Below are 57,671 nucleotides of genomic sequence, written 5' to 3' on the forward strand. Positions count from 1 at the left end.
AATAAAAGTCAATGGAATAACGGAAGGAATAATGAAGGATCTGCGCCAGCCTATAATGAGAATATTTGACGAAATTTATGAAAAATTTTCTTCAAAAAAAGAGCTTCATCAATTCTTACCGACAAAGGATACTAACATTTGTCCAAATTGTCAGAGGAGTCATGAATCAATGGAGTTTTTTTATGCAATATTATTGAGAAGTATTGATCTCATGATAACAGAGTCAAAAGAGTTTAAGGGCTTCTTAATTGAGAAGGGATATGCTTACGAAGAACAGAATTAGAGATTTGTCAGACTCTATTTCTGCATCTCCTATTAATGCAATACACAATATAGAGGTTTCCACAATTTGAAGTAAAATCAAGTAAGGAAAATGTTTTGGATGGATTTGACAGACGGTATTCTGAAAAAGTCAAAATTTTTGATCTTTCTCAAGCAATTGTTGTTTCAATCTTACAGAATTTAACGGCCAATACCGTAATCAACTCTCCACCGGTTGGAAGTGGAGAAGATAGCAAATTTTACGCTAAAAAATGGTTGAGATCTAAAGTTCGTCGAATAGATACTATTTCCGTTTTTATTGCCTTTCAATTCAAATCACAAAATCGCTTTATTTGCTACGAACTTTGAAAAAAGTCAACAAAATCATCTAAATATCCTTAAAAAATATTTTCTATATCTATCGTCCCTAAAACATTTTGCGTGATCTAATCTAGAATTATTAGAGCACATAAGTTATGGAGGCAAAATGAAGTTAGTAGAGTGACAAGGCAAAGCGAAAACGAGTTAGTATTATGACACTTTTAATATCCTTTTTCTACTTTTAAATACGGAGCTTCATTTATCAGGATACAGGAATATATGTCATTAAGAAACTTGCCCAATATGGATGCAACCAGTCAATGTAGGATTTTCTTAATCAAGCAATAGAGGGAAGGTCATAGGTGATTTGGACAATTGCATTAAAATAGGACCATCAAAGAGGGAAATTGCCTAGCATGTAATAGCATTTCCTGCTTTAGGAGTGATAGACCACTATGTTAATGGAGCTAAAAATTGCTTAATTCGCCGCTGCTTGAGTAAAGGTAAATTTCTCATCATTGATAATTTTGAGATTATTTTGAATTAATTTAGGTTTTAGGGAATACTTATCTTTTGCAAATTTCCTTGCTTTTTCAATCATACTAATATAAGTTACTATTTACTGAGCCGCTAGGAATAATATAAAGAATATCGTAAAATTGATGGCTAAAAGAAAAGACAGGTACCCTGATAAATTCATAATTCCTCATTCGTATCCCTAGTTATTCTTATTTTCAGGTCAGATATTGGTAGTGATACTATACCTATAAGCAGAACAAAAAATGCAGGGACATCATTTATCAAGAATTCATTTATTGAAAAATAAGTTGGCGGTGCATTTTCAAAATGAAGTGAACTTCCACCAAATATTACATTTAACGAAAGTGTCATTGTGAAATTAAATGCAGTAATAATAGGAACAAAAAAAGGTTTTCTATGGTCATACTTTCTCATTAACGGGGGGATTAAGGCACCAAAAACATGACATCCAACGACTAATTTGATGAATTGAAAATTAGTGACAATTGATAAAATCATGATATTGTTCATATCCTCTAGAATTTCTTGTACCAAAAATGATAACTTGCGTAAACATGGTGTAAATAAATTAATATTTATTTGTTATGTATTTCTGAGAATTTGAAATTGTGAGTATTTCATAAATGTCTTGAAGTCGATCATCCCAGAGTATTAGGCTTAAATGTTTTATTACAGCCTTTATACCGTAAATTAAATTAGCTCATCTACTGGAGCCTCTTTTATTTAATTAATTAAAAAAAGATTACTCCATGATTTCTAATCCAAACCAGTCAGCTAAAATTGCCATCACATTGGAAACATCCACCAACTTAAAATCAGCTAAATATTTCTGATTCATAACCCTATTATTGCATATAGAGAATATATTTTAGAATATCTATTTTATCATGGCCACAGATTCAGTCATTTTTTGATACAACGTGAGGAAATGTTTTCCTTTGTCCGTTAATTTGTAAACTTGACCATTGGCATCGAATATGATTAAATTCTTATTCTGAAGGCATTCCAAATATTTTTTCATTTGAAGAAAAGAGAGATATACCTAGTACATAATTTTTGATTGGATGGCACCATTTTCCCCTATAGTTTCAACAATCTTTGCATTAATATCTAAGCGGCTTCTATTTTTCTCTTATGAAACATTAAATCAAACTAAAATAAAAGTAACTTAAAATTATCATTACTATACATCGTAAGGTAGTTTTTTTAATTTTATTATAACGTAATCATAATATTTATAGTAGATATCTTGAAGAACAGGCAAATCAATAGTTCTTATGGAAGGTTCGATGATAAGAAACCGATGATGATCGAAACTGTTGAAGAAATGGAAAAGATAGAGCATTATTATGATATCTAAAGCAAAAAATGGACATATTGTGTACAATTTGAAAGCAACATTATTATATCTATTACCATTATAGAACATGGATTAATTTACTTGGTTTTTCCTATCTTGAGTATATATTATAACAATGATAGTCTATCCAATCATAGGGAGATAGAGAAAAGAGTAAATAAACGCAAATTTCCACTTGGGAAGAATGACGAAAACCTTCTACTCAATCCTCCTGCTAATTCACATATACTATTGATTTATGAAGATCAGTTGGATTTAGATAATGCAATAGCAACTTATTTTAACGAAGGTCTTAAGCACAACCAGCTATGTGTCCATTCATCTGTCAGTCTAGGCAATAAAGACTACTTAGAAAACTTTTCTTTACAGATTACCAACTATCGTGAAAACCTGGAAAAGGGAAATTTGAAGATTGTAGATTTGGTCCCTCACTATGTTAATGCGATGGTCAACAATTTAAAACCATTTGATGATCTAAGAGAAGAGATAGTTAGTATTGCTTCTCGAGACAAAAATCAATTCGATAATAAGTACATACGGTTAACCGGTGATTGCGCCGCTTTATTACTTAAGAATAAACATTTTGAAAATTGTGTCTCAGTTGAAGAATGGCGTTACCAAAATCCATTGAAAGGTTCCTATTTGTGTCCCTACCCCAGATCATTATTTGAAAAGTTTCCATTTAATGCTTATGTGTCTCGCTTGGTCAAATACCATGATACCATCATTGACAGCAATGGAAAATTAATTCTCCGCAAATGAACAAGTCAAGCAAACAAACAAAATACTTCATGATTTATTCAAGGTAGTCAAGTTGATTATCTGAATTTAGGAATTAAATGTTCTTTTACTCACTATTTACTACATCATAAAGTCACTTCAGTTCATAACAGTATTTTTCAACCAGGATTTATTTGACAAAAGATTTGACGGTTCTAATTTGAATGCAATCCCCTCTAGCATGCCCTCTTGATTTCATTTTATTTGAAATAGGTATTTGTCACCATCCGTTATTACCATTTCATTAATGCTACCCAGCCTGTTTGTGTATTCTAAATGATCTGAGTTATATTCGTTTTTGCTTTTATTATTTGAAAAACTCAAGACATTTATCAGGTTCTCATCAGGTTTATCCACCAACATCTAGACACCTTTATCTTTACTTGATAGTAATGAAAAATAAAAAAGTAGCTTACCCTATGTAATATCATGTAACATTTTTGTCATTGAAAATATGAAGAATTCTTTTCTTGCTATGTTTAATAAATAATAAAGTTGTTTCTTGGATTGAAAAGCATAGCTCTTTCTGCATCTCATCCATCACCTACTTTGATATTCTCAACTACAGTATTAGTAGAGATATCAATCAGAGAAACATCGTGAGTATTTGAATTTGAGACATGCATTTCATTATTACATGGATTAAACTCTATGCCGGTTAGGTTAACTCCAACTGGGAAGTTGACAGAGCCAAATTTTTTGTTATTTATAGGATCGGATTAATTACGAGCATTACTAATTCAGAAAGACCTAAATCGATGAAATCCATTCAACTTCTTTTTAAGGTACTTGTACGACCAACTAAATTGTTGATTCAGTCGGGACCGTGCTCTCTTACTGAGCGTGTAAACCTTGAATTTAGCCAGCTATGGCTGACCTCCGCAGAATAAAAGATTTTCATGCAGACAAGAGGCTCTGTTCACTTAACCGAATATAATTCACTGTTATGATAGTCCACAAATAGATTCAGCCAATTCCTTACATGTTTTAGGTTACAGTTCTTTTTTCTACATGGAAAGTAGTCATCAAAACATTCGGTCCTATCCTTAATGTACTGCATAGTTCTTTCGATAAGGCTTTTCTCATACGGAGAATGAATATGGTGTTTCAGTTTTAGGAATCTGCATGCCATTGGGTACCAGGTTCCACCGTCAGTCGATACAGGATGTTTTCCATGAATCTTGACTACGCCTGAGAGAAACCTTTCTGCTATCAGCATGTTTCTTTCCTTTGAGATAGTTAGTGCGAGAATTTCCTTGTTTTTTGGTTCTATAGTAATCCATAGCCAAATGTATTCTGATCCCACCTTGATTATTGTCTCATCAACAATGAATTCCAGGATATTCCTTTTCCTTGAGGATATTTTCTTTGGATGGTACTTTTGAACCCAGTTCCAGATGGAGACATGGTTTCGTCTGATAAAACATGATAGCCTTTCTGAAACTCGCCTTAATGACAAACCTGAAAAATACAAATACAAACCATAGAATATATATTTTGAAGGTGTTCTGTTTCTAGTACTCACAAAAGAGATAGAACATCTTCAAGCTATAGATTTATCGTTAAATGAACAGAGCCAGACAAGATCAAGGAAAGATAATAAATTAGATATAATTGTGATATTATAACAAGCACGATTCTTAATACAAATTTAACAAAAATTTGACGGAAATGACGGAGCAAATGACGGAAATGACGAAACTTATAAGAATTAAATTCAGTCATCAATTGCATGCTAAGCAAGAGTCAAGAGGATCAAATTATTCAGTCTTACTTGCAAGGTTATTCTAGAGATGAAATAGCTGCAATGTTGGGAGTAGCAGGAGGATCAGTATCAAACATTATTCTTAAGTGGAAAAAGAGAATAAAAATCCCTGATGTTGAAGAAATAAGACAGTTCATGAAGACATTAAGAAAATCAAATTTGACTTTGAACCAGTGCTCTGAAGGATTTAGAATGTCTCAGTTAATGAATAAATTTTCGACAGGTAGAGATGACAATATTATCGACTTTGACAAGAATAGTTTTACTATTTTTGTAAAAGAACTGTATAATGCTTGTAAAAAGAATCAGATACTTCCGAGTAGGCTAATGACTTGGTTTAGAGATCTAGCGGAATTCTCATATGAATACCATGTCAAGTCAGTAAGTAAGGGGAACTCTGAGATACCCAGATCAGATAATCTATATTATTCAGAGTCAAACAGGTCAATCCCTCTGGCAACGACAATTTCTTCTTTAATTGAAGAAATGAAAAATGAAGTACAAGATTGCAAAGAGAAGAAAACGAAATTAGTCGAAGAGATCGATTCGAATTTGATTATATTGGACAATCTACATAAAGAAATATCAAATCTAAAGCAAGATAAAATTCACTTTCTTTCTATATACAGTACATTTTCTATGGTAGACAAGAATCTGAAGGAGAATTGTAATATAGATCTGAAAACCGAAGTAGAATCGTTTGCAAATTTGGTCAATAGTTTCAAGGAAAAAGGGTATGACATCAGGAGCATATTTGATGAGTACAGCAGATCAGCAGGGCTTAAATGGGAAATAACCCAAAAGCAATCCCAGATTCAGTCTCAACAGCAAAGTATTATAGAACTACAAAATGACATAAATCATTATGAATCTCTTTTAAATACTGGTAAAAAGAATTGGGATATTTTTTTTGAATTAGAGAAAATGAAATTTGGTATAAAAGGACTTAAGCAACTATGGTTAACGATAACTGAGATTGCAACAAGTAACAACAGAGAATACGCAACTGCAATAGACGCATTCATCAAAGATGTGGAAGACAATTATCACGACAAATTAAGATTTGAAGATAAAGTAATGGAAAAGAGAAAAGAATTGGATATGATAAATATACAATTAAAATCAAATAGGCATAATCTTTTATTGGATCCCATCATAGGATCATGCCTATTATCACTTTTTCGAAACGGGATTACTGAGCAAGATATTGTTGAGCTGGTTCAGTTATTTCAAAATAGTTTGCAAGAAAACAAACTGCGTATCAAGGATACATCACAAGGAGAAAAAACAGTAACTGATTCGTATGAATTCCTCCAAGGAAATGGAGGATGGAAAGCATTGGTAAATGAGTTAAAAAAATATGATGGGATTAAAGAAGCAGTTAGACATGAGACAATGATTCTAAAAAAATTAAAAGCCGAAAATTCGATGATAATGAGAGAGTCAAAGAATTTGTCAGAACTATGTCAAACTACTTACCATCTAATCAGTATTTTAGACAATTATTGTTCCTATTTTAAAGGTTATTTTGATCAATGTCAAAATAAAAATACTTTCAACATTACACTAAACAATGTACTAATACCTCTCATCATTTTGGCAAATCACCATTATTCAGATAATAGTCAGAATAAGAAAGAAAATGGATCACAAGATCAGAACGATATGTCAGAAGACAATAACAAGGAGAATGATGTTTAGTGTCTTTATTTCCGACTGAATCAATAGTGTATAGCTAGCAAACAAGAGATTTATAAATTGTACAAATGGCAAGTAAATTTACAAGGCTTAAAAATACTTGAAATTATGCTAGGAAATTGGTAGACTTATTATAAAAAATTTGATTTCGAAAAAGGGATTGATGAAGTGTGAGGGAATTGAAACAAAGCTAATGAAGTCAATCAAAGACACCTGTGAAAATGCTGAGATATGAAATATTTAAAAGTCATAGAAGTTTTAGAATTACATCTTTACCATAAATCAGGATATAAAGAATTTAAAAGATATCCTTACATGAGAATCTGACTCTATGATATATTTGGAAATATATCCGCTATAAATCAATCAAGATTAGCTAAATGAACATTTTCATGTCCCCCCTAATTCTTACACCGATATCTTGTGCTAAATGAATAATGTAGATCTCTAGTTCTTTTTTGCATAGTTTCTAAAATGTTAGTTTCATTCATACAATGTTAGTTTGAATTATCAATATAACAATGACCATCAAGTATACTTCTTAATACTACTACGTTAGTATATTCGATATACCGTTTTCTAATGCTTATATACAAGATATTTCTTTAAGGTTCAAATCACGTTAGAAGATGGAAAGATGGAAAATCTTATGGAAATAATTGTAATAATGGCTTTAAACGATTTCAGAAATATTTTGGATATGTTACTAACGGCCTAATGTTCAAAAATAAGTATATGGTTCACATTCATGAAATGTCTATATACAAGTCCAATTAAAACCAATTTATGATTATGAAAAATCAAGATAATATTTTTTCGATTCTGAATATTTCGGTTTTTTTCGCTCTCTTTTTTGGTTTTATTACACTTATTGTCGCAATTGAATCGGAAAATTATCAAAATATTTTCGGCCAACCATCAACTAATGATAATTTTGAAATACCACCTTCAGAAGATGATCAATCACCATTAGAAAGTTCTCAAACCAATATTCCTGTCGATGATCCAGACAAGATAAGACTAGAAAATATGCAACGCGAGAATCCTGATAATGTACCAAATGATGACTCTTCTCTGCCCCCAGTAAACAACAATAATGATGGTATGGATATCAGCAAACCGATTAAATTAACCGAACTCAATTTTGACGTAACTTCCAGACAATATTCGCTTTTAGTAGTGAATTTCTGGGCTGAATGGTGCGGTCCATGTAAATCGTTATTACCTAAAATTAACGAATTGGCAACCGAATTAAGTGGAAGCGTAGTGTTTGGTAAACTTGATGTTGATGAAAATCCTACTATCGCAAATGTTTTTGAAATACAAAGTATTCCCACTTTGATCATATTTAAGGATGGAGAGGCGGTAGATAGCCTAACGGGAGCCACAACAAAGGAGCAGATAATATCTGCAATTTCACCTTATTTGTAAATGTACTAAAGGTGTCGAAACGCGTTCATCAATTTCACATATTTTACTGATTTCCCGACTATTACTTTCGGTTGTTTGGATGGAAATATGACGTGTATCGACCCTTTTATCCCTAATGCTCGGACAACTTGAAGATCGTAGACTTTACATTGTATCCCATTTTGTATATAACTGGTGGATAGCAGACGACTAAATACCTGTATTGAATAGATCAACTATTCCTATTTTCTGTTACCAAAAGAGCGTATGAAAACAATTGACTTGATAGGTGGGCCAATTCATGAATAATCATAAAAAACGTGGATAAGAATGTAGACAAGCGAGTTCAAATTCATTTTTCATAGAATGATGTGGGAATTGCGGGATTTGAACCCTGAATCAACTTTAAACCAGGTTGAATATCCATTCTTGGAATGATAGACAAATGAGCATACGCATATAAAAAATTCATATATTTAAAGAATGATGTAAATAAATTATCTGAATAATACAATTTTATTTAAATATTTTAATAAAATTAAAAAATTTTAAATATATGTTAATACACTTGAATCAAATGAAATACCCTACAATAACATTAGGAATTTTAGGCATTCTCAGCGTGATTTCGTTGACTTTAATGACGTTACCATCAAACTCGGTTGAAGCACGACATTGCTACGTGATGCATAACCCATATCCAGGATTACCAGATGAGATAAGATGTCTTGCAGATGAAATTAGTTTATCCCTTCCATCCGATTTTTGTCCTGAATGTTCTGAATTGAATCCCCAACCATTACCACCAGTGATCAACCTAATGATTAATCCAAGCGAACTCGATTCCACACAGACTCTCAAAATAACCAATGTAGGAAACGGTACGACATTAGTGAATGTTGTAAACGCAACTAATTAACCAACCTATCATTTTTTTATTCATTTATAATCGAATTCTGTTAGATAGATTTTTGAAAATGTAAAATTAATCGGTGTGAATCTTCAAAAACGATAGCAAACACATTTTTAATATATTATAATCACACAATTTAGAAATTTCAAAATGTATGAATATTAGAATCTGGACTATCCAAATAGTTGAATAATCAAATGTGGCAATGTTGGGTACACTCTAATCAAATCATACTCAAAGGAGTGCGAGATGCGGGATTTGAAGCCGGAAACCGGGAAGGTATTCGTCACGTGCACGCTTAAGAATAAGACAACTTTTTTAATAAATGGACTAGTAATACAGTATAGTGGATGATTTAACTTTTCGACAGTTAAAAGAGTCAAAGTATCATTACCCAATACTCACTGAGGTCATGTTTGAGTATGATAGGATGCTTGAAATGGTCTTTCACTCCATGACTATAATTGAATATGGCTATGATACCGTTTGGGATGCGAACATATTCAATTTTATTAGAAAGTATTTTCAGGAAGGAATGGATTACGTTGAAAAATTAGTTAAACAAAATGGAATCAGAATAAGATTGATAGTTGAAGCAACATTGGAAAATATTGATGCTATAGATTTGTTAAAATATTACGAGGTACGCTGTCTAGATGACATAAAGGGGAACTTTGGAATATTTGACAATAGGGCATATATGGTATGTATATTTCACAGGGATAGCGATAAACCCGACCAAACACTGTGGAGTAATTCAAAAGAGTTGGTAGAAAAACAGAAAATACTCTTTGAAAAAATGTGGAACATTGCTATCCCACTATCTACAAGAAGGAAGGAACTAGAGTATGAAAAAAGGATTAGTCAAATGAAATTGATTCTTTAATTATCACTTGTAAAAGGAAATTGATCATATTTTCTGCTACAAAGATTCTGTGTAATATCCTAAGTAGGAATGACTTTGTAAACTATTTTCCTTCGTTATTAAGAAGCGATGTAAAAATCAAACTTCTGATTGATAATGAGGACAGCACTTTATTAAACCAAATTAATATAATAAACGATACTAGTCGGCTTAATAAAATCCAATTAAGTCATTCAAACAAAATGATTGAGTTTAGGGAATGTGTAATTATAAGCGATGACAAATATATGTTGCAATTAAAGTATGACATCAATAATCAGTTAATTGCATTCATCTCAACCGAGAAATATAATATTCTTCTCCAAGATATATTGTTTGAGAAGCATTGGAATGAAGTCAAGAGCCTCAACACCCTGAAGCACAATTAAATCTATTGATACTGATTAAATTGATCTTTCCGCCAGATCAAAGATTAATAGATCTATTTGAACCCGCTCTTTGTTTTGGATAGTTCAAATCCCTTTGTTTATTTAAAGAGAGAAAGAGAACCCGCGATCCCTCTCATAAGACCTTTTTTAATTTCATTTGGTTTGCATATGGAAAATATTGATCGGTCGGCAGTTGATATTCAAAAGACGACAAGTTTTCTTTTTTTATCAAAGTCGAATTCATATTTATGACTGTACCAGAGCTTACCAGAGACAATCAATAATAAGCGTTAAGGGTGTAACTTTTATTCAATAACCATTGTCTCTTTATATATTACAGGTTTATTGTTATTGTTAATGCTTTTATTGAGATTTAAGAGAGAGCCCTTGATAGTTTTAGGTATATTTTTTGGTACATTCTTAATTTTATCTTCATATTTATCGTCATCTAGCTCATCTGTGTTTCATGATGCATGGGCCCAATCTGATATTCAAACAGTCAAGTATAGAAATTTAACATTAGACCTTGGTAATGGAGTGAAAACAAACGCACAGATATCTTATCCAGCAATTGGTAAGGGACCATTTCCAGGTGTACTTCTTGTACCCGGCTCGGGAGCAACAGACATGAATTCAACGCTCAACAAAGATGTAAAACCATTTTGGGAGATTGCAAATTACCTTTCAGAAAGAGGCTTTGAAGTACTCCGGTATGACAAGAGAGGTATTGGCCCTAACCTCACTATTCAGGACTCAAATGTTTGGGGAAACATGACAGTAACAGATCTTATCAATGATGCAGAAAAAGCCTTGAACGTTTTGAGTGAGCAACCTGATGTTGATCCCAAGAATATGAGTATTGTAGGTCATAGCGAGGGCACAATTATTGTACCTCAAGTAGCAATTGATAATCCCACGAAAGTGAAGAATATAGTATTGATGGGTGCAGTTGCTCAAAATTTGATAAAAGATATACTGCATTATCAAGTTGTCGATCTACGATCTAATTATGCTTCAGAAGTCTTAGATGTAAACCGTACAGGGTTTGTCTCAATTGATCAAATGGCATCAGATCCGCTATTAGATGATGTAGTCGTAAACTCGTCTCTTTTGAATACTCATAGTGTTACCAATTCTACCCTAACCAAGGATACTGTAGAAAACGAATCAAGAAATCAAAGTAATAATAGTGGACATATTAATATCAACATTCAACTCAAACCTTTACTATTAAAAGAATATGAAAGCAAAATAGCGTTCAATTTGGCAAAATGCGATAAAATAATTGGATGTCCACTATGGATTAAATCTGAAGCTGATTTAGAACCGAATTTAAGCACAATTGGGAATGTCTCTAAATCTATACCCATCCTTATACTTCAAGGTGAACATGATAGTGCAACCCCACTTGAACAGGGCTTATTATTGCACCAAAGACTTGATGAAGTAAATCATCCTGACCATACATTAATCACCTACCCCAACCTTGGACACTTTTTCTACCCTTCATCAAAATGGCAAAATGGACTAGGGCCCGTTGATCCGCAGGTTTTGGCAGACCTATATTCATGGCTAGAGTCCAAGTCGAGATAGTAAAGGAAGTATAATTCAATTTTTGTTAAATAGAGCACTAAGGATATTGTTAACAACCAGTCAATTTTCATGTGTATTAAAATGAAGTGCGGGATTTGAACCCGAAGTAGACATCAAATATTTTAGTACATTGACCATGTTAAATAAACATTTGAAAAAGAGTGAATTTGAGTTGTCAGTGGACTAAACGAGATAATATAAACAAGATTCCTTGTATTTTGGACACGATTTGTGACCCTTTGTCCAGAAAAGATTCATCTTAATTGATATGGAATATTCGGAAGAATTTGAAAAATTACATTAGGTTAACAGGGCCACGCCCAATCATGCAACCTGTAAATAATATGCTTTAGGACAACCATCTGTTAAATGCAAAAAGATAATGGAATTGCAAGTGAAGAGGTAAATCAATCTAACATAAGGTTTTACCGTGCTTTTGAAAACCTATCTATCGAATCAATGGACAAGATATGGAAACATGATGAAAATGTTGTTTGTATACATCCAGGGTGGGATTTATTTACTGGTTGGTTGGCAATAAGAGAAAGCTGGACAACAATATTTAGCAACACAGAGATGATAAGGTTTACGATCACAAACACAAAAATTAAGATCTTTGATAATAAAATTGCATTAGTTGTATGTATAGAAAACATAGAAACAAAAGATCCATATAGCGGTCGGGTGATTAGGACGGGTGTGATTGCTACCAATGCATTTGAAAGAATGGAACCAAATTGCGAATGGTCACTTATTCATCACCATGGGTCTCCTATAACAAACTACATTCCACCAAATGCATCTTCTCACTGAAGATGATAGTTAAAGGATTTCTCTTTAACGAAAGCCTCATAAATATAATTATTAATTTACAATTCTCTCGAACATAACGGGCGGGTTGTTACTGGCGACAGCAATGTTTTGTAAGGAAATAGCTTGCTGTGTCAAAAAATGAAGGCCTCTACTAATAGAGACATTGATAAATCATGCCTTCAAAATAAAGATGGCAATACGATCTAAACATTACCTTAATTCTAATTTTTGTTTTCCCGTCAGAGCAGCCCGATATGCCCCCTCTCTTATTTTATTTTCTGCTTGACCTCCTGTCAAGAAGTTGGAAATCTTTCCAATAGTTGTTAATTTATAGTTTATAGTATGATTGACATTCGTAGAATTATTTCCATTGCTTTGGAATTCTTGAGTGCTTTCCCATTCTTGAAATGGCCCTTCTGTTTGTTTTGTAACTAGCCTTCTATTCTGTTCCTTTTTAACTACTTCTAAGATCATTTCATCTTCTTTACCCATATATTCGCCTGTCACTATCATTTCTGAACCCTCTTCGCTTTTTTTGGTAGATTTATTTTCTGATTCTTTTACAATGTCACTTGGCCATGACTCTTTAATAGTGTCTGGATTTGTATAATATTCAAAAACAGTGTTAACAGGTGCATCTATTTTAATTTGAGTTTGTATTCTAGTCATACTTATTATTACACAGCATGTTATATAAGGTAGTTGTATATTTTTGACAATATATGTCAAAAAAACTAAAAACCGTCTCAATCATGAATAAAAAAATCACGCCTGCCAAATAATTCATTGAGTATACAAAAAGGTGAAGTGCGGGATTTGAACCCACTTACTATTATTAGAGTTCAAATCCCTTTGTTTATTGATGGAGAAAGAGAACCCGTAATTCTGAGTCCTAGAGTTATGAGCCATTAGATATGCCTCCTCCCATTCAATTAAGTCCTCATGCAAATAACCCCCCTCTTTATATACCCAATTGAATTAGTGTGTTAGTGTATAACAATATACAGATAAGAAAAGGCTATCTTTTCATTATAGTATTTACATCAACTTTAATTTTCTCAAGTACAACTTTGATCAACGGTTTTACTAATGTTACATATGGTCAAACAAATGTTACTCAGGCCGATTCAAGCAATAGTACTACGAACCTGGTGAACCTACAGAATATTCCATTAGAGAAAGTCCATGTTGGAGATATCGAGATGGCGTACAAAATGTTTGGTAAAGGTGACCCTGTAATACTTCATAATGGTGCTAATGATGGCATGGATGCATGGGATCCAGCCCTTCTGTCTAGACTTGCGTCAAATAACACAGTAATTATTTTTGATAGTCGTGGAATTGGAAACACTGCATCTGGTACCGAACCATATTCCATAAAGTTACTTGGTAATGATACCGCTGGTTTAATGGATGCTTTGAAAATACAAAAAGCAAACATTCTTGGATATTCTATGGGTTCATACATAACCCAACAATTTGCAATCACGCATCCTGATAAGGTTAGTAGTATTACGCTAATTGCTGGAACTTGCGGCGGAAAAGATCATGTACCTCCATCAGATGAGTTTATCCAATTACTAGATGGTATTTTTAATAAAGCTCTAAATAATATACCTCTTTCTCAAGATGAAATGAAATCTCTTGTAAATGCCTCAGAAGGATCAGGATGGATAAAACTGCATCCAGAATCTCTAGATCTTCCAGAAAGCATGACATTCCAACAAATGAAACCTGGACTTTCATCTGAAGCAATGAACAATCAATATAAAGGTGCAAAGGCTTGGGTGTCTTCCGACTGGAATGGTGCTTGTGACGACCTTGCAAAGATAGACAAACCCATATTAGTAATAGCAGGTACAGACGATAATGAATTAGTGCCTCATGAAAATTCTCTGGTCATTGCAAACAAGGTACCAGGAGCCTGGCTAGTACAGATAAAAGACGCTGGTCATGCTATAATGGTTCAATATCCAGATGAAGTAGGCAACATAATAGAAACATTCTTGTCGACTGTAACGGGGTTGCAGTATTAGATTCTGGCCAGAGTATCCCATTTGAGAAGTAATATTACACTAGGCCCAAGGGGAGAGTCTTATAAGTAGAGGGGCTCAATAACATTAGCAGAGATATATCTTATTTGCAGGTTAAAAAGCATTTTAATCTATTAAACCATGCTGCTCTAGACCGACTATTCCTACGTCAAGAAAACCCCTCTATTATACTCACTATATCACATCATATAGTTGACATCTTCAGAATCAATCTCGATTTCATTACCGTGCTTCTTGATTGACCTCTCTTGCAGGCGATGTGAGCCATTCATACATATCCTTCAATACATATTCTTCTATTTGATGACCACCTGAGGTTACCCATTGATTGCTAGGGATAAAATTATGCCCAAGATCTGGATAGACGATAATTTGATGGTCAGGATGATTTGCTTCTGTTAATCTTTGTTGTAATAACAATGCTTGTTGAGGAGGGGTTTGACTATCATTTTGTCCTTCTAGTATAAGGACCCCAATATTTGAAGATACGTTCCCTATCATGCCGATGACGCTAGGGAGAGCAGAAAAAGATTTTCCAAGACTAGGACAACCATATACGTTTACGCATTTGGCTGACAGCTGTGAGGGATTTGGTGATGTATCATTTTCATATCCTCTTACAAGTGCAGGCTTTAGCAAACCTTCAATACTAATCAAGTCATCATTAGTGTTGTTTTTTTGTTCAAGCAATATACCGGTGGAATTATTATCAGTAACGTTAGTGAGATTAAGAAGAAGTTGAGTTAGGTTTCCACCAACCAACTTTTGAAAGATAGGATCTTTTGATGCTTCCTTCACTGAGATCTGTCCAGGATGACCTTTATCTAATATGTTCTCAGCATAAAGAATAGGATTAGCGACTTCTTGGAAATATATAATATCGGTCCATTTTTCAGCTACTGGAGCCATTAGGACTATATTTCTGACTTTATCAGGGTTTTCGGCGGCAATTCTTGGAGGGAAGTTAGTACCCTCACTGTGTCCAATCAAAGTAACCTTTTTAGTTGCATTTACTTCAGGTTGTTGCAATAGTACTGATAAAGCCTTCTCAGCATCATGCTTCAGATTGTCAAATGTAAGATTGCCCCATGCATTACTATCTGATATCGTGAGATACGACCCCACACCCCTCTTGTCATATTTAAGAACGGCAAATCCTCTCTCTGCGAGATATTCAGCTAGATTTCCATAGTATATTACCTTGCCATATGACGGTGTAATTATTGAACCAGCACCAGCGCCCGGAAAGATAATTACACCAGGGTATGGTCCTTTTCCAATAGCAGGAAAAATCAATTGAGCGTTGGTCTTTAATCCATTATCAAGATCAATAGTTAGATTTCTATTCTTTACAGTCTCTACATAGGGTTGAGCGTACGCTTCAACAATTATTGTATTTTGATGTAAAGGGGATTCACTGAGAATTGAAACTAACACAGCAATCAAAAATACTACAGTGATTGTTATTGATAAATAAAAGAAGTCACGATTCTTCCTTATGAAATCAGGATTGACTAAGGTCACAGTCTTCCCTAAATGGATCTTTGTATTAAAGTTAATGCTATAATTAGCTGATTTTTTACAAAGATTCTAACTTCTGAACCATTACTTTCCTTCGTTATTCCAACTACTGTATTGTGACTTTGGAGTTTAGATACAGGTTCTAACTTTTCCTCTAGCGAAAGCAGATGGTTTGTGCTTGAAATATTCATTCATTATTCAGTAACCGTAACCCTACACATTCCGATGCCTAAACCATGACCTAGTTTTGTTTTAAAAAATGATAAATGTCTTGAAGTGTCATTCTTAACAAAATTTTGGGTACTAGAGGGTTTGAATTCAGTACTTACAAGGGTTGAATCTAGTATTTCACATTACAGAACCTTGGTTTTAAATTTTCAAGTAATAAATTATTTTCTACTCTGTTTAATTACCATCATGTTATCATTGATTGCAGTAGAACACGGCTACCTGAATACACAAATTTATACAACTATTGATGTGAATAATAACAATTATCTTTACAGAGACATTTTATGTAGATGTGATATGTTGGTAATAACTACTAAAACGAGATTATGGACTCCACTACAGTTCAGAAATACACCAAACAAAAGCAAAGAGGATAAGGCCGATGTTGGATAAGTTAATGAAAGATTTGATAACCTAAAATTGAATAACAAGTCTCTTAACTTAGTATCGTGATTATGTTTTTAATTCTGAAATTGCGGATATATTTTTCTTATCGAATGTCAGAGACTCATTTTATAAAGTATCTCTATATCATCACGAGGGACCGTGGGTTCTCATCTATTGTTTTCGGGATTTGAACTTTACAATAAAGCGATAATCGGGTTCAAATCCTTATCTGAAGAAAGGAGAAGGAGTGCGAAGTGCGGGATGTAAACCTTCATTGTCTCAAATAATTATTAGAAGATTATTGACATTACTTTGAAATGCTTAACTACTAGTCATTCAAAGGGTTCTGATGAATAATATTTCAATTCTGACAATTATAGTTGTTTTAACTATGACAATGATTGGCAGCAGGAAGTCGGTAACATAATAGAAACATTTTTGTCGACTGTGAAATAGTAGGAGACCAATCAGAAAAGAAGAATCCGATATTAATTCTGTACGAAAGGTAGACAAGCGGGTTCAAATCAATCTCAAAAAAAGTGCGAAGTGCGGGATTTGAACCCGCGATCCCTCGTGTAAATTAATTCCTGTATAGAATCCTAAGACACTATTTTGCTAACCTGTTTAGTTGATTATCTTTGAAAAAACCCAAATCTGAACACATATTTTGTTCACCGAATTATCCAACTGTATTCTTTTCCCATCTGGGTTGAATTTAATAACTAAGCTACTACTAGATCGATGGTTACCATTTGACGATTATCCAATTCATATGAAAAGTTGATAATATTTAACACGGTACTATACATGCTTATGATCATATGAAGAGTCATGATACTTCGTTTGAGGCTAATCTCAATTTTCATTGGAATATTGTATTTGAGTGTTACAATATCATCCAATACATCATCATCTAATAACCAGGCATATGCATCATTAAATAATGAAATAAATGAATCAATCAAAAAAGCCTGTCCTACCTATGAAGGTAACGGTGGTATCGATGGTTTGGTATCGGATATTTTAAAGGCATGCTTAGGACACAGTAATCAACCTCCCACAACTCCTAATCCAGAGATACAACAAAGTTTCCAGAGAATATTTTGATTATTACAGCGGCGCTGAGCCAAATTGATGAGGCAAACGTTACAATTTCAGATCCTACTGGCCATTTTTTAAATTCATACATGTTAGTTGATGAACCACTTTCAAATACCTTGCAAGCTCAATTTGTGATTCCAATTGGCGATACCTATACGGTTACCGTTACCGATTCGGCTGGAAACCCAGTGCTGTCAGATATCCAGGCAACAAATTGTGTAGGAGACGAAATTGGATGCCAAGGAACAATGGGGGATACTATCCAACGCGTTGACATAGATATTAATCCTCCACCATCCTCATTATCATAAGGAGAGATAATCTTCTGTTAATTCGTTTTATGATTCCAATCTATTATAAGAAATTTAGAGACATCTATCACTAGTTTGGTTTTTTAAAATTTTCTCAAAGGACAAGAAATTGTGAGCCTAATATCTCTCAAATCTACTATATATATGAGTAATCGTTAAGAATTTCTAATCTCGAGTAATAGATATTATTCTAATTATAATTATAATTATAATTTAGCAGTATGATTTTACCAATACCTTATGGCGTTTTAAAGGGAATCATGATTGTGGTTAGTTCGACTGTTGACTTTGACCCTTTACCTGCCAACTCATACAAATTTAAACACAGAATTATAGTAAAGAGAGATTCAACAGATCTTACCAAGGTATTGACTGCTTTTCCTGTAGTTGATAACGAAACCAAAGAACTAGTTGCTTTTGTAGAATTAAAGTGGGAAAGAGACGACTATAACAGGGAAATACAATAGAGTAAAATGATAGACCCTAGAACGCTATTAATGATCTTCTATTTCATTCATTATTTTGAAGGTTGTTCAAATGTGCACTGTGACTTTAGTGACGCTTGTCTAACAATACATGGTGTTTTTAAACCTATTAGAACAGTGATGATAAACTCCCGACATAGTTTCCTGGGGGTCTTGCATCTCTAGTTCCACACCCTTTATGCAAAACCCGTTTTTCTAGTGATTCTCTTCTACCAATTCAAGATTTCTCGAATGTTAGATCTGTATTCATCCTTGCATTAAGATTTTAAATATCAAGGTCACTAACCATCTTGGCCTTGATTTCCATGTATTTTACCTGAAACCTCAATATTTAGATCAATTGCTATAGATATACAAAATACATAAATAACGCCAATAAGAAAATGAATTTATGAAAAATCAAACAGTATTATCTTCTATATCATTGCTCTTGATATTAATGGCTTCACCATTTGCCCTAGCCTTTGCATCCACTGAAACAGATGATGATTTCCTTAACATTCGGGAGGCCACCGTAGATGCTGACTCAGATGAAATGAGTGCATTTCTAAAGACACATGGTCACATTCCTACAAATGGTGACGGTGGTGCATTTGGCTATGGTTTGTTAACTTCCGAAGGTTTGGATGCCGTGGTAGTAAGTACAACTCATGCAGGGGTATTGGATAGCGAAGAGCAAGATGATGCTAATGATCCAGTATGGCATAATCACTTTGTAACTTTGGGTGATGATTCAGTAAATTGTGGTGACGATCCCGCCGTAAAATCAATTACATTTGAATCTCCAGGCCAAATACGCATACAGGATGAAAATGCTGACCTGACTCAGATTCCTAGTTCGTTCTCAGGCACAGATGCTTTGAACCAAGATGATTTAACTATTGCACCAGGCACTGACGTTGACGATGTAGTTTCTTTCAAACTTTCGCCGCAATTCAATGATAATAACGAGTTAGAAGCTGTATGTGTGACAGATATTCAACCTGCAGATAACGTCGTTTCTGATAATGATGACAATAGTAACAACAACAACGATGATAATACCAATAGCAATAGTGGAAACAGTGCAAGTCAAGGTATAGGTCAGGTTGAATCGAACAAACAATAAAGCTTAGATTAACAACAAGAATTCAGTTCTTTAGACAAGAACATACCTTTTTATTAATTTCATATTTTGGCGTTATTGTGATTCTCTAAATCTGACCTCACAATGTGCTAAGGAACTACGAAACAAGGCAAGCCTAGACAAGAATTAGAAAGCATACCAAGAATAAAGATCATGCTTGACAAAGGGGAAATTCCCTTATCACTTAAGAAATTTATAATAGTTAGATGTTCAAAACTAAATCGTAACCATAGCGACACTGACTGATGATACAATTCATTTTTAAACTCATCGTGTTAGTAATAACTAACTACTTCCACAAGCATGTCAAAAGGGTCTTACATTGTAATCCATAGTCGCTAGTGCAAGACCCACCGTTCTAAAAATAGAAATCAAATAAATATAACAACTTTTTAATAAAATGGAATTTTGATACAATATAGTGGATGAAATAACTCTCAAGCAGTTAAAAGAGTCCAATTATTATCATCCTGTAATTACCGACGTTATTCAGGATTACAAGATAATGCTTGAAATAACTATAGATGGATTGAATTCAACCGAAATAGGATATAACACAGTTTGGGATGCTGAAATGTGTAAATGGGCTTCCAGGTATTTTGTAGAAGGATTAGAACTGGTAAAACAGAAAGTCAAAGAAAAGGGCATAAAATGTAGACTAATTACTGAAGTGAATACAGAAAATGAAGGATTTCTCAATACCCTGCCTTTCTTAGAAATTAGACATTTAGAAGGATTGAGGGGAAATTTTGGGATCCGCGACGAGATGGATACATGGCATTTATGCTTCACAAAGAGAATGACAAATTTCTACAGACATACTTTAGCAATTCTAAAGTCCTTGCAGAGGAACAAATGCAATTGTTTGAAGAATTGTGGAGTATAGCTATACCATTTTCTACAAGAATGAAAGAATTAGAGTATGAAGTTAAAAGAGACATTCGAAAAACTATGTCAGATTTTGAAAATATTCAAGGAGAGCTAGAATCTTTGCTCTTAACGTGTAAGAAGGACCTGACAATCTTCTCATCCAACAAAATTCTTTGCTATCTCCTGAATAAAGGTAGATTTCTTTATTATTTACCAACGATACTCCAAAAAGAAGCGTCAATCAAAATTCTCATGGAGAATGTAGACGAATACTTGATAAGACAAATTGCTTCCGTAAATACGTCAGCACAAGTCAAATCAATCCAAATCGGATATACGAATAAGATTGCAGAAATAAATGAAATGGTCATGATATTTGACAGTAAGCACGTGCTTCATGTTAACTATGATCCAAACAACAAACTAGTTGCAACTTATTCAAATGAGGAACATAAAGTATTGATTCAAGAGTTAATGTTCGAAAAATATTGGAATGAAGTAAAAAGTCTGGATATTATGAATAAAAACTAATAAATCCAATAACATGGATTAAATTCATCTTTGCTCGGGATCACGGATGAACCGCTCTATTTGAACCCGAAAGTAGACGTTAAATCCTTTGGCACTATGAGATATATTTAAATAAATACTCTTGATAATCGATAAAATGGTAAATTATTGTTTGGTTGTACCTTTACTACCAGGAAAAATAGAACTAGCAAAGAAGTTTGAAGAAGAAAATGGAGGTCATAACGAAGAACATGATGAATTTTACAAGATTGCCGGTGTTACTCGTGAACAGGTTTGGATTCAACATAGTCCACCAGGTAGTGGTGCCCCAGATCTTGAAATAGTTAGTTTAGAAACAGAAGATCCTGCCATGACTCTAAAAGAATTTGCTACATCAACTCTTCCATGGGCCATAAAGTTTCGGGACTTTGCAAAAGAAGCATTTGGATTAGATTTTTCAAAAGGACCTCCACCTCCTCTAAACGAGTTGCTAGTTGACTGGCATAAAGATAAGTAAATAGAAAGGTATTTTGGATTTCAATCTTTCGTCTATCCGAAGTATCAAGGATGAATTGCTTAGTATGAATTCTAAATGTCAGTCGATTAGTTTTAGAAGCTACTAATAATTTGACTTATGTATGATTGAATGATATCAAAATATTAGGTTATTAAAAATACAACTTCGTTTAAATCCCGATACAATAAGAAAGAAGAATAAAGTGTGGGATTTGAATACCGGTTAGTAAATATCTTAATATCAATTGGGTGAAAGTTATACAACTATGCCCAGATTCTTGTTCCAGCCAGATCCCATAGATGATTATGGATTTAATCCAATCCCTATCGACATTCACATGGGAATAATTAAGATTCCAACCGAAGAAATACTTGATGATTTTGGGATAAATACTACTGAGTCAGTGATTGTAGGAACTGATAGATATGAAGTTCTAAACAGGTTACAAACAGCATTTGCCAGGGAATTTGAAAGATATGGAAAGTTAAAGAAGTCAGATATTCGACCTATGGATTATAAAACTAAACAAGCTTGGACTAGGATTAGAAGACATATCAAGAAAGAACCTAATTAAGGATTCTACATATATGTACAAATTCCAAGTCATCCTCGTTTCCAAATAATATAATTGTCTGAAATATTTTATGAGAAAATAAAAGGTTTATTTCTAGCCTATTTAACGTTCCCTATGCAGTTATATTTATCTCCAATGCCACATAAGAAATTCCCCGGTTCCATTTTTGTCGACATGGTCCTTATACACCCCCACTGAATTACTCAAAGAGGAGAGATTACCCGTAGCAACATCATCAAAAATAGCAATTCCGTTGCTATCATAACCACCACCTACATGATAGTTGGCAATTGCATAAAAGGTATAAGTTGCTATATCTTTATTATCAGTAACATACTTTGTGTTTCCTTGCAGATAAGATGTGTCGGTATCTCTGAAGGTTTCAGTCACATTCACATCAGCAGTTATATCTAATGTGCCATTAATTATTCCCTTGCCTGAAAAGCTTTCGGAAGCATTATTGTTTGTCATATTCAGTTTCCCTAGCTCAGTTTGATAATGTTCAACAAAAAATGGGTTTCCCAAATCATTATTTTTAGACAGGTCGGTATTATCAAGGGCATGAGCATATTGTGTACCCATGAAAATAGTAGATACAATTACAAATCCCAAAAGCAATAATGAAACATTCTTAAATGTATATTGATATTTCATGTTAATCATTTTATATCTTTAGATTATTAATATTGCGGTGTATTTCAAATTTGAAGACACTCATATATTATCATAAAAAAGGAGTAATTTCTATCCATTATACTTTCTATTAGAGATGTTCATTGCAATGCTGTTATCTTGGGTCATTGACTGTCTATATAAGATTGGAGGGTCAAAGTATGTCTTTGCAGCCCCCATTGTACATGAGTATGATTACCAGAATGCTCTTAATCTTGAATGTTGATGTTGTTTTCTGAGCAGTGTATACCTTCAATAGTATTAACTACAGTTGTTTTGACGTTATATGTCTGGCTATCCACCCATTGTTCGTTTGTAACCACCATCTCAAACACAAGGTTGTCCTGTGACACTGTGCTAAAATCCTCGATATTTAATTATCGAATGATTAGCTAAAGTTGGCTCATTTTTGGGATCAAACTCCCCCGTTATAGAAGAAAAGAAGGAAGTGTGAAATTCGGGATCAGAATTCTCTATACTCTAACAGCCAACATGCATTACGCCTTAAAATGCGCACAATTTATTCTATTAAGTTGTCTTTTTGCAGTAGTAGGTAGTAACTAAAGTGAATAAAGACTAGCAATACAAGGTGTTTTTAAACCCCTCATGTAAGTAGTGTCTAATCTCCAAAGTAATTCCATAGTGAGTCTTGTATAATCTCTAGGTCCACACCGCTTATGCAAGACCCACCTTTCTAAAAATAGAAATCAAATAAATATAACAACTTTTTAATAAAATGGAATTTTGATACAATATAGTGGATGAAATAACTCTCAAGCAGTTAAGAGTCCAATTACTATCAACCAGAAACTACAGATGTTATTTTTGATTCTAATAAAATATTAGAAATGGGCTTTAGATTCTAGATTATCGCTAAAAAAGGTTTTTAATATCACAGTATCTTATGACACTCTTCCTGCAAAATTTACAAGATATTTTGCCGAATGACTCTCTTTCAACTTCAAGAGGATATGGGTATATCTTATTACATTCTAAACTTGAACATCTAACAATCAAAGTTACGCGGTCGGCATTTGAAAGATTACTGTTTCTCTCTTTTTCCCATTTGTTACTTATGTCAAAGTCTAATATTGATTCAGCACATATTTGCTCAAATTTATCATCATTGGATGCGCTTTTCTCACTAATACCTTTATTATTTTGGTTACTATGGTATTGAAAGCATTTAACAAGATAAGTATCAGTTTTTAGAAATTTTAAAACATCTTTATCAATCTAGGATTCGATATCCAATTTAAATTGCATTTTTACAAGTTGTAGTGCTTCTTTCTTTTTCATGATTGATCCCTAAATCTAACATATCTTTACCTTGTGATGCTCTTAACCAAAAACCTGTTTTGAATTCATACATAGATTTATCGAATCAAGGGAGCAAATTTCCCGCACAAATTCAGGTACAAATCTAATGAATCCTCCAAAATTCGAATAGTGCGAAGTGCGGGATTTGAACCCGCGATCCCTTTATCTTTAGCTGTTGGTTATAGAGAGGGATAATTTGGCCAAGATAATCTTCTTACAACACTTCACCCTCTTTATATACTTCCTCGAGTGAAATTGCATATGTATAGTTATAGTAAGATAAGAAAAGATCATCTTTTCATGGTTGCAATAATATCAACTCTAATTTTCTCAAGTATGACTATGGGCAATGGCTTTACTAATATAGTAAATGGTCAAACAAATACTACCCAAGCAAACTCCACCAATAATGTTACGGGCTTGGTAAATACACAATACATTCCAATTCAAAAAGTCCACGTTGGAGATATTGAAATGGCATACAAGATGTTTGGTAAAGGAGACCCTATTTTGCTTATCAGTCCTGCACAGGCCGATATGAATTACTGGGAACCTTCCCTCATAGATACTCTTTCTGCAAATCACACGATAATTGTATTTGACAACCGCGGAGTTGGAAACACTTCCACTGGTATAAAGCCGTTCTCCATCCAACAATTTGCTAATGATACTGCTGGTTTACTAGACGCTCTGAAAATACAAAAGGCAGATGTTCTTGGCTATTCACTGGGTTCTTTCATAGCTCAACAGCTTGCCGTTACACATCCAGACAAGGTTAACAGACTTGTGCTTATTGCTACAACATGTGGTGGAAAAGAGAGTATTCCTCCTAGTCCTGAACCTCAAAAAAGGGTTATTGATGTTATAAATAGAATTGCAAATGATACGCCTGTCACTTCGCAGGAAGTAAAAGCACTTCTGTCTGATGGCTTGGGATCAGGATGGCTCAAACTGCATCCCAATTTCCTTGAAACCATACCTATCCCAGAAGTAAAAGATCTGTTCCCTAGTATTACTCCTGATAATAATTTAAAGCAGTTCAAAGCAGCACTAGACTGGGAGGCATCTAATTGGAATGGGGTTTGCGATGAGCTTAGAAAAATATCAATACCAACACTGATCATAACTGGAACCGATGATATAATCCCAACGCAAAATGCATTAATTATTGCAGGAAAGATCCCTGGAGCCTGGCTTATACAGATAAAAGATGCTGGCCATGCAATACCGATTCAATATCCGGCGGAGGTTGCTGAGATATTAAATACATTTCTAACGACTACTAGCCCAAACAATTGAACAGCCATTGAATGAAGCATTTGGTTATCTAATTAACTTATCCTGATTAGATTGTAGACAAGGGGGTTCAAATCAATCTCAAAAAGGTGCGAAGTGCGGGATTTGAACCCGCGATCCCTTCGCTTTATTGTAAAGTTCAAATCCCGAAAATAAAGAATGAGAATCCGCGATCCCTCTATCTTTAGTTATTGGTCACAGAGATGGATAATTTGATCGATAGTGTTCACACAAGACTTCACCCTCTTTATATACTCCGTCGAGTGACAGTGGTTATGAATAATAGTAGACAGGTAAGAAAAGGCTATCTTTTCATTATAGTATTCATTTCTGCTATAATTTTCTCAAGTATGACTATGGGCAATGGCTTTACTAATACAGTGAACGGTCAAACAAATGCTACTCAGGCCAATTCAAGCAATACTAACAATTTGGTAAATACACAAGACATCCCATTAGAAAAAGTCCGTGTTGGAGATATTGAAATGGCATATAAAATGTTTGGTAAAGGTGATCCCTTGATACTTCACAATGGTGCTTCTGATAACATGGATGCTTGGGATCCAGCCCTTCTCACTAGGCTAGCATCAAATCACACAGTAATTATTTTTGATAGTCGTGGAATCGGAAATACCACTGCAGGGACCGAGCCATATTCTATACAATTACTTGGTAATGATACTGCTGGTTTAATGGATGCTTTGAAAATACAAAAAGCAAACGTTCTTGGATATTCTTTGGGTACATACATAACGCAACAATTTGCAATTACGCATCCTGATAAGGTTAGTAGTATTATACTTATTGCTGGTTCCTGTGGTGGGAAAGATGGTATACCTCGACCTGCTGAGTTTGACAAATTACAAGCAGATATTGTAAACAAAACCCAAAATAATATACCTGTATCTCAGGATGAACTGAAGTCGCTTGTAACGGCCTCATTAGGACCGGGTTGGATAAAACTACACCCAGAATCTGCAGCGATTCCAGAAAACATTACATTCCAGCAAATGAAACCTAGTGTTTCACCTGAAACATTGAATAATCAGAAGAACGCTGGATTTGCTTGGGTGGCTTCCGACTGGAATGGTGCTTGTGACGACCTTGCAAAGATAAACAAGCCTCTGTTAGTTATAGCAGGAACAGACGATAATCTCTACGTCCCGCATGAAAACTCTTTGGTCATTGCAAATAAAGTTCCAGGAGCCTGGCTAGTACAGATAAAAGATGCTAGTCATGCCGTTCCTGATCAATATCCAGAGGAAGTCGGTAAAATAATAGAAACATTCTTGTCGACTATAAAGTAAAGGTGACCAAGCAGGAAAGAAGAATCCGACATTAATTTTTGTACACCATCTTGACAAGCGGGTTCAAATCAATCATAAAAAAGTGCGAAGTGCGGGATTTGAACCCGCGATCCCTTTGCTTTATTGTATGGTTCAAATCCCAAAAATGAAAGAGGAAATCCAGTGATTCCATGTCCGCAACAATTCCTATATTATAACTAAGATATTAACTGAATATTGTCTTTGGTTGAACGTTCTTTCAAGAAATGTTATCTCTGTTTTTGAGGAATAACATAGAACGAAAGACAAAGGTAAAAGATCTTTCGGAGTATGATAAGCAGCCAAGGCCATATGCCGACTAATTCTTGTAACAAAATTCATTAAACTTTTACCACATTAATTATTTAATGTAAATTCTGGAGAATGCTTAACTATCTTTTATGGGGTTTCTTTTCATGAAATTTGAAGCTAAGGTTATGATTCTATCCACTTTGTTGATTTTAATCTCAGTTAGTTTATCAAGTATCGGATATACATTTGCTCAATGAGGTGATTATTTAGGTCAAAATGAAGATGCTAATGAAGCATCTCAAAGTAAATCAAGTTTCAGAAACTAATCAAAATAGTATGTGTGTATTGGATAAAAGCACATCTCTTAGTTGTAATAATTTATCAGGTCAGAGGATTGGTTCCGGTCAACAGGGTGAACCAGGACCAGGATCGCAGGTCAAGTTTGCCCGAGCAGGGCGAGGACCATAACAATCGAATATTTTCATCAATTAGTATGTCGAAAAGATTTACTTTGTCTTAAATTATTAGAGTATTAGAGTATTAGAATCTATGACAAAATCTCAAATACTTCTACCATGTTAAATTATTATGGATATTACAAATCATATCCAAAATAGTACAAATCCGTGGCATAAACAAATTACTAAACAAGGCCTTGTTAATTTAAAGATAGTATCGATTAGTATTATCGCAATACTACTAACCATTGTACTGATTTCAGGTTCAATAGTATCATCAAATGTTTTTGCAGCAAAAAGTCCCTCTCCAAGAGATGTTTGTAATGTATTTTCAGGTGGTACTTGTTCTTGTGGTAATAACATTGAGGACCTTACTGCAACATGTTGTACGGTTACGCCCGGTTCAACTCCCGGAAATGATATAATGATATGTGAACGATGTTCTATCAACACTAATACTGGTGAAAATTATAACTGTGAAGTTAGTCGAAAATCGCCAACAACAGGTGAAACAAACTTTCCTAATAATGAAGGTATATTAGAACAACCGTCACAAAAACATAATCCAAAAGATAATGCCAAAGTTCCAAACAATAATGGGGTTATAGAACAAAATTCTATATTGTCTAACAATCCAACATCCAATCAAAACAATCCTAAACAATTACAGCAAACTAATAATGAACAATTAGCAAAAAGCAGTAACAATAACAATAAAGATAATTCACCAACATCTCCTCCTTGCCCAAATAAAGGACCAATACCTCCTAACTGTACACTAAAACCTATCTTCAAGTAATGGAGTTTTAAATCTATATTATGTTAAGACTGCCATTTTGCTAATGAGAGATGAATTAGAATTGAATTTTACGAAAAGTTTGAGTGATTGTATCCAATGATAAGTTGAATGTTTAATTTTGGAGATGATTATGTTAATTTGCTCTCTTATCCCCCAACTACCTCTATATAATAAAAGTAATTCTCCATCGATGGCTACAAGTTTTATCCAATTCCAATAGATATACATTTGGGAATAATCAAAATCCCTACTGAAGAGATTTTAGATGATTTTGGGATAAACACTACTGAAACTGTGATAGTGGGAACTGACAGACGAGATGTTCGTAATTAGTTACAAGAACACTTTGCAAGGGACTTTCTTAGATATGGTAAATTAAAGAACCAGAAATTAGACATCTGGACTACAAAACTAAACAAGGGTGGTCAAGGAAGAGAAGACATATCAAGACTGAGCCTAGTTGAGAAATTGAATCGTGGTCTTAAAATTCTAAATCAAACTCACTTTAATAACATACAAATGTCCTTTCTGTTGTATCGATTTAATTAGGTGGAGTCTCTCTACCCTCTCATGATACACCATTCGACTCTACTACTGGTTTGATCAGTTATTATCCTCATTAAATGTACCCGTTGTTGTAGTAGTATTATCGAAATTACTTCCTTTGTCAAAATTGTGTTCTCCTCCTCCTTCTTGTTCAAAGATTCCACCTACAGTATTGTTATCTGGAAGATCTGTCTGGCTAGGGAATTTAATACTATCTTCTGGATGGCAATTAATATAGTCACCCGTTGTAAGATCTATATCACATATATCACAATATTGGCGTCCAGAGTTATCATTAGTGCAACATCTTGCGTTACCTTCTGTAGTTAAAGAATCACACCGACATAGATATTGGTTAATTTTACATACATCTCTAGGTGATCTTTTTTTCTGCAAGGGCGCCCGATACCAAAGAACTTGAAATCAATCCGATAGTTATCATGATTGTTATAGTGACCGTCATCATCGGTATCAGAGAATTATTTTGGGTTGGCTTAATTTTCCTGAAGGATTTCATTTTCATCAACCTATTGATTGAATACTCCACCATTGTTGTTGGGGTCTATCCCTTTTGAATTGTCTTGATTGCTAGACTCACTATTATCGTTAAAGGTTCCACCTGTAGATGGGTCTATCCCTTTTGGAAGATCTGAGTTGCTTGAACCATCATTATCACTTAAGACTCCGCCACTGTCTTTAGGATTGGTAGTATCACCGCCTTTGTCTTCTCTAACAGGATAAGCGGGTCCGCAGTTGCTCGGGGGGTGCGTATTGTCACATTTGGTACACCAGCCGTTAGTTGTACCAATTTCATGTGCACAACATACCACTTTACCTATTGTTCCACTATCTGGAATACGACCGCAATTATAAGGAGTCATATTTCGTGCATCACTATGACCAACAATTGATGCACTTGTGAGGAGAATAATTGGAATCAAAACTATATTAAGATTGTTAAAAGAGTGGTTTGGGGAATTGTTAATTCCTTCATGTTTGGTGTCATCAAAAAGATAATATATAAATATTGCCAATTATTTGCAAAAACTCTAAGAATCTTAGAGTCGTAGAATTAATTGTCGTCTAGATCTTAGATATAATGCGATTCAATTTGTATATACAAGCTAATATGAAAGAAAGGTATGAGTATTATATCAAACTTTGTCCAACAGGTTATTTAGTTAATAAGTGATATATGCAATAAGAATACAATTATATTATCTGTTACTCCTTTACAATATTAATCGTCGAGTAGCTTTCGTCAAGCTACCTATTTTATTTGTGTTAAATCTGTTTAGTCAACTACAATACTATAATAAACGACAATTAATTGTCTTAGAGTATAAAACTTGGGAAAACAATCACCTTAGATTGATTCTCTAATGCACCTCTCAATTTTATACTTGTGTTCCTCAAAATAGTTTACTATTCTTTTTACTGCATAGTTTGGCAATCTCATATTAGAGTTTAATAATGCTGATTCTACTTTATTTGATAATTCTAGAAAGTCATTAGGATAGTCTACATTACACTACTCTCATCGAGAAAGTCAATTTCCAAATGGTCTTTGAAACCAATTATCTTATTAACTCCCACCTTTCGCATACCTGAATCAATTTTCAGAATAAATGATACATTATCAGGTGACATTTCTATCAACTCTTTGCTCAACATGTCTTGAGTAAAATCTTGGACGTAGTTCTTTGTTCTAATTAATACTCTACTAAGTCATCCAGGCAAATTAGTGAAATACTATCGGCTTTAGGCCATGGGGTAAATTAGGTGCTGGTCCAATAGTTATTGTAGCACTACTTAACACTGATACGTCATCTGAACCAAAATTCCGTACATACATGTAATTGTTATTAGGATTATATTGGAAGCCGCTTGGAAAATCACCCACGTTAATGGTTTTAGTTACCGAAGTTGATTGACTTTTATTCTAACAATCATTGTTTGTTTATATATAGCAGGTTTATTGCTATTGTTAATGCTTTTAATAAGATTTAAGCGAAAACCCTTGATAGTTTTAGGTATATTTTTTGGTATTTTCTTAATTTTGTCAGCATATTTATCGTCGTTTGGTTCATCTGTATTTCAAAATGCGTTGGCACAGTCTGATATTCAAACGGTCAAATATAGAAACCTAACACTAGATCTTGGTAACGGAATAACTACTAATGCTCAGTTATCTTACCCCGCCATAGGTAAAGGCCCATTCCCAGCGGTGTTACTTATTCCTGGCTCAGGTGCGGTAGACATGAATGAAACCTTGACTATAGATACTAAACCATTCTGGCAGATATCTCAATATCTTTCCGAGAGGGGATTTGCGGTACTAAAGTTTGATAAAAGAGGTGTAGGTGAAAGTTTTACTATTTTAAACCCAAATGTATGGGGAAATAATACCGTCAATGATCAAATTCAAGATAGCAAAAAAGCCTTGAATGTTCTCGTACAGCAGCCTGAAGTAGATCCAAATAGGATAAGCATAATTGGTCATAGCGAAGGTACATTGTATGCTCCAAGAGTAGCAGTGGATAATTCGACAAAGGTAAGCAACATTATACTTATGGGTGTCCTAGCTCAAAACCCTTTAAAAGATGTAGAGTACTATCAAGACGTTTCATTGCCATTGGAATACGCTATGCAAGTATTAGATAGTAATAACACGGGATTGATATCCGTAGGACAAATAGTAACAGATTCTTTATTAAAGAACTTTTTATTACCTTCTTCTCTTTTGCATACTAATGATACCAAAGAGATAACTAATGCGTTAATGAAGGAATTTGGTAGTAGTGGGTTCATAAATATTGATGAACAACTTAAACCCTTTCTGATAAAGGGGTACGAAAACATAACAGCATTTAATTTGCTAAAATGCGATACTACTGGAGTATGTCCGATCCTATGGAAGTCTTTAGCTGATATGCCAACGAATTTGAGCTTTATTGGTAACGTATCTAACTCTACTGGCATTCTAATACTTAATGGAGAAAATGATGCTCAAACACCAGTTCAACAAGCATTTTTATTGCATCAGAAGCTTAATGAAGTAAATCATACTGATCACACATTAATGACTTACACCGAACTAGGACATGTTTTTTATCCATCATCAAAATGGCAAACAGTGGTAGGACCTATTCAACCTAATGTTTTGGCAGATCTATATTCATGGTTGGAGTTACACTCAAGATAAGCTCGTTTCAATTTTGTCTATTTTTAATGCATCTATTCATTAATAATGGCACAAAACAAATTATCGAAACTTCTGCTGGTTCGATCCTTGCTCGGGATCACGGATGAACCGCTCTATTTGAACCCGAGATTTTACAGATTATTAAAAATCAACAATTAAGGATTATGTAGATTAGTTGAGTGTTTAATTTGCTAACCTAAAGAAAGTCTTTTTGAAGCAATAAAGATCTTCGGTAAAATGAAGGACTAATCGAATCAATATTTTTCAACCGATTCTCTGGAATACTAAGATACATAAAAAAGTATGAAAATTTGTATAGGTTATAATTCCTATATTTATTTCAATAAATCAAGGGCATCCGCCACCATTCAAGACACCAGCCAATTCACCAGGTTTTAGTTTTTCTCCACAAATGGCGTTTCCTACATTTCCAATACCTAGTCGAGGTTCATCCTGCTCTGAGGCATGTTCTCCCATCTGACCAGATTTACCAAGTTCTGAGGCACCTTTTCCAAATCCATTAGGATTATCTTGTTTTGCTGCTGATACGCTGCTAAAACCGGTTGAAATCATTGCGGTCATCAATAATCCAATTGATGCTACAATGGTAATCATTGCCAATCCATGATAATTCATTAACTTTTCATGAATAAAAGAATATATAAACTTATATTAAATATTCAGAAAATTGTATTTATATTAAAAGTATGACATTATAATTTAACTTTTATTGAATTATCAAATTTATTTTAATTAAATATTAAAAGAATAGAGATAGATGTGTAGTTCATTGAAGTAACAATTCTACCTGGTTTTATTAAATCCATAAACAAAAGGTGCGAAGTGCGGGATTTGAACCCGCACTTCGTTTACCTTAACCAGGCTGGGCCAACCTCGCTTGAAATAAAATTAATCAAGCGGTATTAATAACTTAATGCTGTGCACTGCTACTTGCAACTATTCCATATTTTCCCTTGTCTAAAGGCAATTTTTCTAGCAGAACTAATATCACGAATTCCACCTCTTTCCAAAAATAGAACTGTAGATAGATATAGACCCCTAGCTCCCAAATCTATTTAATTTTTCAAGGGACTAATTATTACATGTGGCTGAAAATGGAACTCATAATGTGAATACCCAATTAGTCAAATCATGTTAATACATTAGCATAAGAAAACCATATAGAACAATTGTTCCTATTCCCAGAGTTATTAACATAAATGGAAATCCTATTTTTATCCACCTCGTAAAAGAAATATAATGTCCAAATTTTGCACTTAATGCTATTGCTACTACCCCTGCACTAGATCCTATTAAAGTCCCATTTCCTCCTAGGTCGGCTCCCAATGCAAGGGCCCACCACAATGGGCTAAATTGAAAACCACTTTCAGGACCAAACGAATCTGCAATCGTTGGATCTCCATTTAGTGAATGAACAAGAGGAATCATGGTAGTTGTAAGGGGGATATTGTCCACAAAGGCGCTAGTAATGCCTGACATCCAAATAACCATGACAAAGGTAATCCAAGGATCTCCACCAGTTATATCAATAGCCATGTTTGCAAGAATTGTTATTAATCCAGCATGTACTGCAACCCCTACTATAACGAATAAACCTATAAAGAATAGCAAGGTAGCCCAATCAACTTCATGTAGGATTTTTTCTGGTGGTACTCTGCTGACTATTAATAATATTGCAGCTCCTCCAATTGCTATTATTGACACTTCTAAATGAGTAATAGTTTGTAAAGAAAATAGGATAATTACTCCGACTAACACAATCAAGCATTTTACAAGCAATCCTTTATGGTGAATCAATATTGCATTTTCGTCTCTATGCATTAGTTCTTGAATATCTTCTTGCTGCTCTAATTTCTGTTCACCTTTTAACTCTCTCTTGAAGAAGATTTTTATTAACAGTAAGGAAAATCCGAAGATGATTGCAATTGTTGGTCCCATGTATTTCAAAAAGGAGTTAAAGTCTATTCCAGCAGCCGAACCAATCAAAATATTGGGAGGATCTCCAATTAATGTGGCAGCACCACCAATATTTGAAACCAAAACTTGAGCTATTATGAATGGTATAGGGTGTATTCCTAACGTTCTTGTAATAGAAAGCGTAACAGGAACCATGAGTAATATGGTAGTAACATTATCAACAAACATTGATGCAACAGAAGTAAAAGTGCATAACAATAACATCAAGATCCAGACATTCCCTTTACTTATTTTCCCCAATTTTATACCAACCTGATGGAAAACGCCTGTTTCTCCCAATATTGCCACCATTATCATCATACCAAGTAAAAGACCGATGGTGTTAAAGTCAATAGATTCTATTACAAAATCAAGACTTTCTTCAGCAAGAAAAGAACCTAATGCAATTGCCAAGATAATAGAAACGATAGCTGCAAACATTGCAATGACTGTTCTATGAATAATATCTAGTCCAAGGAGGACATAAATGGCGATCATAATTATAGTGATGCCAGCTAAGATAGGAGTAACACTTTTTTCAAACACTAAAAGAGGAATAGTAAAAATTAATACAATGTAAATCACAATTAGGAGTATACCTAGAAAATATTTCTTCTGCAATTATTACACCCATTTGGTTAAAGAAGTCCTATATATAGGGATTAGTTCAAAAATAATAAAAGTCATCGAATTATGGTGGTAAGACATAATAGACCTTCTGAAACCTTCCTTAGTACGCTTCCCGTTCCTTTACCTTTAGAATAATCATAGGGTACAAGTATCTTTTTGATTTGCAAGTTATAATTTCACATATATCAGCTGGACTTATTATTATAGATTAGCTTAAAATGTAACTATGTCGTTTTAGATCCTCACAACACAACTATTAATGTCTAGAACGAATAAAATTTGCGGTTTTCTTATTTCTGTTCGCAATTAAAATTATAAATTATTAAATCTCACAACTAAACTCTATTACATCTTTCTAACAAGTAAAGAAATGATTGTTAATGTTGTATGCTCCCTCGTACTTTTCTTTTCAATTCGATCAAAAAATCCTATCATTTCACACCCATATCCATGGTCATATTCATATTACCATTCATCGCTTCCGATCCATTTTTGGAGGGAATTAACGAGAATGTCATCATTCCATTCGTATTGTTGCTATTATTTTTCAAATAATCGTTTGCTATTTGAAGGACCACCGGTTTAGTCATCATAAAGTGTACCACGTCTTTTGTTTGATTGTTCCCATCAACCATCAAAACATTAGTCACGTCTTTGCCGTTTGCAACTCCCCTATAAGCACCGTCGGCTGACAGTACACTAGGTTTTGGAACTTCCACTTCTTGATGAACAAATACGGCATTCTTTGGATCATTTAGTCTTTTAAGATCATAACTAAAAGGCATTGTGAAATTAATCGAGTTTGCTGCCTTATCGTGTGTAATATTACCTATCTCATCATAGTATGAAAGAACTTTGGTGGGTATGATCTTACCATCTATATCCAAATTGGCGTTTTTTGCCGCTCCAATACTAAGCCAACTATTAAATTCAGGTTGCTGATCGTCAGGAATAATAGTACGAGAGTAGTCCACAGTGACTATTCTAACAATAAAATTATACAACCCACCGTCTATAAATATTGGTCCAGAAGCTACCACAGGAGAATTCGCTCTGCTAGAATATGCATTAAGTATTGGATCTAATTCACCATAGACAGATATTTGATTCTGGTTTTTAGGTTGCATCTCTATATACAAATCACCATCAGGATTAAAGAACCAGTCAGACAACAAAGTTTTTCCGTCTTTTTGAATTGTAATAAAATAAGTTACCTCTTTGAATGTTTGATTTGTCTTAGAATCAAATAGCTTGAATTCAACAGTTGGTTTTTGGGCTTGATTCTTGATTGTTTCTGTGGTTACTATCGGAGGATTCATTTTTATCAGCAGATCAGCTGCTCGGTCACCCAAAGATGCGGATAATTGTTCCATGAATAATCCATCACCAAAAGCATGATCTATCTTAAGCAAATTCCCATTCGTTACCATTCCAAATAAGAAAATGATGATTATAATATAGGAAATGACGACCTTCACAATACGTATAATTGATGGAATAATGTATTTAAGATGTATTTTACCTTATTTTGAGCATGAACATCGAAGAAAATTGGCATTATGACATAAGATGATTGCGACAAGGGAAGTAGAAGTCTGGATAAGTGTTTTGATTACCTTATATGCGTAAATTTCTGATATTTAAAAAGTCTATCAGATCTTTTTCTTTCTATACAATATTATTATGGTAACAAGAAATAGGGGCAGCACAATTATAATGGCATATACAAAGTATACAAGGTTTAGTGGAGACAGTAAGCTAAAAGAACTGTTTGATACATTTTGTATCTCTTTTGAGGTATTATATGGATTTTTGTAGACTGTGGTACCAAACTGTACAAATGAGCTTTTATTATCTGCACTTTCGATCTTTATTATAGTCGGTCCTGTGGAATTGAAGGCAAAAGTTTGAGAAGAAGAACCAACTTGTGCTATATCAGATGTTCTATAGATTTCAGTATTATTCTGCAGGATCACAAAATTATACGGCCAAAGATGCATTCTGGTGTTTTGTGGATATTCGAAAAAATCCATTAGGAAATTTACGGGCACATTTGTAGTTATGGAGGAAGGCGCCCATGAAAGCCCTATCTCTACTTTATCATTGTCTGTGAAGTTATACAGAGGAAAATCGGCAATCTTTTTTTGGAATTCATCGACCGCGTAAGAAGGAACATTTGTATTATTACCTTGAACACGAACTATGCCTTCCATCCAAGGATGTACCGTACAAAAATAATGATATATTCCAGATTGATTAAATTTTATGGATGTGGTTTTATCTGGACCGAATAATCCACTATCAAATAAACCATCAGGCTTACCTTTGGAATTTGATAATAAGCTGTTTAATCCGCCACCTGTACCGCTTGTCACAGTATGAGATTCCGTATCATTGTTAGTCCATATTATAGTGTCATTCACATCTACAGTGATTTCTCTTGGATCGTACCATTGTTTGGGAGTTAGATTTGTAATATCAACCTCGGGATTTGCAGAGCCCTTCGGTATTGTAATTATCATGTCTTTGGATTGTTGTCCTTGACCATATGAAAAGAACGGTTCATCGCTGGTGTTATATGACCATCCAATACTAACAACAATTAATAAAATAACACCAAAAAGAACACAAGTTTTCATATTGTCATCCTATTTCAATCATTACTTATAATATGTGTAGCCAACTAATCAATCACAATACTCAATTGGGGTCTGTTAGATACTTATAATTTCTTTAAATTATTATTCATGTAGGAATGTTCGTCACGTCATGAACTATCTCTATTCTAAAATATTAAAATTCATGTTCGTTGTGTTTTACCAAAAGAACATCCAGTCTAACATCTTTATAACCTTTAATGTATAGTCTCAATATGGCTACGACACTTAATAACGGTAGTCGTCTATTTGGAGAAATTGAAAATATAAGAATTTCTGATATTCATTTACCATCTAATAACCTGAGAATTTCAAATAGTCTAAATATTGAAAAAATAGCAAATTCGATTAGGCAACATGGACTTTTGCACCCGCTTGTAGTAAAACCAAGGTCAAATCATTTTGAAATAGTAGCTGGGTACAGAAGGTTTCTGGCATGCAAATCTTTACACTGGAAGAAAATCCCTTGTCATATTGCCAATTTAGACGATATGCAAACATTTGAAGTCGCAATGGTCGAAAATATACGTCGAAAATCATTCACGCCTCTTGAAGAAGCAAACGCGTTTAAAATATATGTTTCTGATAAAGGTTGGGGAGGTGTAACAGATTTATCCAATAGAATAGGCAGAAGTCCGAGCTCAATAATCAGGAGAATTGGACTTCTTGATTTACCCGAAGATGTACTAGATAGTATTAAGAGGTCAGAGTTAAGCCCAAGTACTGCTGCGGAGTTATTTCGGGTCAAAGATCCAATAAAGCAGTCTCACTTAGCAAAACTTGTCGCCCGTCAGCATTTAACTACAAAAAAAGTAAGAAGAATTGTAAGTAATGACTTGTTATCAAATAATCCATCAGATTCTGAAACACGAAGCCAACTACGAGCATTTGATAAATCAATAATTGTATTAAGGGTTGCTTTAAATAAAATAGCCACCATCATGGATGAGGAAAATAAAGATGATTTGTTAATTCAGGAACTACTCCTATACCAGAGAAACATACTTCATAATCAAATAGGGATTCTCTTAAAATGTAAAAAGAAGTATGAAAAGAAAATATTGCGGTACCGCAATCATATTAAATAATATATTTAATCATCAGTCGTTGTCCTATGAATGTATGATTGTGATTGTGTTAAAGTTTTGGAAATCTCATTCAAATATTCTATGATGGATTTAACATTTTATTTATGGGATAATCCCTTATATAAGTAACAATATTTCATTTATAGAAATGGAACAATGACTGGGCTTAGTCAAATGATTTTATCCTTCTTAATAAAGGATTCAATATCTTCGACATTCTACCTATAGCTTTGCACTATTCTTAACTAGTTTTTTGAAAAAGAGATGGATTAAAGATGACAAACTGGATGCACAATAACTTCCCACAGTTCGGATCAATCAAATAAAGATGATACTTGCTAGTCTTTTGTCAATTTAGTGAATTTGACACGGCTAAAAGATTGGTTAACAGATAATCATGATTTGCAGCTCCACTTCAAATCTACTATTTTTTATCAATCTGATCCATTCATCAATCATCTTTCTTAACCCATTCATCACCCTTTTTCTCGTATTCCTTTTTTACAGCAGACCATGCTACCTTGTGGGCGACTTCTTCAGCAGACACCTTTTTACCTTCTCTTCTTTTATCTGGATCTTTATATTCTTTAATTGCACTGGCATGAGCTTTTTTGAATATATGTTGTGCGTGTTTTGGCAAGTCATCTATTCTTTTCTCTGTTGCTTCTGATAATCCACTATCATCATTATTTTTCCTATTAGCCATATTCATTACTGGATAAAAAAAGATAAAAACGGCATCAAAAAAAATAACCTTTTGTGTAGATCTATCTATAAAAATTAACAGCATGGGAAAATGAGATAATCACATGCACTAATGCATTAGCATTAGAAATTCATTTAGAAAATAGGTACCAATTGCCAAAGTTATTAGCATGAATGGATTATATTTCAATAAATCTCTATTTGTCTGGAATTATTAAGATCATCGTTTAGTAATGTCTTAGTCGAGATTTCGATTCGTTTACCAAAGATTATTTCATTACCATCAACTAACACTTGTTAGATGACCGGTTCAGTTACACTAAGAACACCGTTTATGATACGAAAGTTTGACAAAATTGATGATTTTATAAAGATAATTTTTCCAGACATCGAATCATAAATGAAGAAACAATTACTATCAAATATGCATAGGTCCAATTAGACACTAAGTTATATTCTGAATTAGAAAGGAATCTCAAACTGTTTATTGTTAAAATATACACCAAGGATCTTGATAATTATATTAGAAAAGAAACAAGACATGCTAGCAAAGAAGATATAAAAGATTCGCTTCTATCAACTATTTCAATTACTCTGAACGTTCGTGATGAATCTAGTCGAAAGTTAAGTAAAAATGCTATTTATTTTCGCTTAGAAAGATCATAAATAATACCAAATTATGCTCTACTAACCAGTAATGGATCCTTACTGGTATTCAATAAGATTAGTGTAACAATAAAACTTGAAAATACGTCAATTGGATTGAGAAAAGCACAAACAAACGCATGCAACAGAATATGTTCATCTTAAATAGTTTTATGTAAAGGTTACATCATGCCGATAGATCCAGAATTTCCAAAAAATCATCAAGTGATCGGAAAGCATTCAACTTCAGATGGAGATTATCTTCATTTGGTGTGGGGTCCAGGAAGGTCAGATGCAGAATCGTCAACAAATAAAGAAGTTCAGGAAGCATACAAAGCCAGAGGAGAGGAATATGTCCCATTGGGTGTTCATGGCACATTTGTAGCAGTAGATTGGGACTCGTGTATCTCGGATGGAGCTTGTATAGAAGCCTGTCCCGTACAAGTCTATCAATGGTATAGGTCAGAACAAGATGTTCCAGCCATAGAGATGGCAAACGCCACAAGTGAAGGGACTGGGGATGATCACAGCAGGGAAGGAAGAAAAGATTATACTGATAAACCAGATCCTATCAGAGAGAAGGCATGTATATGGTGTATGGCCTGCGTGACTGTATGTCCTACGACTTCCATCAAAGTCGATGAGGCGAACCTGCCAATTCATGAGGAGGAAGCAAAGAAATTTTCCTAGGTATATCTTGGCTAAATAAAGACTGAAAGAAAAGTTTCTACTCATCAGCAATTGGTACTCATCGATTAAAGTCTACCACTATTGGTTAACTATTCATTTATTTACTTTAACATCTCGTTTTCAGAAAAACAAGATACACCTATATTAACAGTCTTTATTATTCATAGTCAGTATCCAAATTAGAAACGATAATACTGTATGTTACTTTATTAAATATCGATAATTAATCGCGGCCCTTAGGCCCCTAATGTCATACTATATTATAATATTGATTACATCCGTTTGCAAATAAACACATCATCTTTATATCTGGCCCCTCTTAACATATGATTGCCTTTGAATAGCAAGGTTGCATAGCTTACTTACTCGGTGAGAATAGTAACGGTCTATATTTCCTTGGTTGGGTAGAAACCGTTACTATCCTTCTTCAGTATACTCAATTAATACACTATAATGTTCCCCATTTATCCCAGACTTATCTACATATTTATTTGACGAAAAGTGTATTTTATATTCATTAACATTCTTAAAGAATTCATTCACTTGTTTGTTTTCTGATTCGATTTAATTGTCTTTTCTTTCATTATATTCCATACTGTCAAAGTAGCAATATATGAAACTGCTGTCATAACTATTTGTATACTGACTGGTCATCTAGGCATGTACGATATGTGGAACCAACACAAATCCTAGACTTGCTCTATGGTTATTGCTTTAAATATAAAGGTTATTTGGTCGTTATCAACAAAATGACTGATACCACATAATGCGTGGCCCTAAAGATGGATAAAGGCCACGCACAGGTACAACGAGTCCGGATTAAGGACTCCTAACTTGGTCAATGCATCTACTACAATAAACCTGAAGACAGTCCACTATCTTCTAGTGCCTAAATTGTAAACATAATTGTAAACATTCGGGTTCAAATCAATCTCAAAAGAAGTGCGAAGTGCGGGATTTGAACCCGCGATCCCTTCGCTGTATTGTAAAGTTCAAATCCCGATAATAAAGAATGAGAACCCGCGATCCCTTTATCTATAGTTATTGATTATAGAGAGGGATAATTTGACCAAGATAGTCTTCACACAAGACTTCACCCTCTTTATATACTCCCTCGAGTGAATTTGGTTATGAATAATAATAGACAGATAAGAAAAGGCTATCTTTTCATTATAGTATTCATTTCTACTATAATTTTCTCAAGTACAAGTATGATTAACGGCTTTACTAATACAGTTAACGGTCAAACAAATGCTACTCAGGCCAACTCCACTAATAATGTTACCAATTTGGTAAATACACAAGACATTCCAGTTGAAAAAGTCCGTGTTGGAGATATTGAAATGGCGTACAAGATGTTTGGTAAAGGTGACCCTATTTTGCTTATTCAGGGTGTTGGTGGGTCTATGGATAGTTGGGAACCATCTATTTTAAGAGACCTATCCTCAAATCATACTGTAATAATATTGGATAATCGTGGAGTTGGAAATACAACAACTGGTACAAAACAATTCTCAATTCAGCAATTTGCAAATGATACTGCTGGTTTACTTGACGGTCTGAAGATTCAAAAAGCAAACGTTCTTGGGTATTCTATGGGTTCACTTATAGCTCAGCAGTTTGTTCTTACTCATCCTGAGAAGGTCGACAGACTTGTACTTATTGCTTCAACATGTGGTGGAAAAGATAATGTACCTAATAGCCCTGAAGTTTTAGAACTGGCTAAAAAGCTCCTAAGTAGTGTTGTAAATAACACTTCAATAGAACCACAGGAAGTAAAAGCGGCTGTAGCTCTCAGCTACGGACCAACATGGATCAAACTTCATCCCGATATCCTTGAAAGCATTCCCACAAACGCCAAAGATTTGCTACTTTCTGGTATGGGTCCTGATACTTATATACAACAGGAGAAAATAACACAAAACTGGAAGTCAACCAACTGGAGTGGCGTATGTAGTCAGCTTCCAAATATAGCCAAACCTACCTTGGTAATAACTGGAACTGAAGATGTTACTATACCAGCTGCTAATTCTTTAATTATTGCGGAAAAAATCCCTGGAGCATGGCTTGTACAGATGAAAAATGCAGGTCATCAAATTACGTCACAATATCCGGATGAGATTGGTAAAATATTAAATACATTTCTATCGACTACTAGCCCAAACAATTGACTAGCCATTGAATGAAGCATTTGGCTATCTAATTAACTTATCCTGATTACAATGTAGACAAAGGGGTTCAAATCCTCTATTTATACATAGAAATTAGAAGTGCGAAGTGCGGGATTTGAACCCGCGATCCCGAGCTTGGGAAGCTCGTACCTTAACCAGGCTGGGCCAACCTCGCCTGAAATAAAATTAACCGCACGGTATTAATAACTTAATGCTGTGCTGCTACTTGCAACTATTCCATATTTTCCCCTTTCTAAAAGCAATTTTTCTAGCAGAGCTAATATCACGGATCCCACCACGGTTTTTTTCCGTACCTTGCCTTATGGAGGTCCCATATTCGTCTACAATTTCAATAACTACCTCGTCTTTGAAATACGATTTTAGAATCCCGGCTATTTGATGAGAAAGAGCCAGGCTTCCATCACCAATTCTAACTATTTTAGTAGGAGACTCGATTGATGATAATACAAAACTGATTTTTTCAACTGTGGAACTAACCGAGGACAAAATTATTCTATCTAATTCGAAATAGCAGTACAGGATAGAAATACCAATCCTTTTTCCAGGATCTACTCCGATTATCAATTGTTCTTTAGAGGGACCAAAGTAGCCCATGCAATTTTGTAGAATTTTTGCTTTTATAGACAGAGGAAATTCTTCTAATTGGGTATCCAAATACATGTTATCCCTATTTACGATTTTGGATTCATCAAAGGTTGTAATTATAACTTTCCCAGTTGATAGGGCCGCTTCTTCAGGTGATAACGACAAAAAGCGTAAGTCAAGCGACTTTAAAACATTTGTTATTTTATAATAGGAACGGCCTGATACTGTTGCAACAATAACTGGTGGACAACTTGTTAAGTTGAACATTTCTATTGCTACTTTAGCGTGATGTTATAAGCCTATTAAAGATTACGTATAATTTTCTGGCAATCAAAATGCAAGAATTACAAATTTTGAATGATCCAAATCCAACAGTAATCACAAGATGACTTTCCTCATGCTAATGTGCAGATTCATAAAGCGGTGAGATTTAAATAATAAAAGCAACATTTTACATGCAATGTTACGAAAATCATTCAAATATCATAATAATTTCCTATAATTTTCAAATAATTATTAAATCTTTAAAAATATAGTATGTCTTTTCGTATCCTTATCTATTGGATAAAAGAGAATGTACTTGCTAAACTGTCAAATTAAGTATAGCTTGTGCAAGATCGCCCTTCGTATCTGTCAAAGCAACGATCGCTTTTTCTTTTGAGACATTTGCCTGTTGCATAACCAAAACAATATCTTCTTCCTTAAAAGAAGGAACATCCCTGTTAGTCTCTTCGATATCTGTAGCAATAACCTGAAAAATAGTACTATCTTTGCCTTTCATTTCAACAACCTGGGGTTTTTTAAGAAATATTTCTTTCATATCGGTTCTTATAATAACTTCCTCCACCGAACCCAAGTCTTTCATATCTAAACCCATTCGGTCAAGCATTCTGCGCATATCTCTATTGCCCGATCGCATCATAGAAATCCCTAAGTACTTCTGCTTTTTATTCCTTCTCTAATTTTTATTCCTATGCCACGGATATGTGAGCCCATATTATGATCAGCAATATCATCTAATGACTGTAAATAGTATGAAAAAGGCAACAAAGATCGACCCACAGCTAGAACGGATTGATTTTTGTCTATTACTGCAACATCCGACCCGCTTTTAACGTTCTCACCACATTTTAACACATGCTTTACGAATAGGGATCTACCTTCGGATACGAAAGGGATGGCATCTTCAATAGGCACAACACAATTAGATTGATACCCCTCTTGTTTTAGGAAAAGATTGGCACCTTCAATAGTTAATGCAATTCCCCCATCAGTTCGAAAGGTTCCGATTAATTTTCCATCTATGCTAAAACTCTTGATTTTCCCAGTTTTTCTAGAATATTCAAGCTCTAAATCTTCTGGGAGAATTGAGCTGATCCCCCTTCCAAAGAGAAAATCCACATGAGAGCATATTTTCTGATACGGATCTAGAAATAGCTTTTGCAATTAAACAACCTAACTATATATGTCAACAATAAAAACCATCTGAATTGCTAACTATTAAGGACCCTCGATACCATAGGGCATTATTTCGCCACTCAACAAATCACTCCTATAACTTGAAAATCATAAATATTTTAAAATTATTCATGATTTTTACAGTACTTGGATTAGAGTATGTAAAAATCTGTAATTAATGAGTGTTTTTTATGGTTTCTCTACTAATTCCATTATATCAAAAACTTAGTACCGACTAATGAAGAGTTCAATTTTTGCTTGCTCTTTGCATATCGTATTTCAAGTCCAGGGAAACTAATGTTATATAAAGAGAATTCATTATAGGTACACACAGATATATTAACAAATTATGACAGCAATGGTATGTCAACGTATGCTTTTTGTTGTATATAGCAAAGAAAAAGGTCAGGCCTAGATAGGTAATATGTTAAACTATTAATAAATGACCAAAAGACTGACGGTTCAGACCTGTGTCTTGCTTTCATCATATCCTATATACAACATACAATTAGAGAATTTGAAGGTCGTTTGGAAGATAATTGCGGGCTAGTGAAACGGATGCCCTTATTCCAAATAGTCTTATGCCAAAATGTCTGAACTTATTGATACAGCCTATAAGGAGAGATAAAACGAATATCAATTCCTCTGCTATTATGCCAAATCGTGTACTCTAAGACTCCTCTTGTATGCTCATGATTCTAAATGCACAATTGTTGGTGGGACAAACCCAGGGTTAAAGGAGATCATGTAGTTGCTAACGGGTCAATTTGGATGAGCCATGAACAGTCAAACTATTTTATGGTCCCATAAGCAAGGTCAAAATATGCTAGAAATCACAGTTGCCTACAATTTTCGTTAGTTGAGATATGTTTAGATCGGAATAATAAAGAGACGCAGTCACGGACAACAAATCCTAATAAATTAGACTCGATTTATTACATACATGGTTTCTTTTTGTGAATTATGCGGAAAACATACCGAGGTAAGCAAGAAAGTAATAATTGAGAAATCAATTATGAGCGTCTGTTTGTCTTGTTCAAAAAGAGGCAAACCAGTAGAATCCAATAGTATTTCAAAGAACATAGGTTCACCAAAAGTGACAAATCCTGTAGGATATTTATCCCCTAAGCCTACTTCTGGTCCACAGCAAGGTTCAAAGAATCTGTACGCCAGAAAAATAAGACCAGCTCCAAGAATTAAACCACCACCCCTAAAGAAAATCAACTGGGTTGATGAACTCATTCTTGATCCGGAATTTCCATCCTTAATAAGAAATGCCAGGAGTAAAAAAGGACTAACGCACGAACAACTTGGACAAAAAATTAACGAAAAAGTGACCCTCATAAAGAAAATTGAAACAGGTTCGATAAGGCCTGATGAGATTTTGGCAAAGAAACTTGAACGGTTTTTGGGAATAACACTATTCATAAATCCCAATGAAGAGAATGTAGAAGAATAGAATAGGATAATAAAAGCAACAAAAGCTAATCTTTTTATTCGATTTTAGTTGTCCATTAGGATTGAAAAGATGATAGCATGGTCGTGGCGGAGAGATATCTAAGAACTATGCCACTATCTGTAGCAGTACTTAGAATAGGACACAGACTTGTAAGAGATGACAGGACTACTACTCACGCTGTATTGGTATCAAGGGCAATGGGAAGCGAAGTAATCTACATGACTGATGTGGATGATGAAATAAAGAAAACAATAGATAAGGTCAATAAACGATGGGGAGGAGAAAATGAATTTAGACTTGAAATTATTGATAATTGGAAAAAGGTAATCAAAACATGGAAAGAAAATGGCGGTATAGTCGTTCATCTTACAATGTATGGAGCACCCATCAATCAAAAAATAAGAGAGATCAAAGAATTAGATCAAAAAATATTAGTCGTAATAGGAGCAGAAAAGGTTCCAAAAGAGGTTTATTTTCTTGCTGATTATAATATTGCAATTGGAAGTCAACCTCACTCAGAAATTGCTGCTTTAGCAATTTTTCTAGATAGAATATTTGATGGGAACCAGTTTAACAAGAGTTTTTTGGATGAAAAAATGAAAATCATACCTTCAGAGAGGGGGAAAAATGTGATGCAGAGGAATCAGGACTACCCAAGCAATAGTAATAGTAGTAGCATTTATTCTCGCCCTAAAAGAAATCAAAATAAGGATAGTTAAGTATGCATACAGTCATCGCTAAAGGGACCAAATTGTACTCATCAAACCAGTAGAATATTAGATAACACTCATTAAAAGAGAATGGTCAATCGAATCTTATATAATTAAGTTATAATAAACAACACCACAAGAAATAAAAAAAACAGGATTAAATGATAGAGTCAATGGGTGATACACAGCTTCGGGCAAAAAGAACCAGGATCAAAATATTGAGAGCTATTGTAAAGAAGAATGGATCCGCATGTTTTTCTGAAATCAGAACCATCACAGGTCTATCCACAGGATCTATCTATTATCACCTAGAAAGGATGAAAAATTATGTATTAAAGAATTCAAAATATTATGTCATAACTAAAGAGGGAATGGATTTGTTGGTTGAAATAGACAAGAGAAAAGATTTCACATTATCAACAAAATTAATTTGATTTAATATGACTACTTGATTTGATTGTATGCAGGCATTTTCTTTTCTTGCATCCATCAGGTCATATTCTTGAAAAGATCAAGTTGTAATTAAACCCATTTTAGATGATTCAATAGCCCTTTTTATTTCTAAGGAGATTCTCCGGCCCATACTCATTGGAGTCTCAAACAGCAAATCTGAATAAGGTGAACCCGAAACGTACAAGTTTGTTCCAGCTACAATGCGCGCTGAAAATTCAAATGCAATAAAATTAGCATTATTATCATAAACACCTTCAATGCAAAATGGTCCAGGCATTCCTGGGGGGACTAATCTTTTTGATGATTCAACAAATCGTTCACCCATAGAGTAAACCTCAGGAAGCAAAGATTCTCTTAGTACGATTGGTATATTTCCTACAACAGTATAAGACGGCTCAATGTTAGAAGATATTTGAAACTTTGATGGGATACGCCCTATCGCATCTATATCAGTTTCATAACGTCTGTCTATCCCCAATAACTCAAGCTCATTGGTGATAGGTGAATAAAAGTATTGTAAATAAACGGGGACTCCGTTAGCATATTTTTGTATAAACAGATTTTCCTCGGATCCTATTACTCGTGATTTTATGAGTTTTTGTGCTTGTTCTTCGAATCCCTTTTTATCAGTAACCAGGAAATATCCTTTTCCTCCAGCTGCTCCATGCAATTTCACTATACACAAGCCATCAATTTCATTCTTGGAGGGTATTTGAGTCGGAGATGGCAACTTTGATTCGTCCATTAATTGCTGCTTTAGCATCCTGTCTGATTCCCATCTTAGGATCCATTTATTACCAAATATAGGTATTCTAATACTCTCCAGTTCATCCATATTTAATGTAGAAATCAAGGTTCCATGAGGGATCAAGATTGGACTATACTTTTCAATTAGTTCATCTTGGAAATTCTTATTTATGATTTCTTTAAAATTTTTGATCGATACAATATTGTCAATAAATTTGAACCTTTTGTACATATCAAATCGTTTTTCTTCACATACTAACAAGGTATTAAGACCTTCGTCTTTTGCTCCTTTTAATACCTGTAACGAGCAATGTGAGCCCAAAGTCATAACAGTTTGCTTATCAATACCTAAATCGAAGTTTCTTTTAGCAGTTTGATCATTCATAGTTCATAACCCGATTAATAATTGAAATTCTATCGGAGATTAATTTTTTTGTTTCTCATCAAATCACGCAAAAAAAATAGGATGATAATTGACACAATACAAACAAAAAGAAAGAATAGGAAAACGAAATGTGGTGACCAACAACACCATATAGACGCAATTAGTAAATATTGGTCAAAAATTACTTTTAATGAGAATGTCTAAAGAAGGATATAGCGTCATAAGCAAAAAAGTGGTCCATGAAGGTCCTGTAAGATTAAGAATAGATACGTTCAACTACAATGGAAAAGTCTTTAGAAAGGAGGTAGTTGAGCATAGTCCTTCTGTCGGAATAATACCCATCGTAAATAAAAAAGAGATTTTGTTAATTAAGCAATTCAGACATGCCGTAAACAAATCTTTAATTGAAATACCTGCAGGCAAGATTGAAAATAATGAAATACCCTATGAAGCAGCAAGAAGGGAGTTAGCAGAAGAAACAGGATATTTAGGGGAGCTAAAACCGCTTACTCGGTGTTTTTTGGCACCAAGTTATGATACCGAATTAATGCATTTTTTCGTTGCAGAAAACATGTCTAAACTGGACGACCCAAAAAAAATGGATGAGGATGAAAATATTACTAGCTTTGTTGTTAAATTAAATGATGCCATAAAATATTGCTATGATGGAACAATTATAGACTGTAAAACTGTTACAGCAATATTTCTCTATTATTTTGCTCTTGGCAATGAAAATGTATTTAAAAATAACTAGTTTTGATAAAATCAATAATTTCAGATAAAGAAGGGTTGTCACCAAATAGATTTCCTACATGGAGTGAGGATAATAAATTTGCAAAACAAATTTTCTCTATAGTTGTGAATCCATACAAGTGTCCAAAAATGAAACCGGCATCCCATGAATCTCCTGCTCCACTTACAATATCAATTTTGGATGGAACAATCGAATCTACAAATAACGATTCATGACCATCAGATATTGCAGATCCCCTTGTTGTATGTATACATACTGTTAAATTAATAAAATTAGAAAGCAACTTTGCTGATTCGCAAAAGGCACTGGTATTATCAGGGTATAAGTTGTTATCAAAGACCAAAAGATTACTATTTTTTTGACCCATTATGCTCTCTAATGCCTTAATTATCAGATTATATTCATTTTCATTAATACTTAGAAAATCTACTAAATTGGAACGATTTTCTAGTACATTAATGAATTCAAAACATCTCCTCTCAATATCAGCAGGATCCAGAAAATGAACTGATCTAGGGGAATTTGTAAAGACATAGTCCAATAAGTCGGTTCCTCTTAGATTTGACGCCCAATTTGTCATTATCACAGCATCTGAAGATTGCAAGATCATATTCACTTCTTGTGATTCAATAAGTTCTGGACCAAAATTGTCGTTATCTCCTACATCACTTACCATCACGTTTGAGGGAGTGGAGGAGGAGGAGGAGGAAGTGGTTGATTTTGAAAATTCAAATACTGTTGATAATCCATGTTTTCCTTTTATGATATGAAGATTCACATTTTTTTTAAAGGGCAAAAATACAGATTGTAAGATAGCAGAACCAATTTTATCTGCTATGGTAAATAGCTCTACATGAATATTGAGTTTTGCTAGACTATATGCCATATTAACTGCGTTACCACCTTTGATATCTAAACTAGAATACCCTCGCATACTTCCACCTCTTGCAACAATCTTTTTTTGAATATCATTCATAAAAAGAGAATAGTCCGATACTTCGATAATCCTATCTACAAAAAAATCGGGCAAAATGGTAACCTGAGGTTGATGATTCCCATCTTTCTTAATATCTAAAAGTTTGACAAGTAGATTTCTGAGTATATTATGAGTATGGGAATTCCCAAAAATCTGACTTGTCATAGTCTTGCGATTTTCTTCTTTAACCATTTTGTCAGGCGGTTTTGTGTTTTCTTTATGAGGGTTTTGATTGTGGTCGGGACGTAGAAAAGAATCATTATCCGTTGAAGAAAAAATTCTTTCTAAAGATTTTGATGAAAAAGACAAATGATAAAACGATGATGAGGGAGAGCAAGGAAATAGGTTAGGAGAATTGAGGATAGGAGAAGAGGATACAATAGTCCAAGGATTCACGGTATGAATTTTGAATGTTGATAAATATAATGGTATCAGAAAGACCTGAGAAATAAATAAAATAAAGCGACGGACATATTCAAAAAAAAATAATTAATCTTTTTTGTAATATAGGCAGATGGAACAGAATGGAATGGATTAGTCCATATCCATGCCGCCCATGCCGCCCATGCCGCCCATGCCGCCCATGCCGCCCATGCCGCCCATGCCACCAGGTGGACCAGCGGGCATTCTAGACTTTGTGGCTGCAATTACGTCATCAATTCTCAATAGCATGCAAGCGGTTTCAGTAGCTGACTTTATAATTTGTTCTTTAATTACAGTTGGTTCGAGTATATTATTTTTATAAATATCTGAGACAGTGGTGGTCTTTACATTGATACCAATCCATTTGGATCCCTTTGATTGTTTTGCCTTCAAATCAGCCATGGTATCAATAGGATCCATACCAGCATTCTCTGCAAGGGTTAAAGGTATTACTTCTAATGCTTCAGCAAATTTCTGAGCGGCTAATTGTGATCGACCTTCAAGACTGCTAGACCATTGTCTTAACTCATTGGCTATGTATGCTTCAGGTGAGCCACCGCCTGCAACTATGGATGGTTTTTCCAACACATCCTTCATAACCATCAATGCATCATGTAAAGATCTATCAGCTTCATCAACTACTCTTTGTGACCCACCACGTACAAGAATAGTTACTGCTTTTGGATTTTTGCATCCTTCTATGAACACCCACTTGTCAGTTTCAACTTTTCTTTCTTCAACTAAATTAGCGATGCCTAAATCACTTTCACTCAAGTCATCTAGATTGTTTACCAGTCTTGCACCTGTAGCCTTTGAAAGTTTGAACATATCGCTTTCTTTTACTCGCCTTACTGCCAGTACGTTTGCCTTAGCCAAATAATGTTGTGCAATATCATCAATTCCCTTTTGACATAATACGACGTTAGCTCCAACTGATTTTATCTTGTCAACCATATCCTTGAGCATCCTATTTTCTTCTTCTAAGAACATTTGCATTTGTTGGGGCTCACTGATTCTAATTTCTGCGCTCATTTCTGTTTTTTCGATTTCAAGAGCAGAATTTATGAGGGCAATCTTTGCGTTGTCGACTCTCTTTGGCATCCCAGCATGAACTATTTCCTTATCTAAAACAATTCCTTGGATGAATGATGTATCGCGTATTGAACCTCCTGCTTTCTTCTCAACCTTGATATTGTCTAAATCCACTCGTAAACCGTCACCTGAGGTATTTTTTTCTGCAACTTGTTTGGCAGCACTTACCACAATTTCACTCAATATTGGACTATCATCAGATACCAATTTAGATTCCATACTGGTTTTTGCAATTTTAATAAGAAGATCCTTGTCATTGACATTAACTTTTATTCCTATTTTATTTAGGATGACTAATGCTTGCTCAGAAGCTGCAGTATAGCCATCTACAATTGCAGATGGATGAACATCCTTGCTTATCAATTGTTCTGCTTTTTCTAAAAGCGCTCCCGTAAAAATTACAGAGGAGGTAGTCCCATCACCGACTTCATTATCGACAGATTTTGCTACCTCTACCATTATTTTAGCTGCAGGATGTTGAACATCTATCTCTTTCAAAATAGTTGCACCGTCGTTGGTAATAGTGACATCACCCAAAGAATCCACTAGCATTTTATCCATGCCACGTGGTCCTAAACTAGATCTTACAATTTCCGCTACTAACTTTGCTGCAGAAATGTTATTTTTTTGTGCCTCTCTGCCTTTATTTTCTTTAGTTCCTTCTTTTAATATTAATACTGGCATACCACCAGCTGTTTGTTGAATTGAAGCCATGTTCTCATATCACCTTAATAGAATGGTACAATTTTTCGATAAGCCCCTTTTATAGGTTTCACAAATAAAATGCCAAAAAATGGGATATCAAGACCAACAAATAATTTATCAGAGCAAACAGAATAATTCTTATGGATTTTGAAATCAAATTAGGATCCGAAAATGAAAGGAGAATTAAAGTTAACCACAATCAGACTACCAGTTTTCTTTGGGAAGGTGAAAATGTTTTCTCGACACCGTCTATGATATCAGAAATGGAAGAAACCTGTAGACTATTATTAAAAGAACAATTTCTAAAGGTTGATTCAGAATGGGATTCGGTAGGTACCGTTGTAGACATTAATCATACTGCTGCAACTCCTGTAGGGGCGGAGATAATTCTGAAAGCCGAAATCATAGGAGTGGATGGAAGAAGAGTTCAGTTCAAAGTATCTACAGAAGACAATTTAGAACAGATAGGGGAGGGAAAGCATGAAAGGTTCATAATCAATATTCCCAAATTCAAAGAAAAGTTCGACTTGAAGGTAAAAAGACTAGATGAATTTCAAAAAAGATGAGCAAACATCAATCCAGAGTTGATTTGTTGCGAGTTGGAAAAAAATAAGAAAGCATTCTAGTGAAAGAACGCATCTACCATAAAAGCAATAAATAATGCCGCCAAATATGGACTGCTAAATTTAAATACCAACCAAGAAGTTTTTTCACTTGGTTTTAGCAATAACCACACAGACAAAATTATCATCACAATACCAAATACGGTAGCAGTCAAAAGATATATCAAACCAAATAGATTAAAGAAAAATGGCAGTACACTAAATACAACCATCATCAAAGTTGTTAGTGCTATTATTCTCACAGATTTAGACTCGCTTGATACGACAGGAAGCATCGGGACATTGGCCTTTTTGTAATCCTCTTTTACGTGTAATGCCAAACTCCAGATGTGTGTAGGAATCCAGAAAAAGACAAGGCCGGCCATTGCAATACCTATTTCCACATGTTGAAATGTTATTGCTATATAGCCAATCAATGCTGGGGCACCGCCAGAAAATCCACCCAATATAATATTAGATTGACTGGTTCGTTTTAGCCATTTACTGTATACTATGATGTTATCAAACAAGCCAAATGCCATTAACCCAAATGCCCATATGTTTATGAACCAAGAACAAACTAGAGAAACCCCTGCTAAAATGAGCCCAAAAACTAAAGCATTACGTGGGGAAATTCTTCCTGAGGGAATCGGACGACCTTTTGTTCTCTCCATTATCGCGTCAATGTCTCTATCGTTATATCCCGTAAGTGTATCCGCAGCTGCAGAGCCTGCAGCTATTGCAAAGAACAATAAAGCCCAAGTCAGCCAACTGACCTGAACGTCAAATAACCAGGTTGCTGATACCGCAGCACCTATAGCTGTGAAAACAAGTAGATACCAAATTTTTGGTTTTGTCAGCTCGTAATAATTTTTAACTTGGTTACCAACTGTCTTCATCTCTAAAACCAAATAGTCTATTAACCTACCACCATATTATAAATAAAATAGTTATTTATATCTTGAGAGAATTTTTTTACTTAGGTACAGAATTTGATATTATTTCTCGTGAAGTCTTTCTCATCTCGATAAATGTTTCAGTTTTCTGTACTCCCTCGATCCTTCCCACTTTCTCAGATATGATTTGATGCATTTCATCTAGAGAACGAGCAGTCATGGTTACCAGCACGTCAAATCTTCCGGTAACTTCGGCAACTTCTCTGACCTCGGGAATCTTAAAAAGCTCTCCAAGCACATTATCCCTTAATTTAGAATCCATAGTAATTCCAGTTAATGCTTTAACGTTAAAACCTAAGGCTTCATCATTTATTACAATTGTGAATTTCTTAATCAAACCTCTCTTGACAAGTCGCTTGATTCTGCTATAGACCACAGAGGAATTGATATTGATTTTTTTTGAAAGCCTGGGAACCGATATGCTTGCATCTTTTGACAACTCGCTTAATATTTTGAGATCAAGATCGTCAATTCTTCCCATAATTTTCAAAATATACTATTTTTTCGTGGTTAATAAATGTATAATTTTTGTTTTTGTTATAAAGTTTGTTTATTTTTAAAAAAATTTATATAATTTTTTTTGTTTTGAACAACTCTGCCAGTAATACTGCTCCTTTTGCTGAACCCATTTTTTCATTGTGAGTCAATAAAACGTACTTTATTCCATTGTCAAACACGGAATCCTTTCGCAATCTACCAACCACTGTGGTCATACCATCATTGATTTCTCGGTCTACTCGTGGCTGAGGTCTTGTAGGATCATCATTGACTACAATGTATTCTCGTGGAGCAGTAGGAAGTCTCTTTATTGATACATTGTCAGAAAATTCCATCATTTTCTTTTTAACTGACGATGGGTCTGCATTCTCGATTGTCTCTACAAAGACCACCTCGGTATGACCATCAGACACTGGTACCCTAGTACAGGTGCAACTGACCTTTACATCATTAACAGAGATTTCTTTAGATTCATTATCATATTTGCCCAATATTTTTTTGGTTTCTATTTGTACTTTTTCTTCCTCTTTAGGAATGTATGGAATGACATTGTCTAATATATCCAAAGCAATAACACCAGGGGACCTACCTGCTCCAGACAATGCTTGCATTGAGGTCATAAAAACACTTTTCACTCCAAAGCTATCTATCAAAGGTTTTAGAGTAATAGCGAGCCCAGTAGTAGTGCAATTGGGCATCGGGGCGATAAAGCCTTTCCATTGACGCTCCTCCTGCTGCTTTTTTAAAAGATCAGTGTGGTCATCATTGATTCCAGGAATCAAAATTGGAACATCGTTTTCATATCTGAAAGCAGCAGCTGTACTAATAACAGGAACATGAGCTGCTAACTTTGGTTCGATTATTTGTGCGTCATCAGATTCCAGTGCAGTAAAAATCAAATCAAAATCCTTTGGATTTATGTCGTCAAATTTAGATATGGTCTTGTCTCTAACATATTCTGGGATTTGTTCTCGATTATGCCACTTTAGTATACCTGACTGAGGATCTCTGATTGCGTCCACATATTTTTTGCCAGCCGATCTTTCAGAAGAGACAATATGAGTTAAATTAAACCAAGGATGCTTGTCAAGTGCAACTACAAATTCCTGACCAACAGCACCAGTTGAACCGATTAACGCTACTTTTAACATATTGAAATGGTTAGAAATAAAACAATTAATAATCCTTTTTAAAACGTAAAAAAACTAAGACTATTATACAATAGGTGAAAAGATCTTTTCATCCCAAAAAAAAAAATAAGAAATCATCTGATTGAAACGACTTTACAACATTGTGCTCATGGTGGAATCTATTCTGTAAATAATCAAGAGAATATAAAAATAGATTTTAGTTCAAACATAAATCCTCTTGGAATTTCCAAGGAAGTTTCTGAAAAATTAAAAGCAAACATTAAACTCGCCTATTTTTATCCAGATCCAAAATGCTCTGAATTGAAAAAAAAGATAATAGAATATATCGATAGTGAAATCGATCTTGATGCAAATGAGAATTTAATAACGGGAAATGGCGCTACAGAATTAATACATTATTTCGCCGCTGCCTTTACCCGAAAAAAAACACTGATTCCAACACCCACCTTTTGTGAATATGAGCTTGCTGCAAAACGCAGGAAATCAAAATTAGTTTTTGTACCACCTCTTGACAATAACTTTCAAATTGATTCAGATTCCATTGTAAAGCTAACAAATAATCCGGACAATGAAATAGGATCAGTATTCTTATGTAATCCAAATAATCCTACAGGAAAATTTTTCAGAAAAGAAATATTAGAAATACTAGAAAAGATTGATAAAAAGATCCACATCCTTTTAGATGAATCCTTCATCGAATTTACCGATATCAAAAAGGAAAAAGACAATAACTATTTTATTAATCAAATAAGAGATTCCAATAATTTGGTGATCTTGAGATCGCTTACAAAAACATTCGGCCTAGCAGGTTTAAGAGTAGGCTATGCGCTATCAACCAAAGAGAATATTCAAAAATTAAATAACAACTTGATTAGCTGGAATGTAAATGGGTTAGCCCAGATTGCAGCCATAGAAGCACTAAAAGACAAATCTTACATTAAAGCCGCAAGGAAAAACAACATTTATGAAAAGAAAAGAGTTTTCAAATTAATTAAAAAAAACAGAAAAATAAGGGCGATCTCAACTGATGTCAATTTTTACTTGGTTGAAATACTAAATGAGAAAACATCCACAGAACTAACCAGCAAATTATTAACAAAGAACGGAATCCTCGTGAGAGATTGCAAGAGTTTTAGAAGTATGAATGACAAATTTATTAGAGTAGCCATCAAAACTCCAAAAGAGAATAATGTCCTTTTAGAATCGTTGGAAGAAGCAATTTGAAATCAAGGCTGTTAATGATTCAGGGGACGTCTTCGGGAGCTGGCAAAAGTATGCTTGTTACTGCACTGTGCAGAATTTTGACCAACAAGGGATTCAAAGTAGCTCCCTTCAAGTCCCAAAACATGTCCTCATTTACATATAAAATAGAAAATACAGATAAAGTGATAGCAAATGCTCAAGCGATTCAAGCTCTGGCATGTAGAGCAACTCCTGACTCTAACATGAATCCAATATTATTAAAACCCATAGGTAACAGCAAGAGCAGAATATATACAAACGGTGAATTCTTGTCGGTAATGGAAGCTAAAGATTACTATTCAGATTTTGTTCTCGATAAAGGTTTGAGAATAGCTTTAGACGCATTTGGAGAATTAAGAAGGAAATACGAAATAATAATATTGGAAGGAGCAGGCTCACCTGCTGAAATAAATATACAAAAATATGACGTTGCCAACATGATTTTTGCAAAAAAAGTAAATGCACCAGTAATCTTGGTTTCAGATATTGAGCGTGGAGGATGTTTTGCTAGCATTTTAGGAACAATGATGCTGCTAAATCCATCACATCAACGATTAGTAAAAGGAATTATTATTAACAAATTT

At 34.3% G+C, this 57,671-nt stretch carries 60 protein-coding genes, 2 tRNA genes and 1 pseudogene (2 of these 63 cut by a window edge); 34 read left to right on the forward strand and 29 right to left on the reverse strand.

Annotated features, from left to right (window positions below):
- A protein-coding gene (locus NMY3_RS16145) for a hypothetical protein (protein WP_196816828.1) crosses the window boundary here: on the forward strand, positions 1-283 show its 3' end. It extends 332 nt beyond the left edge of the window; only the last 283 of its 615 coding nucleotides appear in the window; the start codon falls outside the window, past its left edge; it ends in the stop codon at positions 281-283.
- A gap of 95 nt (positions 284-378) precedes the next feature.
- Positions 379-630, forward strand: coding sequence for a hypothetical protein (locus NMY3_RS16150; protein ID WP_196816829.1), 252 nt, complete (start codon positions 379-381; stop codon positions 628-630).
- Between the two features lie 648 nt (positions 631-1,278).
- Here NMY3_RS16150 and NMY3_RS16155 read toward each other — a convergent pair.
- Positions 1,279-1,620, reverse strand: coding sequence for a hypothetical protein (locus NMY3_RS16155; RefSeq protein WP_196816830.1), 342 nt, complete (start codon positions 1,618-1,620; stop codon positions 1,279-1,281).
- Positions 1,621-1,999: 379 nt separating this feature from the next.
- Positions 2,000-2,152, reverse strand: a pseudogene (locus NMY3_RS17135) (winged helix-turn-helix domain-containing protein); the annotation flags it as partial.
- A 426-nt stretch (positions 2,153-2,578) separates the two neighbouring features.
- Here NMY3_RS17135 and NMY3_RS16165 point away from each other — a divergent pair.
- Positions 2,579-3,244: an MEDS domain-containing protein gene (locus NMY3_RS16165; protein WP_196816832.1), complete on the forward strand. Its 666-nt coding sequence runs from the start codon at positions 2,579-2,581 to the stop codon at positions 3,242-3,244.
- Positions 3,245-3,457: 213 nt separating this feature from the next.
- On the opposite strand, the gene NMY3_RS16170 is transcribed toward NMY3_RS16165, so the two are convergent.
- Positions 3,458-3,625 (reverse strand): hypothetical protein, encoded by a 168-nt coding sequence (locus NMY3_RS16170; RefSeq protein ID WP_196816833.1) that lies wholly within the window; start codon positions 3,623-3,625, stop codon positions 3,458-3,460.
- A gap of 556 nt (positions 3,626-4,181) precedes the next feature.
- Positions 4,182-4,787: a DDE-type integrase/transposase/recombinase gene (locus NMY3_RS16175; protein ID WP_196816816.1), complete on the reverse strand. Its 606-nt coding sequence runs from the start codon at positions 4,785-4,787 to the stop codon at positions 4,182-4,184.
- Between the two features lie 207 nt (positions 4,788-4,994).
- On the opposite strand from NMY3_RS16175, the gene NMY3_RS16180 reads away from it, so the two are divergent.
- The 6 genes from NMY3_RS16180 (at position 4,995) to NMY3_RS16205 (ending at position 12,747) form a co-directional block, all read left to right on the forward strand.
- The gene (locus NMY3_RS16180) at positions 4,995-6,728 is read left to right on the forward strand and encodes a hypothetical protein (protein WP_196816834.1); all 1,734 of its coding nucleotides are present in this window, start codon (positions 4,995-4,997) and stop codon (positions 6,726-6,728) included.
- A 789-nt stretch (positions 6,729-7,517) separates the two neighbouring features.
- Positions 7,518-8,156, forward strand: a complete 639-nt coding sequence (gene trxA, locus NMY3_RS16185) for a thioredoxin (RefSeq protein ID WP_196816835.1) — start codon at positions 7,518-7,520, stop codon at positions 8,154-8,156.
- A 556-nt stretch (positions 8,157-8,712) separates the two neighbouring features.
- Positions 8,713-9,054 carry a hypothetical protein gene (locus NMY3_RS16190; protein ID WP_196816836.1) on the forward strand — a complete coding sequence of 114 codons (342 nt, stop codon included), beginning with the start codon at positions 8,713-8,715 and terminating at the stop codon, positions 9,052-9,054.
- A gap of 340 nt (positions 9,055-9,394) precedes the next feature.
- Positions 9,395-9,934 (forward strand): hypothetical protein, encoded by a 540-nt coding sequence (locus NMY3_RS16195; protein WP_196816837.1) that lies wholly within the window; start codon positions 9,395-9,397, stop codon positions 9,932-9,934.
- Positions 9,935-10,698: 764 nt separating this feature from the next.
- Complete coding sequence (locus tag NMY3_RS16200) at positions 10,699-11,934, forward strand: alpha/beta hydrolase family protein (protein WP_196816838.1); 1,236 nt, start codon at positions 10,699-10,701, stop codon at positions 11,932-11,934.
- Positions 11,935-12,303: 369 nt separating this feature from the next.
- Positions 12,304-12,747 carry a nuclear transport factor 2 family protein gene (locus NMY3_RS16205; RefSeq protein ID WP_196816839.1) on the forward strand — a complete coding sequence of 148 codons (444 nt, stop codon included), beginning with the start codon at positions 12,304-12,306 and terminating at the stop codon, positions 12,745-12,747.
- Positions 12,748-12,957: 210 nt separating this feature from the next.
- Here NMY3_RS16205 and NMY3_RS16210 read toward each other — a convergent pair whose 3' ends face one another.
- Positions 12,958-13,416 (reverse strand): SRPBCC family protein, encoded by a 459-nt coding sequence (locus NMY3_RS16210; RefSeq protein WP_196816840.1) that lies wholly within the window; start codon positions 13,414-13,416, stop codon positions 12,958-12,960.
- Positions 13,417-13,736: 320 nt separating this feature from the next.
- Between NMY3_RS16210 and NMY3_RS16215 the strand changes: the two genes are divergently transcribed.
- Entirely contained in the window at positions 13,737-14,783 is a 1,047-nt protein-coding gene (locus NMY3_RS16215) for an alpha/beta fold hydrolase (protein ID WP_196816841.1), read from the forward strand.
- A 240-nt stretch (positions 14,784-15,023) separates the two neighbouring features.
- On the opposite strand, the gene NMY3_RS16220 is transcribed toward NMY3_RS16215, so the two are convergent.
- On the reverse strand, positions 15,024-16,325 hold the full coding sequence (locus NMY3_RS16220) for an alpha/beta hydrolase family protein (RefSeq protein WP_196816842.1): 1,302 nt from the start codon (positions 16,323-16,325) through the stop codon (positions 15,024-15,026).
- A gap of 8 nt (positions 16,326-16,333) precedes the next feature.
- The gene (locus tag NMY3_RS16225; protein ID WP_196816843.1) at positions 16,334-16,513 is read right to left on the reverse strand and encodes a hypothetical protein; all 180 of its coding nucleotides are present in this window, start codon (positions 16,511-16,513) and stop codon (positions 16,334-16,336) included.
- An 85-nt stretch (positions 16,514-16,598) separates the two neighbouring features.
- Between NMY3_RS16225 and NMY3_RS16785 the strand changes: the two genes are divergently transcribed.
- The 9 genes from NMY3_RS16785 (at position 16,599) to NMY3_RS16265 (ending at position 22,434) form a co-directional block, all read left to right on the forward strand.
- Positions 16,599-16,946, forward strand: a complete 348-nt coding sequence (locus tag NMY3_RS16785; RefSeq protein ID WP_231100138.1) for a hypothetical protein — start codon at positions 16,599-16,601, stop codon at positions 16,944-16,946.
- A gap of 873 nt (positions 16,947-17,819) precedes the next feature.
- Positions 17,820-18,047, forward strand: coding sequence for a hypothetical protein (locus NMY3_RS16230; protein ID WP_196816844.1), 228 nt, complete (start codon positions 17,820-17,822; stop codon positions 18,045-18,047).
- Positions 18,044-18,352: a hypothetical protein gene (locus tag NMY3_RS16235; RefSeq protein WP_196816845.1), complete on the forward strand. Its 309-nt coding sequence runs from the start codon at positions 18,044-18,046 to the stop codon at positions 18,350-18,352. The genes NMY3_RS16230 and NMY3_RS16235 overlap by 4 nt, the downstream gene beginning before the upstream one ends.
- A gap of 221 nt (positions 18,353-18,573) precedes the next feature.
- Positions 18,574-18,819 carry a hypothetical protein gene (locus tag NMY3_RS16240; protein WP_196816846.1) on the forward strand — a complete coding sequence of 82 codons (246 nt, stop codon included), beginning with the start codon at positions 18,574-18,576 and terminating at the stop codon, positions 18,817-18,819.
- Positions 18,820-19,228: 409 nt separating this feature from the next.
- Positions 19,229-19,945 (forward strand): hypothetical protein, encoded by a 717-nt coding sequence (locus NMY3_RS16245; RefSeq protein WP_231100139.1) that lies wholly within the window; start codon positions 19,229-19,231, stop codon positions 19,943-19,945.
- Between the two features lie 439 nt (positions 19,946-20,384).
- Positions 20,385-20,849, forward strand: a complete 465-nt coding sequence (locus tag NMY3_RS16250; RefSeq protein WP_196816848.1) for a hypothetical protein — start codon at positions 20,385-20,387, stop codon at positions 20,847-20,849.
- Entirely contained in the window at positions 20,825-21,364 is a 540-nt protein-coding gene (locus NMY3_RS16255) for a hypothetical protein (RefSeq protein ID WP_196816849.1), read from the forward strand. The genes NMY3_RS16250 and NMY3_RS16255 overlap by 25 nt, the downstream gene beginning before the upstream one ends.
- A gap of 136 nt (positions 21,365-21,500) precedes the next feature.
- Positions 21,501-21,860, forward strand: coding sequence for a hypothetical protein (locus tag NMY3_RS16260; RefSeq protein ID WP_231100140.1), 360 nt, complete (start codon positions 21,501-21,503; stop codon positions 21,858-21,860).
- A 265-nt stretch (positions 21,861-22,125) separates the two neighbouring features.
- On the forward strand, positions 22,126-22,434 hold the full coding sequence (locus tag NMY3_RS16265) for a hypothetical protein (RefSeq protein ID WP_196816851.1): 309 nt from the start codon (positions 22,126-22,128) through the stop codon (positions 22,432-22,434).
- A 126-nt stretch (positions 22,435-22,560) separates the two neighbouring features.
- On the opposite strand, the gene NMY3_RS16270 is transcribed toward NMY3_RS16265, so the two are convergent.
- Both NMY3_RS16270 and NMY3_RS16275 read right to left on the reverse strand, forming a co-directional pair.
- The gene (locus tag NMY3_RS16270) at positions 22,561-23,088 is read right to left on the reverse strand and encodes a hypothetical protein (protein WP_196816852.1); all 528 of its coding nucleotides are present in this window, start codon (positions 23,086-23,088) and stop codon (positions 22,561-22,563) included.
- A gap of 227 nt (positions 23,089-23,315) precedes the next feature.
- The gene (locus NMY3_RS16275; RefSeq protein ID WP_196816853.1) at positions 23,316-23,459 is read right to left on the reverse strand and encodes a hypothetical protein; all 144 of its coding nucleotides are present in this window, start codon (positions 23,457-23,459) and stop codon (positions 23,316-23,318) included.
- Between the two features lie 1,228 nt (positions 23,460-24,687).
- Here NMY3_RS16275 and NMY3_RS16280 point away from each other — a divergent pair.
- The 4 genes from NMY3_RS16280 (at position 24,688) to NMY3_RS16295 (ending at position 28,556) form a co-directional block, all read left to right on the forward strand.
- Positions 24,688-25,725, forward strand: coding sequence for an alpha/beta fold hydrolase (locus tag NMY3_RS16280; RefSeq protein WP_196816854.1), 1,038 nt, complete (start codon positions 24,688-24,690; stop codon positions 25,723-25,725).
- Positions 25,726-25,997: 272 nt separating this feature from the next.
- Positions 25,998-27,029 (forward strand): alpha/beta fold hydrolase, encoded by a 1,032-nt coding sequence (locus NMY3_RS16285; protein WP_196816855.1) that lies wholly within the window; start codon positions 25,998-26,000, stop codon positions 27,027-27,029.
- Positions 27,030-27,587: 558 nt separating this feature from the next.
- On the forward strand, positions 27,588-27,767 hold the full coding sequence (locus tag NMY3_RS16290; RefSeq protein ID WP_196816856.1) for a hypothetical protein: 180 nt from the start codon (positions 27,588-27,590) through the stop codon (positions 27,765-27,767).
- A gap of 120 nt (positions 27,768-27,887) precedes the next feature.
- Complete coding sequence (locus NMY3_RS16295) at positions 27,888-28,556, forward strand: hypothetical protein (RefSeq protein WP_196816857.1); 669 nt, start codon at positions 27,888-27,890, stop codon at positions 28,554-28,556.
- A 603-nt stretch (positions 28,557-29,159) separates the two neighbouring features.
- On the opposite strand, the gene NMY3_RS16300 is transcribed toward NMY3_RS16295, so the two are convergent.
- The 4 genes from NMY3_RS16300 to NMY3_RS16310 form a co-directional block, all read right to left on the reverse strand.
- Positions 29,160-29,498: a hypothetical protein gene (locus tag NMY3_RS16300; RefSeq protein WP_196816858.1), complete on the reverse strand. Its 339-nt coding sequence runs from the start codon at positions 29,496-29,498 to the stop codon at positions 29,160-29,162.
- A gap of 131 nt (positions 29,499-29,629) precedes the next feature.
- Positions 29,630-30,136, reverse strand: coding sequence for a hypothetical protein (locus NMY3_RS16305; RefSeq protein ID WP_196816859.1), 507 nt, complete (start codon positions 30,134-30,136; stop codon positions 29,630-29,632).
- 487 nt (positions 30,137-30,623) lie between these two features.
- On the reverse strand, positions 30,624-30,752 hold the full coding sequence (locus NMY3_RS16945; protein ID WP_257719992.1) for a hypothetical protein: 129 nt from the start codon (positions 30,750-30,752) through the stop codon (positions 30,624-30,626).
- A 91-nt stretch (positions 30,753-30,843) separates the two neighbouring features.
- Positions 30,844-31,005: a hypothetical protein gene (locus NMY3_RS16310; RefSeq protein WP_196816860.1), complete on the reverse strand. Its 162-nt coding sequence runs from the start codon at positions 31,003-31,005 to the stop codon at positions 30,844-30,846.
- Positions 31,006-31,092: 87 nt separating this feature from the next.
- On the opposite strand from NMY3_RS16310, the gene NMY3_RS16315 reads away from it, so the two are divergent.
- The gene (locus NMY3_RS16315) at positions 31,093-32,307 is read left to right on the forward strand and encodes an alpha/beta hydrolase family protein (RefSeq protein WP_196816861.1); all 1,215 of its coding nucleotides are present in this window, start codon (positions 31,093-31,095) and stop codon (positions 32,305-32,307) included.
- Positions 32,308-32,655: 348 nt separating this feature from the next.
- Here the strand turns inward: NMY3_RS16315 and NMY3_RS16320 are convergent, their stop codons facing one another.
- From NMY3_RS16320 to NMY3_RS16340, 5 genes are all read right to left on the reverse strand, one after another.
- Positions 32,656-32,943 (reverse strand): hypothetical protein, encoded by a 288-nt coding sequence (locus tag NMY3_RS16320; protein ID WP_196816862.1) that lies wholly within the window; start codon positions 32,941-32,943, stop codon positions 32,656-32,658.
- A 201-nt stretch (positions 32,944-33,144) separates the two neighbouring features.
- Positions 33,145-33,205: transfer RNA gene (locus NMY3_RS16325), tRNA-OTHER, on the reverse strand.
- Between the two features lie 257 nt (positions 33,206-33,462).
- Positions 33,463-34,869 carry an SLC13 family permease gene (locus NMY3_RS16330; protein WP_196816863.1) on the reverse strand — a complete coding sequence of 469 codons (1,407 nt, stop codon included), beginning with the start codon at positions 34,867-34,869 and terminating at the stop codon, positions 33,463-33,465.
- 476 nt (positions 34,870-35,345) lie between these two features.
- Entirely contained in the window at positions 35,346-36,326 is a 981-nt protein-coding gene (locus NMY3_RS16335) for a hypothetical protein (RefSeq protein WP_196816864.1), read from the reverse strand.
- 240 nt (positions 36,327-36,566) lie between these two features.
- Positions 36,567-37,553, reverse strand: a complete 987-nt coding sequence (locus tag NMY3_RS16340) for a cupredoxin domain-containing protein (protein WP_196816865.1) — start codon at positions 37,551-37,553, stop codon at positions 36,567-36,569.
- Between the two features lie 233 nt (positions 37,554-37,786).
- Here NMY3_RS16340 and NMY3_RS16345 point away from each other — a divergent pair, with 233 nt between their 5' ends.
- On the forward strand, positions 37,787-38,659 hold the full coding sequence (locus tag NMY3_RS16345) for a ParB/RepB/Spo0J family partition protein (RefSeq protein WP_196816866.1): 873 nt from the start codon (positions 37,787-37,789) through the stop codon (positions 38,657-38,659).
- 451 nt (positions 38,660-39,110) lie between these two features.
- Here NMY3_RS16345 and NMY3_RS16350 read toward each other — a convergent pair whose 3' ends face one another.
- Entirely contained in the window at positions 39,111-39,365 is a 255-nt protein-coding gene (locus tag NMY3_RS16350; protein WP_196816867.1) for a ChaB family protein, read from the reverse strand.
- 833 nt (positions 39,366-40,198) lie between these two features.
- On the opposite strand from NMY3_RS16350, the gene NMY3_RS16355 reads away from it, so the two are divergent.
- Both NMY3_RS16355 and NMY3_RS16360 read left to right on the forward strand, forming a co-directional pair.
- Positions 40,199-40,699, forward strand: coding sequence for a 4Fe-4S dicluster domain-containing protein (locus tag NMY3_RS16355; RefSeq protein WP_196816868.1), 501 nt, complete (start codon positions 40,199-40,201; stop codon positions 40,697-40,699).
- A gap of 1,130 nt (positions 40,700-41,829) precedes the next feature.
- Complete coding sequence (locus tag NMY3_RS16360; protein WP_196816869.1) at positions 41,830-42,870, forward strand: alpha/beta fold hydrolase; 1,041 nt, start codon at positions 41,830-41,832, stop codon at positions 42,868-42,870.
- Between the two features lie 100 nt (positions 42,871-42,970).
- Here NMY3_RS16360 and NMY3_RS16365 read toward each other — a convergent pair.
- The 4 genes from NMY3_RS16365 to NMY3_RS16380 all read right to left on the reverse strand — a co-directional run bounded on the left by NMY3_RS16365 (position 42,971) and on the right by NMY3_RS16380 (position 44,922).
- Positions 42,971-43,045: transfer RNA gene (locus tag NMY3_RS16365), tRNA-Gly, on the reverse strand.
- 47 nt (positions 43,046-43,092) lie between these two features.
- The gene (locus tag NMY3_RS16370) at positions 43,093-43,743 is read right to left on the reverse strand and encodes a hypothetical protein (RefSeq protein ID WP_196816870.1); all 651 of its coding nucleotides are present in this window, start codon (positions 43,741-43,743) and stop codon (positions 43,093-43,095) included.
- Between the two features lie 316 nt (positions 43,744-44,059).
- A complete protein-coding gene (locus NMY3_RS16375; RefSeq protein ID WP_231100141.1) occupies positions 44,060-44,398 on the reverse strand; it encodes a nascent polypeptide-associated complex protein in 339 nt (112 codons plus the stop codon).
- Between the two features lie 8 nt (positions 44,399-44,406).
- Positions 44,407-44,922 carry a PUA domain-containing protein gene (locus NMY3_RS16380; protein WP_196816871.1) on the reverse strand — a complete coding sequence of 172 codons (516 nt, stop codon included), beginning with the start codon at positions 44,920-44,922 and terminating at the stop codon, positions 44,407-44,409.
- Positions 44,923-45,877: 955 nt separating this feature from the next.
- Here NMY3_RS16380 and NMY3_RS16385 point away from each other — a divergent pair.
- From NMY3_RS16385 to NMY3_RS16395, 3 genes are all read left to right on the forward strand, one after another.
- Complete coding sequence (locus NMY3_RS16385) at positions 45,878-46,393, forward strand: helix-turn-helix domain-containing protein (protein ID WP_196816872.1); 516 nt, start codon at positions 45,878-45,880, stop codon at positions 46,391-46,393.
- Between the two features lie 77 nt (positions 46,394-46,470).
- Positions 46,471-47,112 (forward strand): tRNA (cytidine(56)-2'-O)-methyltransferase, encoded by a 642-nt coding sequence (locus NMY3_RS16390; protein ID WP_231100142.1) that lies wholly within the window; start codon positions 46,471-46,473, stop codon positions 47,110-47,112.
- A 164-nt stretch (positions 47,113-47,276) separates the two neighbouring features.
- Positions 47,277-47,537, forward strand: coding sequence for a winged helix-turn-helix domain-containing protein (locus tag NMY3_RS16395; RefSeq protein WP_196816873.1), 261 nt, complete (start codon positions 47,277-47,279; stop codon positions 47,535-47,537).
- A 77-nt stretch (positions 47,538-47,614) separates the two neighbouring features.
- Here the strand turns inward: NMY3_RS16395 and NMY3_RS16400 are convergent, their stop codons facing one another.
- The gene (locus NMY3_RS16400) at positions 47,615-48,688 is read right to left on the reverse strand and encodes a formate--phosphoribosylaminoimidazolecarboxamide ligase (RefSeq protein ID WP_231100143.1); all 1,074 of its coding nucleotides are present in this window, start codon (positions 48,686-48,688) and stop codon (positions 47,615-47,617) included.
- A gap of 196 nt (positions 48,689-48,884) precedes the next feature.
- On the opposite strand from NMY3_RS16400, the gene NMY3_RS16405 reads away from it, so the two are divergent.
- A complete protein-coding gene (locus NMY3_RS16405; RefSeq protein WP_196816874.1) occupies positions 48,885-49,442 on the forward strand; it encodes an NUDIX hydrolase in 558 nt (185 codons plus the stop codon).
- Here the strand turns inward: NMY3_RS16405 and NMY3_RS16410 are convergent.
- Both NMY3_RS16410 and thsB read right to left on the reverse strand, forming a co-directional pair.
- The gene (locus tag NMY3_RS16410) at positions 49,429-50,814 is read right to left on the reverse strand and encodes a carbohydrate kinase family protein (protein ID WP_196816875.1); all 1,386 of its coding nucleotides are present in this window, start codon (positions 50,812-50,814) and stop codon (positions 49,429-49,431) included. The genes NMY3_RS16405 and NMY3_RS16410 overlap by 14 nt on opposite strands.
- A 138-nt stretch (positions 50,815-50,952) precedes the next feature.
- The gene (thsB, locus tag NMY3_RS16415; RefSeq protein WP_196816876.1) at positions 50,953-52,647 is read right to left on the reverse strand and encodes a thermosome subunit beta; all 1,695 of its coding nucleotides are present in this window, start codon (positions 52,645-52,647) and stop codon (positions 50,953-50,955) included.
- A 131-nt stretch (positions 52,648-52,778) separates the two neighbouring features.
- Here thsB and NMY3_RS16420 point away from each other — a divergent pair, with 131 nt between their 5' ends.
- Positions 52,779-53,204, forward strand: a complete 426-nt coding sequence (locus NMY3_RS16420; protein ID WP_196816877.1) for a thioesterase family protein — start codon at positions 52,779-52,781, stop codon at positions 53,202-53,204.
- 56 nt (positions 53,205-53,260) lie between these two features.
- Here NMY3_RS16420 and NMY3_RS16425 read toward each other — a convergent pair whose 3' ends face one another.
- The 3 genes from NMY3_RS16425 to asd all read right to left on the reverse strand — a co-directional run bounded on the left by NMY3_RS16425 (position 53,261) and on the right by asd (position 55,845).
- Positions 53,261-54,139, reverse strand: a complete 879-nt coding sequence (locus tag NMY3_RS16425; RefSeq protein ID WP_196816878.1) for a heme o synthase — start codon at positions 54,137-54,139, stop codon at positions 53,261-53,263.
- 76 nt (positions 54,140-54,215) lie between these two features.
- On the reverse strand, positions 54,216-54,677 hold the full coding sequence (locus tag NMY3_RS16430; RefSeq protein WP_196816879.1) for an Lrp/AsnC family transcriptional regulator: 462 nt from the start codon (positions 54,675-54,677) through the stop codon (positions 54,216-54,218).
- An 85-nt stretch (positions 54,678-54,762) separates the two neighbouring features.
- A complete protein-coding gene (gene asd / locus NMY3_RS16435) occupies positions 54,763-55,845 on the reverse strand; it encodes an aspartate-semialdehyde dehydrogenase (RefSeq protein WP_196816880.1) in 1,083 nt (360 codons plus the stop codon).
- A 189-nt stretch (positions 55,846-56,034) separates the two neighbouring features.
- Here asd and NMY3_RS16440 point away from each other — a divergent pair, with 189 nt between their 5' ends.
- Positions 56,035-57,069, forward strand: coding sequence for a pyridoxal phosphate-dependent aminotransferase (locus tag NMY3_RS16440; RefSeq protein ID WP_257720036.1), 1,035 nt, complete (start codon positions 56,035-56,037; stop codon positions 57,067-57,069).
- Positions 57,066-57,671 carry the 5' portion of a cobyric acid synthase gene (locus tag NMY3_RS16445; protein ID WP_196816881.1) on the forward strand. The gene runs 354 nt beyond the window's last position, so only the first 606 of its 960 coding nucleotides appear in the window; the start codon lies at positions 57,066-57,068; its stop codon lies off the right edge, out of view. The genes NMY3_RS16440 and NMY3_RS16445 overlap by 4 nt, the downstream gene beginning before the upstream one ends.

Source organism: Candidatus Nitrosocosmicus oleophilus, from assembly GCF_000802205.1.
Taxonomy (GTDB): Archaea; Thermoproteota; Nitrososphaeria; order Nitrososphaerales; family Nitrososphaeraceae; genus Nitrosocosmicus; species Nitrosocosmicus oleophilus.

Excerpts from the sequence above, each read along its gene's own strand:
- NMY3_RS16155 (WP_196816830.1), bottom strand. The coding sequence starts at position 1,620 with ATGATTTTATCAATTGTCACTAATTTTCAATTCATCAAATTAGTCGTT.
- NMY3_RS16170 (WP_196816833.1), bottom strand. The coding sequence starts at position 3,625 with ATGTTGGTGGATAAACCTGATGAGAACCTGATAAATGTCTTGAGTTTT.
- NMY3_RS16180 (WP_196816834.1), top strand. The coding sequence starts at position 4,995 with ATGCTAAGCAAGAGTCAAGAGGATCAAATTATTCAGTCTTACTTGCAA.
- trxA (WP_196816835.1), top strand. The coding sequence starts at position 7,518 with ATGAAAAATCAAGATAATATTTTTTCGATTCTGAATATTTCGGTTTTT.
- NMY3_RS16190 (WP_196816836.1), top strand. The coding sequence starts at position 8,713 with ATGAAATACCCTACAATAACATTAGGAATTTTAGGCATTCTCAGCGTG.
- NMY3_RS16200 (WP_196816838.1), top strand. The coding sequence starts at position 10,699 with ATGCTTTTATTGAGATTTAAGAGAGAGCCCTTGATAGTTTTAGGTATA.
- NMY3_RS16205 (WP_196816839.1), top strand. The coding sequence starts at position 12,304 with ATGCAAAAAGATAATGGAATTGCAAGTGAAGAGGTAAATCAATCTAAC.
- NMY3_RS16210 (WP_196816840.1), bottom strand. The coding sequence starts at position 13,416 with ATGACTAGAATACAAACTCAAATTAAAATAGATGCACCTGTTAACACT.
- NMY3_RS16225 (WP_196816843.1), bottom strand. The coding sequence starts at position 16,513 with ATGAATATTTCAAGCACAAACCATCTGCTTTCGCTAGAGGAAAAGTTA.
- NMY3_RS16240 (WP_196816846.1), top strand. The coding sequence starts at position 18,574 with ATGATTTTACCAATACCTTATGGCGTTTTAAAGGGAATCATGATTGTG.
- NMY3_RS16245 (WP_231100139.1), top strand. The coding sequence starts at position 19,229 with ATGAAAAATCAAACAGTATTATCTTCTATATCATTGCTCTTGATATTA.
- NMY3_RS16260 (WP_231100140.1), top strand. The coding sequence starts at position 21,501 with ATGGTAAATTATTGTTTGGTTGTACCTTTACTACCAGGAAAAATAGAA.
- NMY3_RS16265 (WP_196816851.1), top strand. The coding sequence starts at position 22,126 with ATGCCCAGATTCTTGTTCCAGCCAGATCCCATAGATGATTATGGATTT.
- NMY3_RS16270 (WP_196816852.1), bottom strand. The coding sequence starts at position 23,088 with ATGAAATATCAATATACATTTAAGAATGTTTCATTATTGCTTTTGGGA.
- NMY3_RS16280 (WP_196816854.1), top strand. The coding sequence starts at position 24,688 with ATGTATAGTTATAGTAAGATAAGAAAAGATCATCTTTTCATGGTTGCA.
- NMY3_RS16285 (WP_196816855.1), top strand. The coding sequence starts at position 25,998 with ATGAATAATAGTAGACAGGTAAGAAAAGGCTATCTTTTCATTATAGTA.
- NMY3_RS16290 (WP_196816856.1), top strand. The coding sequence starts at position 27,588 with ATGAAGCATCTCAAAGTAAATCAAGTTTCAGAAACTAATCAAAATAGT.
- NMY3_RS16295 (WP_196816857.1), top strand. The coding sequence starts at position 27,888 with ATGGATATTACAAATCATATCCAAAATAGTACAAATCCGTGGCATAAA.
- NMY3_RS16945 (WP_257719992.1), bottom strand. The coding sequence starts at position 30,752 with ATGTCACCTGATAATGTATCATTTATTCTGAAAATTGATTCAGGTATG.
- NMY3_RS16315 (WP_196816861.1), top strand. The coding sequence starts at position 31,093 with ATGCTTTTAATAAGATTTAAGCGAAAACCCTTGATAGTTTTAGGTATA.
- NMY3_RS16320 (WP_196816862.1), bottom strand. The coding sequence starts at position 32,943 with ATGAATTATCATGGATTGGCAATGATTACCATTGTAGCATCAATTGGA.
- NMY3_RS16340 (WP_196816865.1), bottom strand. The coding sequence starts at position 37,553 with ATGAAAACTTGTGTTCTTTTTGGTGTTATTTTATTAATTGTTGTTAGT.
- NMY3_RS16345 (WP_196816866.1), top strand. The coding sequence starts at position 37,787 with ATGGCTACGACACTTAATAACGGTAGTCGTCTATTTGGAGAAATTGAA.
- NMY3_RS16350 (WP_196816867.1), bottom strand. The coding sequence starts at position 39,365 with ATGGCTAATAGGAAAAATAATGATGATAGTGGATTATCAGAAGCAACA.
- NMY3_RS16355 (WP_196816868.1), top strand. The coding sequence starts at position 40,199 with ATGCCGATAGATCCAGAATTTCCAAAAAATCATCAAGTGATCGGAAAG.
- NMY3_RS16360 (WP_196816869.1), top strand. The coding sequence starts at position 41,830 with ATGAATAATAATAGACAGATAAGAAAAGGCTATCTTTTCATTATAGTA.
- NMY3_RS16370 (WP_196816870.1), bottom strand. The coding sequence starts at position 43,743 with ATGTTCAACTTAACAAGTTGTCCACCAGTTATTGTTGCAACAGTATCA.
- NMY3_RS16375 (WP_231100141.1), bottom strand. The coding sequence starts at position 44,398 with ATGATGCGATCGGGCAATAGAGATATGCGCAGAATGCTTGACCGAATG.
- NMY3_RS16385 (WP_196816872.1), top strand. The coding sequence starts at position 45,878 with ATGGTTTCTTTTTGTGAATTATGCGGAAAACATACCGAGGTAAGCAAG.
- NMY3_RS16390 (WP_231100142.1), top strand. The coding sequence starts at position 46,471 with ATGGTCGTGGCGGAGAGATATCTAAGAACTATGCCACTATCTGTAGCA.
- NMY3_RS16395 (WP_196816873.1), top strand. The coding sequence starts at position 47,277 with ATGGGTGATACACAGCTTCGGGCAAAAAGAACCAGGATCAAAATATTG.
- NMY3_RS16400 (WP_231100143.1), bottom strand. The coding sequence starts at position 48,688 with ATGAATGATCAAACTGCTAAAAGAAACTTCGATTTAGGTATTGATAAG.
- NMY3_RS16405 (WP_196816874.1), top strand. The coding sequence starts at position 48,885 with ATGTCTAAAGAAGGATATAGCGTCATAAGCAAAAAAGTGGTCCATGAA.
- thsB (WP_196816876.1), bottom strand. The coding sequence starts at position 52,647 with ATGGCTTCAATTCAACAAACAGCTGGTGGTATGCCAGTATTAATATTA.
- NMY3_RS16420 (WP_196816877.1), top strand. The coding sequence starts at position 52,779 with ATGGATTTTGAAATCAAATTAGGATCCGAAAATGAAAGGAGAATTAAA.
- NMY3_RS16425 (WP_196816878.1), bottom strand. The coding sequence starts at position 54,139 with ATGAAGACAGTTGGTAACCAAGTTAAAAATTATTACGAGCTGACAAAA.
- NMY3_RS16430 (WP_196816879.1), bottom strand. The coding sequence starts at position 54,677 with ATGGGAAGAATTGACGATCTTGATCTCAAAATATTAAGCGAGTTGTCA.
- asd (WP_196816880.1), bottom strand. The coding sequence starts at position 55,845 with ATGTTAAAAGTAGCGTTAATCGGTTCAACTGGTGCTGTTGGTCAGGAA.